This is a genomic window from Cupriavidus sp. IDO (assembly GCF_000812465.1).
GTDB lineage: Bacteria > Pseudomonadota > Gammaproteobacteria > Burkholderiales > Burkholderiaceae > Cupriavidus.
On the sequence record NZ_JWMA01000035.1, the window covers coordinates 1 to 57,671 of the forward strand.

The 57,671-nt window shown below is 65.0% G+C and carries 46 protein-coding genes; 16 read left to right on the plus strand and 30 right to left on the minus strand.

Annotation, left to right across the window (positions count from 1 at the left end; all coding sequences use genetic code 11):
- Window positions 1–989: 989 nt before the first annotated feature.
- Genes RM96_RS11715 through cyoA form a run of 6 tightly spaced genes read right to left on the minus strand, consistent with a single transcriptional unit; the run spans window position 990 to window position 7,293 of the window.
- Complete coding sequence (locus tag RM96_RS11715; protein ID WP_039010676.1) at window positions 990–1,553, minus strand: DUF934 domain-containing protein; 564 nt, start codon at window positions 1,551–1,553, stop codon at window positions 990–992.
- The gene (locus RM96_RS11720) at window positions 1,546–3,285 is read right to left on the minus strand and encodes a nitrite/sulfite reductase (RefSeq protein WP_039010677.1); all 1,740 of its coding nucleotides are present in this window, start codon (window positions 3,283–3,285) and stop codon (window positions 1,546–1,548) included. The genes RM96_RS11715 and RM96_RS11720 overlap by 8 nt, the downstream gene beginning before the upstream one ends.
- A gap of 27 nt (window positions 3,286–3,312) precedes the next feature.
- Window positions 3,313–3,690 (minus strand): cytochrome o ubiquinol oxidase subunit IV, encoded by a 378-nt coding sequence (cyoD, locus tag RM96_RS11725; RefSeq protein WP_039010678.1) that lies wholly within the window; start codon window positions 3,688–3,690, stop codon window positions 3,313–3,315.
- Window positions 3,687–4,331, minus strand: a complete 645-nt coding sequence (gene cyoC / locus RM96_RS11730; RefSeq protein ID WP_039010680.1) for a cytochrome o ubiquinol oxidase subunit III — start codon at window positions 4,329–4,331, stop codon at window positions 3,687–3,689. The genes cyoD and cyoC overlap by 4 nt, the downstream gene beginning before the upstream one ends.
- Before the next feature lie 3 nt (window positions 4,332–4,334).
- Complete coding sequence (cyoB, locus tag RM96_RS11735) at window positions 4,335–6,311, minus strand: cytochrome o ubiquinol oxidase subunit I (protein WP_039010681.1); 1,977 nt, start codon at window positions 6,309–6,311, stop codon at window positions 4,335–4,337.
- A 1-nt stretch (window position 6,312) separates the two neighbouring features.
- Complete coding sequence (cyoA, locus tag RM96_RS11740) at window positions 6,313–7,293, minus strand: ubiquinol oxidase subunit II (protein ID WP_039010794.1); 981 nt, start codon at window positions 7,291–7,293, stop codon at window positions 6,313–6,315.
- A 207-nt stretch (window positions 7,294–7,500) separates the two neighbouring features.
- Between cyoA and RM96_RS11745 the strand changes: the two genes are divergently transcribed.
- The gene (locus RM96_RS11745) at window positions 7,501–8,883 is read left to right on the plus strand and encodes an aminotransferase-like domain-containing protein (protein ID WP_152624093.1); all 1,383 of its coding nucleotides are present in this window, start codon (window positions 7,501–7,503) and stop codon (window positions 8,881–8,883) included.
- A gap of 586 nt (window positions 8,884–9,469) precedes the next feature.
- A complete protein-coding gene (locus RM96_RS11750; protein WP_039010683.1) occupies window positions 9,470–12,979 on the plus strand; it encodes a pyruvate carboxylase in 3,510 nt (1,169 codons plus the stop codon).
- A gap of 18 nt (window positions 12,980–12,997) precedes the next feature.
- Here RM96_RS11750 and RM96_RS11755 read toward each other — a convergent pair whose 3' ends face one another.
- Window positions 12,998–13,894, minus strand: a complete 897-nt coding sequence (locus RM96_RS11755) for a LysR family transcriptional regulator ArgP (protein ID WP_039010685.1) — start codon at window positions 13,892–13,894, stop codon at window positions 12,998–13,000.
- Between the two features lie 77 nt (window positions 13,895–13,971).
- Between RM96_RS11755 and RM96_RS11760 the strand changes: the two genes are divergently transcribed.
- Window positions 13,972–14,619, plus strand: coding sequence for a LysE/ArgO family amino acid transporter (locus RM96_RS11760; protein ID WP_039010686.1), 648 nt, complete (start codon window positions 13,972–13,974; stop codon window positions 14,617–14,619).
- A gap of 23 nt (window positions 14,620–14,642) precedes the next feature.
- On the opposite strand, the gene mdcH is transcribed toward RM96_RS11760, so the two are convergent.
- Genes mdcH through mdcA form a run of 7 tightly spaced genes read right to left on the minus strand, consistent with a single transcriptional unit; the run spans window position 14,643 to window position 20,731 of the window.
- Window positions 14,643–15,560 carry a malonate decarboxylase subunit epsilon gene (mdcH, locus tag RM96_RS11765; RefSeq protein ID WP_039010687.1) on the minus strand — a complete coding sequence of 306 codons (918 nt, stop codon included), beginning with the start codon at window positions 15,558–15,560 and terminating at the stop codon, window positions 14,643–14,645.
- A complete protein-coding gene (locus tag RM96_RS11770) occupies window positions 15,545–16,189 on the minus strand; it encodes a malonate decarboxylase holo-ACP synthase (protein ID WP_039010688.1) in 645 nt (214 codons plus the stop codon). Before RM96_RS11770 ends, mdcH begins: the two co-directional genes overlap by 16 nt.
- Window positions 16,190–16,193: 4 nt before the next feature.
- Window positions 16,194–17,015: a biotin-independent malonate decarboxylase subunit gamma gene (mdcE, locus tag RM96_RS11775; RefSeq protein ID WP_039010689.1), complete on the minus strand. Its 822-nt coding sequence runs from the start codon at window positions 17,013–17,015 to the stop codon at window positions 16,194–16,196.
- Window positions 17,012–17,860 (minus strand): biotin-independent malonate decarboxylase subunit beta, encoded by an 849-nt coding sequence (locus RM96_RS11780; protein WP_039010690.1) that lies wholly within the window; start codon window positions 17,858–17,860, stop codon window positions 17,012–17,014. The genes mdcE and RM96_RS11780 overlap by 4 nt, the downstream gene beginning before the upstream one ends.
- Window positions 17,857–18,177, minus strand: a complete 321-nt coding sequence (locus tag RM96_RS11785) for a malonate decarboxylase subunit delta (RefSeq protein WP_039010692.1) — start codon at window positions 18,175–18,177, stop codon at window positions 17,857–17,859. Before RM96_RS11785 ends, RM96_RS11780 begins: the two co-directional genes overlap by 4 nt.
- Complete coding sequence (locus tag RM96_RS11790; protein ID WP_039010694.1) at window positions 18,177–19,073, minus strand: triphosphoribosyl-dephospho-CoA synthase; 897 nt, start codon at window positions 19,071–19,073, stop codon at window positions 18,177–18,179. Before RM96_RS11790 ends, RM96_RS11785 begins: the two co-directional genes overlap by 1 nt.
- The gene (gene mdcA, locus RM96_RS11795; RefSeq protein ID WP_039010696.1) at window positions 19,073–20,731 is read right to left on the minus strand and encodes a malonate decarboxylase subunit alpha; all 1,659 of its coding nucleotides are present in this window, start codon (window positions 20,729–20,731) and stop codon (window positions 19,073–19,075) included. The genes RM96_RS11790 and mdcA overlap by 1 nt, the downstream gene beginning before the upstream one ends.
- 277 nt (window positions 20,732–21,008) lie before the next feature.
- Between mdcA and madL the strand changes: the two genes are divergently transcribed.
- On the plus strand, window positions 21,009–21,434 hold the full coding sequence (gene madL / locus RM96_RS11800) for a malonate transporter subunit MadL (RefSeq protein WP_052279463.1): 426 nt from the start codon (window positions 21,009–21,011) through the stop codon (window positions 21,432–21,434).
- Window positions 21,435–21,443: 9 nt separating this feature from the next.
- Window positions 21,444–22,220 carry a malonate transporter subunit MadM gene (gene madM / locus RM96_RS11805; protein ID WP_039010698.1) on the plus strand — a complete coding sequence of 259 codons (777 nt, stop codon included), beginning with the start codon at window positions 21,444–21,446 and terminating at the stop codon, window positions 22,218–22,220.
- 2 nt (window positions 22,221–22,222) lie between these two features.
- On the opposite strand, the gene RM96_RS11810 is transcribed toward madM, so the two are convergent.
- Window positions 22,223–23,146 (minus strand): LysR family transcriptional regulator, encoded by a 924-nt coding sequence (locus tag RM96_RS11810; RefSeq protein WP_039010699.1) that lies wholly within the window; start codon window positions 23,144–23,146, stop codon window positions 22,223–22,225.
- Between the two features lie 326 nt (window positions 23,147–23,472).
- On the opposite strand from RM96_RS11810, the gene RM96_RS39330 reads away from it, so the two are divergent.
- From RM96_RS39330 to RM96_RS11820, 3 genes are all read left to right on the plus strand, one after another.
- Window positions 23,473–23,613 (plus strand): hypothetical protein, encoded by a 141-nt coding sequence (locus RM96_RS39330; RefSeq protein ID WP_193752435.1) that lies wholly within the window; start codon window positions 23,473–23,475, stop codon window positions 23,611–23,613.
- 327 nt (window positions 23,614–23,940) lie between these two features.
- Window positions 23,941–24,993: a porin gene (locus RM96_RS11815; protein ID WP_039010701.1), complete on the plus strand. Its 1,053-nt coding sequence runs from the start codon at window positions 23,941–23,943 to the stop codon at window positions 24,991–24,993.
- A 180-nt stretch (window positions 24,994–25,173) separates the two neighbouring features.
- Window positions 25,174–25,668 carry a GlcG/HbpS family heme-binding protein gene (locus RM96_RS11820; RefSeq protein WP_238587238.1) on the plus strand — a complete coding sequence of 165 codons (495 nt, stop codon included), beginning with the start codon at window positions 25,174–25,176 and terminating at the stop codon, window positions 25,666–25,668.
- 69 nt (window positions 25,669–25,737) lie between these two features.
- Here the strand turns inward: RM96_RS11820 and RM96_RS11825 are convergent, their stop codons facing one another.
- Complete coding sequence (locus tag RM96_RS11825; RefSeq protein ID WP_039010703.1) at window positions 25,738–26,511, minus strand: alpha/beta fold hydrolase; 774 nt, start codon at window positions 26,509–26,511, stop codon at window positions 25,738–25,740.
- A 254-nt stretch (window positions 26,512–26,765) separates the two neighbouring features.
- On the opposite strand from RM96_RS11825, the gene RM96_RS11830 reads away from it, so the two are divergent.
- From RM96_RS11830 to RM96_RS11840, 3 genes are all read left to right on the plus strand, one after another.
- Entirely contained in the window at window positions 26,766–27,788 is a 1,023-nt protein-coding gene (locus RM96_RS11830) for a Bug family tripartite tricarboxylate transporter substrate binding protein (protein WP_039010704.1), read from the plus strand.
- An 83-nt stretch (window positions 27,789–27,871) separates the two neighbouring features.
- A complete protein-coding gene (locus RM96_RS11835) occupies window positions 27,872–28,468 on the plus strand; it encodes a c-type cytochrome (RefSeq protein WP_238587243.1) in 597 nt (198 codons plus the stop codon).
- A gap of 64 nt (window positions 28,469–28,532) precedes the next feature.
- Window positions 28,533–29,681, plus strand: coding sequence for an acetamidase/formamidase family protein (locus tag RM96_RS11840; protein WP_039010705.1), 1,149 nt, complete (start codon window positions 28,533–28,535; stop codon window positions 29,679–29,681).
- Between the two features lie 27 nt (window positions 29,682–29,708).
- Here the strand turns inward: RM96_RS11840 and RM96_RS11845 are convergent, their stop codons facing one another.
- Entirely contained in the window at window positions 29,709–30,563 is an 855-nt protein-coding gene (locus RM96_RS11845) for a helix-turn-helix transcriptional regulator (RefSeq protein ID WP_039010706.1), read from the minus strand.
- Between the two features lie 216 nt (window positions 30,564–30,779).
- Between RM96_RS11845 and RM96_RS11850 the strand changes: the two genes are divergently transcribed.
- Window positions 30,780–31,940 (plus strand): alpha/beta hydrolase family protein, encoded by a 1,161-nt coding sequence (locus tag RM96_RS11850; RefSeq protein WP_039010707.1) that lies wholly within the window; start codon window positions 30,780–30,782, stop codon window positions 31,938–31,940.
- Window positions 31,941–32,316: 376 nt separating this feature from the next.
- Here RM96_RS11850 and RM96_RS11855 read toward each other — a convergent pair whose 3' ends face one another.
- The 6 genes from RM96_RS11855 to RM96_RS11880 form a co-directional block, all read right to left on the minus strand.
- Entirely contained in the window at window positions 32,317–32,973 is a 657-nt protein-coding gene (locus RM96_RS11855) for a DsbA family oxidoreductase (protein WP_039010708.1), read from the minus strand.
- A gap of 322 nt (window positions 32,974–33,295) precedes the next feature.
- Window positions 33,296–33,970: a TetR/AcrR family transcriptional regulator gene (locus RM96_RS11860; RefSeq protein ID WP_082016518.1), complete on the minus strand. Its 675-nt coding sequence runs from the start codon at window positions 33,968–33,970 to the stop codon at window positions 33,296–33,298.
- A 120-nt stretch (window positions 33,971–34,090) separates the two neighbouring features.
- On the minus strand, window positions 34,091–35,728 hold the full coding sequence (locus RM96_RS11865) for a cation acetate symporter (protein ID WP_039010709.1): 1,638 nt from the start codon (window positions 35,726–35,728) through the stop codon (window positions 34,091–34,093).
- Window positions 35,725–36,084, minus strand: a complete 360-nt coding sequence (locus RM96_RS11870) for a DUF485 domain-containing protein (protein ID WP_039010710.1) — start codon at window positions 36,082–36,084, stop codon at window positions 35,725–35,727. Before RM96_RS11870 ends, RM96_RS11865 begins: the two co-directional genes overlap by 4 nt.
- 36 nt (window positions 36,085–36,120) lie before the next feature.
- The gene (locus RM96_RS11875; protein WP_039010712.1) at window positions 36,121–37,344 is read right to left on the minus strand and encodes an FAD binding domain-containing protein; all 1,224 of its coding nucleotides are present in this window, start codon (window positions 37,342–37,344) and stop codon (window positions 36,121–36,123) included.
- Complete coding sequence (locus RM96_RS11880) at window positions 37,341–37,820, minus strand: VOC family protein (protein WP_039010716.1); 480 nt, start codon at window positions 37,818–37,820, stop codon at window positions 37,341–37,343. Before RM96_RS11880 ends, RM96_RS11875 begins: the two co-directional genes overlap by 4 nt.
- Window positions 37,821–38,056: 236 nt before the next feature.
- Between RM96_RS11880 and RM96_RS11885 the strand changes: the two genes are divergently transcribed.
- From RM96_RS11885 to RM96_RS11895, 3 genes are all read left to right on the plus strand, one after another.
- Window positions 38,057–39,025, plus strand: a complete 969-nt coding sequence (locus tag RM96_RS11885; protein ID WP_039010717.1) for a TIGR03571 family LLM class oxidoreductase — start codon at window positions 38,057–38,059, stop codon at window positions 39,023–39,025.
- 173 nt (window positions 39,026–39,198) lie between these two features.
- On the plus strand, window positions 39,199–40,113 hold the full coding sequence (locus RM96_RS11890) for a LysR family transcriptional regulator (RefSeq protein WP_039010718.1): 915 nt from the start codon (window positions 39,199–39,201) through the stop codon (window positions 40,111–40,113).
- A 122-nt stretch (window positions 40,114–40,235) separates the two neighbouring features.
- Entirely contained in the window at window positions 40,236–41,435 is a 1,200-nt protein-coding gene (locus RM96_RS11895; RefSeq protein ID WP_082016519.1) for an FAD binding domain-containing protein, read from the plus strand.
- A 918-nt stretch (window positions 41,436–42,353) separates the two neighbouring features.
- Here RM96_RS11895 and RM96_RS11905 read toward each other — a convergent pair.
- The 7 genes from RM96_RS11905 to RM96_RS11935 form a co-directional block, all read right to left on the minus strand.
- Window positions 42,354–43,466 (minus strand): alkene reductase, encoded by a 1,113-nt coding sequence (locus RM96_RS11905; RefSeq protein ID WP_039010722.1) that lies wholly within the window; start codon window positions 43,464–43,466, stop codon window positions 42,354–42,356.
- A 42-nt stretch (window positions 43,467–43,508) separates the two neighbouring features.
- Window positions 43,509–44,711 carry an MFS transporter gene (locus tag RM96_RS11910; RefSeq protein ID WP_082016520.1) on the minus strand — a complete coding sequence of 401 codons (1,203 nt, stop codon included), beginning with the start codon at window positions 44,709–44,711 and terminating at the stop codon, window positions 43,509–43,511.
- 415 nt (window positions 44,712–45,126) lie between these two features.
- Complete coding sequence (locus RM96_RS11915; RefSeq protein WP_039010725.1) at window positions 45,127–46,272, minus strand: FAD binding domain-containing protein; 1,146 nt, start codon at window positions 46,270–46,272, stop codon at window positions 45,127–45,129.
- Window positions 46,273–46,315: 43 nt separating this feature from the next.
- Window positions 46,316–48,586, minus strand: coding sequence for a xanthine dehydrogenase family protein molybdopterin-binding subunit (locus RM96_RS11920; protein WP_039010726.1), 2,271 nt, complete (start codon window positions 48,584–48,586; stop codon window positions 46,316–46,318).
- Window positions 48,583–49,083 (minus strand): (2Fe-2S)-binding protein, encoded by a 501-nt coding sequence (locus tag RM96_RS11925; protein ID WP_052279464.1) that lies wholly within the window; start codon window positions 49,081–49,083, stop codon window positions 48,583–48,585. The genes RM96_RS11920 and RM96_RS11925 overlap by 4 nt, the downstream gene beginning before the upstream one ends.
- Window positions 49,080–50,360 (minus strand): c-type cytochrome, encoded by a 1,281-nt coding sequence (locus tag RM96_RS11930; RefSeq protein WP_039010727.1) that lies wholly within the window; start codon window positions 50,358–50,360, stop codon window positions 49,080–49,082. The genes RM96_RS11925 and RM96_RS11930 overlap by 4 nt, the downstream gene beginning before the upstream one ends.
- 216 nt (window positions 50,361–50,576) lie before the next feature.
- A complete protein-coding gene (locus tag RM96_RS11935) occupies window positions 50,577–56,132 on the minus strand; it encodes a trifunctional serine/threonine-protein kinase/ATP-binding protein/sensor histidine kinase (protein WP_052279465.1) in 5,556 nt (1,851 codons plus the stop codon).
- An 820-nt stretch (window positions 56,133–56,952) separates the two neighbouring features.
- Between RM96_RS11935 and RM96_RS11940 the strand changes: the two genes are divergently transcribed.
- Complete coding sequence (locus RM96_RS11940; RefSeq protein ID WP_039010728.1) at window positions 56,953–57,639, plus strand: hydrolase; 687 nt, start codon at window positions 56,953–56,955, stop codon at window positions 57,637–57,639.
- The last annotated feature ends 32 nt before the right edge of the window (window positions 57,640–57,671 follow it).

A 57,671-nucleotide genomic window follows, 5' to 3' on the forward strand; every position in this document is an offset into this window, starting at 1 on the left:
TCACTCTCCCACCATGCCTGCTGGCTACTCGTTGACGGTTAGCGAGAGGCCGGGGCGCGTTCATTCCATCTTTTGGACGGCGCCCAAAAGTAGGCAAAGGGCGCCTTCTTGCCCGCCGGGCGGGAGTCTTATCGTAGTCTGCCTGCGTTTTTGTACGGGTATGGGCTTCAGGGCATAGCTACGATGCCTGCCGCGTTGTGACGAGACGGCGCGAGGCATTGACAGGCCGTCCTCCCGACCTCGAAAGACGGCGGGGCGACAACTATCCTGACATGGAGGGCTCGGACAAAAGTGACTCGCCCGACAGGGCGAAACGGTGCCGTCGAACCATCGACAGCGTCAAGCCGCAGCCACTACCCCCGGGGCCCGTCAGCAACAGCCCCCTGCAAAATCCCAGCCCCACAAATCGGCGAAGAACCATAAAAATGGCATGCCGGCGGTCTTGTTGTTAACAGTCGGTCACGGATTGCGGTTACAGCAGAAATTTCACAATGGCCGATCCAGTCACCGCGCAGCGCTTCGAAACGGTTGTCAACGACGCCGGCCTGTTCCGCTCCAGTGCGCTCGATTAGAACGAGTCCGTTGTTTGAGCGGAGCGGCCGCTTGAATGGCTGTCTGAGCGCGAAGGCGCACGGCTGAAGATGGCCGAACTCGGCCTTCAGCCCTTCTACCTTCAAGGAATCACGCAGATCGGCGGTGAACCTTTTTAAGTAGCTCGTCAATTAACAGGCGAGCCATTTTTGCGGGCCTATTCCGGTTGTGCGGGATCGGAGCGCGAGGGCCGGGCAAGCCGATATTTCTCCCAGAGCGCTTGCATGATGGATGCCGATGGCGGCGTGGAATCGAATCCCGCAACGTTTTCAAAGACACCTAGTATGCGATCCCTGAACGAAGCAAGATCTGTCGGCGCGTTCGGTGAGGCGAGCGCGATATCGACAATGGTATGCAGCTGCTCGCTCGATAAGGCTGCAATAGCAGACCACAGCTCGTCAGGCGGGGAGTGGGGCCGGCTGGCTTGGCAGTGCATCTTCATAGCTACGCTGGTACGACGACGAGAACGTCGCCAGGGCACGCAAGGCTGCTTCCGGGTCGTGCCCGGGCTTGACCGCGAAACTGTTGAAGCCGCAACGGGCCAGGTAGTGCATGGTATCGATCATCACATCGCCCACTGCGCGCAGCTCACCGGACCAGCCAAGCTGGTGACGCAGCAGTTGTGCAAGGGAATAGCCACGGCCGTCGGTGTAGACCGGGAAGTCGATGGCAATCATCGCGATGCCGGTCGGATCAATGACCGTCGCACCGGGCTCCAGCAAAGACTGCGGCTCGGCATCCGGCGACAGGTATATCGCGACCGGATGCCGCCGAAGGCGGTACCGGCCGCGGCAGGCTAGCCAGTTTTCAAGTGTTACAAGGTAGCCGGGCTCGTCAGAGGGGCAGGCATCGTCCGAGGCGTGCGCGTCCCAGATGTGCGCACGCCAGTTGTCCGCGAGCAAGCGCCCGCCACGGATCACATTGCGCCGGATCTGCCCGGCGGCATGGTCATGCTCAGGCATTCACTGTCTCCTGGCGCCCTCGCCGCGCGCCGGTATTGGCGTCCGGGTACACAGCACGTTGAAATGGTTCGATGCCGATGCGCCCGACCACGTCGACAAAGCGCTCGGCTTCGCTGTCCCGATGCGACAGATAGGTTTCGATCAGCCGCTCCACCACGTCCGGAACCTGCTCCTGGGCAAAGGACGGCCCGATGATGCGCCCGATGGCCGCGCCGCCGGCCGCTACACCATCAGTGCTGCGCTGGCCGTCGGCGCCGTTCTGCCGGCCGCCGATGGTGATCTGGTACCAGGCCTCGCCGGCCTTGTCGACGCCGAGGATGCCGATGTGGCCGATATGGTGGTGCCCGCAGGAGTTGATGCAGCCGGAGATATTCAGGTCCAGTTCGCCGATGTCGTGCACATGGTCGAGATCGTCGAAGCGCTCCTGGATCGCCTGGGCCAGCGGAATCGAGACGGCATTGGCCAGCGAGCAGAAGTCGCCCCCGGGGCAGGCGATGATGTTGGTGATCAGGCCCACGTTCGGCGTGGCCAGCCCGGCGGCATCCAGCTCCCGCCACAAGGCGTGCAGGCGGCTGCGGCGGACGTCGGCAAGGATCAGGTTTTGCTCGTGCGACACACGCAGCTCGCCAAAGCCGTGGCGCTCGGCGAGATCGGCCATGACCTCCATCTGTTCGGCGGTGATGTCGCCGGGCGCCTGCCCGGTGGTTTTCAGTGACGCCGTGACGGCCGCGTAGCCAGGCACCCGGTGCCCGTGCACGTTGCTCTTCAGCCAGAGGCGGAAGGCGCGGTCAGTCTTCGCCAGTTCGGCTGACTCGTCCGGCTCGTCCGCGGCAGTGGGGTCATACGGCGGGATCGTGAAGCGCTCGGTGATGGACGCGACGAAGCCTTCAGATACGGTGTCCGGGCCCCCGCGGATGCGTTTCCACTGTTCTTCCACCTGGGCCCGGAAGACCTCGGGGGTCAGGTCTTTCACCAGGATCTTGATGCGTGCCTTGTACTTGTTGTCGCGGCGGCCGTGCAGGTTGTAGACACGCAGCGTGGCCTGCAGGTAGGTCAGCAGGTCCCGCCACGGCACGAAGGGATTGATCAGCTTGCCCACGATCGGCGTGCGGCCCATGCCCCCACCGACCCAGACCTTGAAGCCGGTCTGCCCGTCCTGTTCCACGGCCTGCAGCCCGATGTCATGGACCCCGACCGCTGCCCTGTCCGTCTTCGCGCCGCTGATGGCGATCTTGAACTTGCGCGGCAGGAAGGCGAACTCCGGATGCAGCATCGACCATTGCCTGACAATCTCGCACCACACCAGCGGGTTCACCAGTTCGTCGGGCGCAATGCCGGCAAAGTGGTCGGTGGTGGTATTGCGGATGCAGTTGCCGCTGGTCTGGATCGCGTGCATCTGCACCGTGGCCAGCTCCGCGAGAATGGCGGGAGCATCTTCGAGCCGCGGCCAGTTGAACTGCAGGTTCTGGCGCGTGCTGAAATGCCCGTAGCCTCGGTCCCAGCGGCGCGCGATCTCGGCGAGCTTGCGCAACTGCCGCGACGCCAGCATGCCGTAGGGAATCGCCACGCGCAGCATGGGCGCATGGCGCTGGATATAGAGGCCGTTCTGCAGCCGCAGCACGCGGAACTCTTCCTCGCTGAGTTCGCCGGTCAGGAAACGGCGCGTCTGGTCGGCGAACTGTACGACCCGTTCGTCGACCAGCTGCTGGTCAATGGCGTCATAGACATACATGGTGGAAAACCTCCTTGCGCGCGAGCGCTAGTCTTTGGCCCGGGCCCGTTCGATGGACATATCGGTCGGCATCATGTTGATATTGGCGTTGTGCATCACCCAAAGCGAGCCGGCCACGACGATGACGATCAGGAAGCCGGTACAGGCAAAGATGGCGGTGTTGCCGCGCTGGCCGGGACCGGTGCCGAGATGCAGGAAGTACACCAGCTGCACCAGCAGTTGTGCGACGCAAAGGCCGACGACCAGCGCGATCGCGACGTGCGTCTGCAGCGACCCGGTCATCACCGCCGCAAAGGACCCAATGGTGAGTGCTACCGACAGCAGCAGGCCGATGGTGTAGCTGCGCACGCTGCCATGCACGGCTGGCTCGTGCGCATGGACGGAATGGAGATGGGACGGCTTCATGCGAACTCCCGCAGATAGACGAAGGTAAAGACGCAGATCCAGACCAGGTCCAGGAAGTGCCAGAACAGGCTCAGGCAGGCAAGGCGGCGGCGCACGATATCGTCGAGCCCGAAATGCCGGATCTGGTGGATCATTACCGCAAGCCACAGCAGGCCCGACGTGACATGCAGTCCGTGCGTGCCGACCAGCGTGAAGAAGGCCGACAGGTAAGCGCTGACGCCGGGGCCCGCGCCCTCATGCAGCAGATGCGCGAACTCGTAGACTTCCATGGCGATGAACAGCGCGCCGAGCACGAAGGTAACCATCAGCCAGCGGATCATCCGCGGCGCGGCATTGGCGTCCTGCCTGAGCATGGCCAGGCCGAAGGTGTAGCTGCTGAGCAGCAGCACCATGGTCTCGGCGAACACGAACGGCAGCTCGAACAGTTGCCGGCCGCCGGGGCCGCCGGCGGTGTTCCCGGACAGTACGCCGAAGGTGGCGAACAGCACCGCGAAGATCAGGCAGTCGCTCATCAGGTAGAGCCAGAACCCCAGCGGGGTGTGCGAGCCGGCTTCGTGATGGTGGTGCGCCGCGTCGTGTGTTGCGTCGCGTGTTGTCTCGGGCGTGGGGGGGTGCAGGATAGGGGAGAGCGTCGGGTTCATGGGTCAGGCAGCTTCTTGCAGTTGTGCGTAGCGCGCGCGTTCGATCCGCTCGACTTCGGCGGCCGGGACGTAGTAGTCCACGTCGCGGTCATAGCTGCGCATGATGAAGGTCGCGATGGCGCCGACCAGCCCGGCGACGGCGACCAGCCACATGTGCCAGACCAGCGCGAAGCAGAGCAACAGGCCGAACGCCGACACGATGAAGCCTGCCGAGGTGTTGCGCGGCATGTGGATGTCCTCGTAACGCGCCGGCTGGCGCCAGGCGCGGCCTGCCTCCTTGTCGTCCCAGTGCTGTTCCAGCGATGTGATCTGCGGCACATGGGCGAAGTTGTAGAAGGGCGCGGGCGAGGCCGTCGACCACTCCAGGCTGCGGCCATCCCATGGGTCGCCGGTCAGATCCTGGTTCTGCTTGCGGTCGCGGATACTGACCGCGAACTGCACCATCATCGCCAGGATGCCGGCGCCGATGACGAAGGCACCCACCAGCGCCACCACCAGGTAGGGATGCCAGTCGACGTTGGCATAGTGGTTCATCCGGCGGGTCATGCCCTTGAAGCCGAGCACGTAGAGCGGCATGAAGGCCAGGAAGAAGCCGGTCAGCCAGCACCAGAACGAGACCTTGCCCCAGAACTCGTTCAGCCTGAAGCCGAACACCTTCGGGAACCAGAAGCTGATCGCGGCCAGGCAGCCGAATAGCACGCCGCCGATGATCACGTTGTGGAAGTGCGCGACCAGGAACAGGCTGTTGTGCAGCACGAAGTCGGCCCCGGGGATGGCTAGCAGCACGCCGGTCATGCCGCCGACCGCGAACGTCACCATAAAGCCGATGGTCCACATGGTCGAGGTATGGAAGCGGATCCGGCCCCGGTACATGGTGAACAGCCAGTTGAACAGCTTGACACCCGTGGGGATCGAGATGATCGAGGTCATGATGCCGAAGAAGGCATTGACGTTCGCGCCCGAACCCATGGTGAAGAAGTGGTGCAGCCAGACGAAGAACGACAGCACGCCGATCGACGAGGTGGCGTACACCATCGACTTGTAGCCGAACAGGGGCTTGCGCGAGAACGTGGCGATGATCTCGGAAAAGGCGCCGAACGCCGGCAGGATCAGCACGTAGACCTCCGGGTGGCCCCAGACCCAGATCAGGTTCACGTACATCATGGCGTTGCCGCCGAGCTCATTGGTAAAGAAATGCATGCCGAGGTAGCGGTCGGCGGTGAGCAGGGCGAGGGTGGCGGTCAGTACCGGGAAGATCGCCACGATCAGGATGTTGGTGATCAGCGCAGTCCAGGTGAAGACCGGCATCTTCATCATGTTCATGCCCGGCGCGCGCATGCGCAGGATCGTGACGATGAAATTGATGCCCGTCAGCGTGGTGCCAAGCCCGGATATCTGCAGTGACCAGATGTAGTAGTCAACGCCTGGTGTCGGGCTGTAGCCGAGTCCGGACAACGGCGGGTAGGCCACCCAGCCGGTGGCCGCGAAGTCGCCGACGAACATCGACAGCATCACCAGCACCGCGCCCATTGCCGACATCCAGAAGCTCAGCGAATTGACGAACGGGAAGGCGACGTCGCGCGCGCCGATCTGCAGCGGCACGATCACGTTCATCAGGCCGAGCACCAGTGGCGTGGCCACGAAGAAGATCATGATCACGCCGTGGGCCGTGAAGATCTGGTCGTAATGGTGCGGCGGCAGGTAGCCCGCGGCATCCCCGTAAGCGATTGCCTGCTGCACGCGCATCATGATGGCGTCGGCAAAGCCGCGCAGCAGCATCACCAGCGCCAGGATGATGTACATCACGCCGACCTTCTTGTGGTCGACCGAGCAGATCCAGTCGTTCCACAGGGTCTTCCACTTGCCGTAGTACGTGATGGCGCCCATCAGTGCGGCGCCCAGCACGATCACGACGGCCAGCGTCCCCATGATGATCGGCTCATGGAGGGGAATGGCGTCCAGGTTGAGTTTTCCAAGCATGTTATTGCTCCATGCGGCCAGCGGGCGCCGACGGGACGCGCTGGAAGGCCTGCAGAGATTCGGGTGTGTCCGCGCGGCAGATCTGGCCGTTTGCCAGCATGTACTTGTCGACGACCTGGTCGAACAGCTTCGGTGCGACGGAGGCGTACAGCGTGGCGGGGTCCTTGCTGCTCGGCAGCTCCAGGGTGCGGTAGGTCTTCAGGTCGAGCGCCTGGGATGATGCGCGCGCAGCCTGGATCCAGGCATCGAACTCTTCGCGCGAGGTCGCCAGCGTCTTGAAGTGCATGTCCGAGAAGCCCGGACCGCTGTAGGCGGCCGACTGCCCGAGATAGACGCCGGGCGTGTCGGCGACCAGGTGCAGGCGTGTCTGCATGCCCGCCATGGCGTAGACCATGCTGCCCAGTTGCGGAATGAAGAACGAGTTCATCATCGATTCCGCGGTCAGCCGGAAGTTGATCGGCGTGCCGACGGGGATCGCAAGCTGGTTCAGCGATGCAACGCCGTATTCCGGATAGATGAACAGCCATTTCCAGTTCAGGGCGATCACATCGACCTGGACCGGCTTGACCTGCGACTGCAGCGGCCGATAAGGATCGAGCTTGTGCGTCGAGTCCCAGATCAGCACAGCCAGGCAGGCCACGATCACGCAGGGGATGCCCCACACCACGATCTCGATTTTGGTGGAGTGCGCCCACTTCGGGGCGTAGGTGGCCTGGGTATTGGTCTCGCGATAGCGCCAGGCGAACCACAGCGTCAGGACAATCACCGGAATGACGACCATCAGCATGACGAACAGCGAGATCAGGATCAGCGATTTCTCCTGTTCGCCGACGCTGCCCTTTGGGGCAAGCAGCTCGAGGTTACAGCCGCTGAGCAGTGCACTGCCGACCGCGGCCAGGACAAGCGCGGCGAAGCGTGGGGAAATCCGGGGGGACGGGCCATGTCGATTCTTGTCTGCCGGCCCGGCGATAGGTTTGAGCATTTCGGACACCTTGGTTGCGCATCACCGAGGTATCCGTTGCCCCTTTCCTCCGGCGCCCGCGCCTTGCCGCGTCAGCGATGCCTGCCTGTGCCACAGTGTTTTGCTCGTCACACCGGCGTGAGGGTTGTATGGATTCCCGTGATGTTGTCTGGCATGCTAGCGGAAGACAAAACCCATACATCGAGGAACTTTTCTCTCGTGAAAGCCATGCAAGCAGCCAACATCGACGCAAAATGGGATCTGAGGATCACGCGCAGGGGCGGCGCACGGTACCTGCAGATCGTGGATTTCATCGAGCGGGCAATCGGTGAGGGCCGTCTCGTTGCCGGAGACCGCGTGCCGCCGCAACGCAGCCTCGCCAGGTCGCTGGGCGTGGATCTCACGACCGTGACGCGCGCCTACACCGAGGCCAAGCGCAGGCAGCTGATCGACGCCAGGGGCGCGCTTGGCACCTTTATCGCCGCCCCGCGCGCCGAGCTGGCCCGGGTGGTAGACATGAGCATGAACGTGCCGCCGCCGCCGGCGGGGCTGGACTTCCAGGACCTGCTGCGGCGCGGCCTGTCGCAGGTCTTGTTGCGCAGTGACCCGCATCTGCTGATGACATACCAACTGGGCGGGGGCAGCGCATCCGACCGGGCGGCCGGTGCAATCTGGCTGGCACAGGTATTCGGTCACGTCGATACCGCGCGACTCGTGGTCTGCCCCGGCGCGCAGGCGGCACTGGCAGCGCTGATCCTGACCAGGACGCGTCCCGGCGATGCAATCGTTACCGAGCCGCTGGCCTACCCCGGCATTCGTGCCGCGGCGGCCCGGCTCGGGCGGCGCGTTGTCGTCGCGAGGTGCGACGGCGACGGGATGCTGCCGGATGCGCTCGCAGCGGCCAGCGCTGACGGTGCGACGCTGGCCTACCTGAACCCGACGGCGCAAAACCCGACCACGCATACCATGCCCGCCTCGCGCAGGGCGGAAATTGGCCGTGTCGCCGATCAATGTGGCGTCACCTTGCTGGAAGACGACCCCTACTGGCTGCTGACACCGGGTGCGCCACCACCACTGGCTGCCTTTGCGCCGGCACGGACGTACTACATATCGACGCTGTCCAAGACGCTGAGCCCGGGATTGCGCACGGCCTACGTCCTGTTGCCCGAAGGCAGGTCAGGCGACGACCTGCTCGCCGCGCTGCGCGCCTTCACCTTGATGGCGGCGCCGATGACGGCAGCGCTGGCCACGCAATGGATACATGACGGCTCCGCGACCCAGCTGCTCGACGGTATCCGCACCGAGGCCTTCGCCCGATGCGAACTGGCCAACAGGTGGTTGAGCGGGATCGGACAACCGCCCCCAGGCGCGATCCATGCATGGCACCGCCTGCCGGAACACTGGTCCACGCACCAACTGACCCAGGCGGCGCTGGCGGAGGACCTGCGGGTCACACCTTCTGATGCATTCTGGGATGGCGCCAACCCGCCGAATGCCATCCGCATCTCGCTTGGCGGCGTCCGGGATCGGGCGCAGTTGTCGCAGGCCTTGCGCAAACTGGCGGCATTGCTGGAGCGCAGGCCGGCGCCGGGGCCGGAGCTGGTCGTATAGGTGCCAATGCTGGCGCAGCGCTGGCCAGCGCCAGGATTCGCATGCCACGTTGCGGGTTGCGTATTTCACAGATGAAATGTTGGATTTCAATTGTGAAATTACACTGGCTGACTCACTTGAAAATCTCTCGTTAAATCAAAGGGATACACGATCGAGTCCGAGTGGCCCACTTCTTGCGCAAGGAAGATCGAGCGGGCACGCCCCTGGTTGTGCCTGCAAATTTGCCGTCGCCTGGCTGTCGCGTTGCGTGGAAGGGCTGGCGCCCTTAATCTTGAAGAGGAATGCACCGCGATGTACTACGGAAGACACGGAGCCGGCGCGGACAGCCGCGAGCTTGCCGGCGATGACAGCAAGCCGCGTGCTGGACAGAAGCGAGGCGAGCATTGCGACAGCAATGAGCAGTCGCCAGGGCGAACAAACTGGGCCTGGGCGGCTACGACAGGGCACTACGACTGGATGGATTCGCACACCCCGTTTGCTCACTACGACTAGCAACCCGGCGAAGTCTCAATCCTTCTCCTGCTCTCCGATCCATTGACCACGCCGTGCCGTTGCGCACGGCTGGTTCATTTCTCTTGCGCGCCCCATGGACTACACCCCGATCAAATCCCTGCTGATTGCCAACCGTTCCGAGATCTCGATCCGCGTGATGCGTGCGGCGGCCGAGATGAATGTTCGCACCGTGGCGATCTATTCGAAGGAAGACCGCCTCGCGCTCCATCGCTTCAAGGCAGACGAGAGCTACCTGGTCGGCGAGGGCAAGAAGCCGCTGGCGGCTTATCTCGACATCGACGACATCCTGCGTATTGCCAGGCAGGCGAAGGTCGATGCGATCCATCCGGGCTATGGCTTCCTCTCTGAAAACCCGGACTTCGCGCAGGCGGTGATCGATGCGGGGATTCGCTGGATCGGCCCGTCGCCCGAGGTCATGCGCAAGCTTGGCAACAAGGTGGCGGCGCGCAACGCGGCGATCGCCGCGGGCGTGCCGGTGATGCCGGCAACCGATCCGTTGCCCCATGACCTGGAGGCGTGCAAACAACTGGCCGCCGGCATTGGCTATCCGCTGATGCTCAAGGCGAGCTGGGGCGGTGGCGGACGCGGCATGCGGGTCCTAGAAAGCGAGCAGGACCTCGAGGGCGCGCTCGCCGCGGCACGGCGCGAGGCGCTGGCCGCGTTCGGCAACGATGAGGTGTATGTCGAAAAGCTGGTGCGCAACGCGCGCCATGTCGAGGTGCAGGCGCTCGGCGACACGCATGGCAACCTCGTGCATCTCTACGAGCGGGACTGCACCGTGCAGCGGCGCAACCAGAAGGTTGTCGAGCGGGCGCCCGCCCCATACCTCGACGATGCCGGCCGCGCCGCGCTGTGCGAGTCGGCACTGCGGCTTATGCGCGCGGTCGGATACACGCACGCCGGCACGGTCGAATTCCTGATGGATGCCGACTCTGGCCAGTTCTACTTCATTGAGGTCAATCCGCGCATCCAGGTCGAGCATACGGTCACGGAGATGGTCACCGGGATCGATATCGTCAAGGCGCAGATCCGCATCACCGAGGGTGGCCATATCGGCATGACCGAGAACACCCGCGATGAGAACGGCGACATCATCGTGCGCGCCGCGGGCGTTCCGGCCCAGGCGGAGATTGCGTTGAACGGGCATGCGCTGCAATGCCGGATCACGACCGAGGACCCGGAGAACGGCTTCCTGCCGGACTATGGACGGCTCACCGCCTACCGCAGCGCGGCGGGCTTCGGCGTGCGCCTGGATGCCGGCACCGCTTACGGCGGCGCGGTGATCACCCCTTACTACGATTCGCTGCTGGTCAAGGTCACGACCTGGGCGCCGACCGCGCCCGAGTCGATCCGGCGCATGGACCGCGCGCTGCGCGAGTTCCGCATCCGCGGCGTTGCGTCCAACCTGCAGTTCCTCGAGAACGTCATCAACCATCCCGCGTTCAAGTCCGGCGACGTCACCACGCGCTTTATCGACCTGACGCCGGAACTGCTGGCGTTCACCAGGCGCCTGGACCGCGCCACCAAGCTGCTGCGCTATCTGGGCGAGGTCAGCGTCAACGGGCACCCGGAGATGAGCGGCCGCACGCTGCCATCGCTGCCGCTGCCCACGCCGGTGCTGCCCGCCTTCGACACCAGCGGTGCGCTGCCCTACGGTACGCGCGACCGGCTGCGCGAGCTCGGCGCGGAGAAGTTCTCGCAGTGGATGCTGGACCAGAAGCAAGTGCTGCTGACCGACACCACCATGCGCGACGCGCACCAGTCGCTGTTCGCCACGCGCATGCGCACTGCGGACATGCTGCCGATCGCGCCGTTCTACGCGCGCGAGCTGTCGCAGCTGTTCTCGCTGGAATGCTGGGGCGGCGCCACCTTCGACGTGGCGCTGCGCTTCCTCAAGGAAGATCCGTGGCAACGCCTTGAGCAGTTGCGCGAGCGCGTGCCCAATGTGCTGTTCCAGATGCTGCTGCGCGGTTCGAACGCTGTCGGCTACACGAATTACGCGGACAACGTGGTGCGATTCTTCGTGCGCCAGGCCGCCAGCGCCGGGGTGGACGTGTTCCGCGTGTTCGATTCGCTCAACTGGGTGCGCAATATGCGTGTGGCGATCGACGCCGTATGCGAAAGCGGTGCGCTGTGCGAAGGCGCGATCTGCTATACGGGCGATCTCTTCGACCCGGCGCGCGCCAAGTACGACCTGAAGTACTACGTCGGTATCGCCCGCGAACTGCAGCGTGCCGGCGTGCACGTGCTGGGCATCAAGGACATGGCTGGCATCTGCCGTCCGCAGGCGGCGGCTGCACTGGTCAGGACGCTCAAGGAAGAAACCGGGCTGCCCGTGCATTTCCATACGCACGATACCAGCGGCATCTCGGCCGCTTCCGCGCTGGCTGCCATCGAGGCCGGCTGCGATGCCGTGGACGGCGCGCTCGATGCCATGAGCGGGCTCACCTCGCAGCCTAACCTGTCGAGCATCGCCGCGGCCCTCGCGGGCAGCGAACGCGATCCCGGACTCAGCCTGGAGCGCCTGCATGAGGCGTCGATGTACTGGGAAGGGGTGCGTCGCTACTACGCGCCGTTCGAATCCGAAATCCGCGCTGGCACGGCCGACGTGTACCGTCACGAGATGCCGGGCGGCCAGTACACCAACCTGCGCGAGCAGGCCCGCTCGCTCGGGATCGAGCATCGCTGGACCGAGGTGTCGCGCGCCTACGCCGATGTCAACCACTTGTTCGGCGACATCGTCAAGGTGACGCCCACGTCCAAGGTGGTGGGGGACATGGCATTGATGATGGTGGCCAACGACCTGACCGCCGCCGATGTGTCCGATCCGGCCAAGGAAATCGCGTTTCCTGAATCGGTGGTCTCGTTGTTCAAGGGCGAACTGGGCTTCCCGCCTGACGGCTTCCCCGCGGAACTGTCGCGCAAGGTGCTCCGGGGCGAGCCGCCTGTGCCTTACCGGCCGGGGGACCAGATCCCGGCAGTCGATCTCGATGCGGCGCGCGCCGCGGGCGAAGCGGCCTGCGAGCAGGCGCTCGACGACCGGCAGCTGGCTTCCTACCTGATGTATCCGAAGCAGGCCAGCGACTACCACGCGCATGTGCGCGTCTATAGCGACACGTCGGTGCTGCCCACGCCGGCATTCCTGTATGGCCCACAGCCGCAGGAAGAAGTGGCCATCGACATCGCGGCGGGCAAGACCCTGCTGGTTTCCCTGCAAGGCACGCACCCGGATGCCGAAGAAGGCGTCATCAAGGTCCAGTTCGAACTGAACGGACAATCGCGCACAACGCTGGTCGAGCAGCGCAGTACCACGCATGCGAGCGTAGCGCGCAGCAGCCGTCCGGTCGCCGAGCCCGGCAATCCGCTGCATATCGCCGCACCCATGCCGGGCTCGATCGTGACGGTCGCGGTCCAGCCGGGGCAGCGCGTGGCAGCGGGTACGACGCTGATGGCGCTGGAGGCGATGAAGATGGAAACCCATATCGCGGCGGAGCGCGACTGCGAAATCGCCGCGGTGCACGTGAAACAGGGTGACCGTGTGGCCGCGAAGGATCTGCTGATCGAGTTGAAGCCTGCGGATTGATATCTGACCCGACGCAACTCAGGGCGGTAACAGCGCGGCGCGGGCAGCGGCCAGAACCTCGCGACTCAAACCATCGAGCAGTCCTGATGCCGCGCGTGCGTGTTGCCAGTGAAGCGGTACATCCAGCGGGGTATCTGGCACCAGCTCGACGAGCGAGCCATCCTCAAGATGCGGAGCGATCAGTGACTGCGGATGCAGGCCCCAGCCCATGCCTGCCACGGCTGCGGTCACAAAAGCCTGTGGCGAAGGCAAGGTGTGCCGGGGAAGCTCCACGTGCCGATGGCACAAGCGCCGCGCCCAGCGCGCTTGCAACTCATCTTTGGTGTTGAACACCAGGCTGGGTGCCTTCGCCAGGCTGCCAGCGCCCACGCCGTTGGCGAAATAGCGTTGCACGAATGCGGGGCTGGCGGCGGCCAGGTAACGCATGGCGCCCAACGGGCGGCTGTTGCAACCTGCGGCAGGACGGACCGTGGCCGTTACGGCAGCCAGCACCGCACCGCTGCGCAACCACTCGGCGGTGTGTTCATGGTCGTCCACAGCCACCTCCATCAACACCGGACTTTCCGCAGCGAAGGCGGCGATGGCCGGGGCGGCCCAGGTGGCCAGGCTGTCGGCATTCACCGCGATGGGCAGCGCTACCCGTGCAATGCCATCCGGGGCAAGCGCCGGCAGTGCGCCTTGCAACTCCTGCTCGAGCAGCCGCACACGGTCGATGTGTTGGCACAGCCGGCGCCCCGTCTCCGTGGCCCGGCAGGGCTGATCGCGCACCACCAGCGCGCAGCCTGTGCGCTCCTCCAGCAGCCGGATGCGCTGCGAAATCGCCGATGGCGTCACATGGAGTGCGCGAGCTGCACGCTCGAAGCTGCCCTCCCGAACGACGGCAGTCAATGCCGATAGGGCGGAGTAGTCCAGCATAAGTAAGTTAAGTTCAGCTAAACGGAATGAAGGAAAGATAGTTTGTCTTCATCCTCGGGTGCGGGCAAGCTCGATGCATGGATACCTCTCTTGCCACCGCTTCGCTTTCCATCACCATTGCGCTCCAGGGCCTGGCCCTGAGCCTTGGGCTTATCGTGGCCATCGGCGCACAGAATGCTTTCGTACTGCGCCAGGGACTGCGCCGCGAGCATGTGGGCAGCGTGGTGCTGTTCTGCGCCATGGCGGACGCCTTGCTGATTGCCGCGGGCGTCATGGGCATGGCCCAGGCCTTGGGGGAGCGGCCCGGCCTGGCTCGTGCACTCGCGCTGGCGGGTGCCGTCTTCCTGGCGGTATATGGATGGCAGGCGCTGCGACGCGCGCGGCATTCGCAGCAACTGAAAGCGACCGAGGGTGGGGCCGGTCTCAGCCGGGCAGCGGCATTGGCGCAGGCGGCGGCCTTCACGCTGCTCAACCCCCATGTCTACCTGGATACGGTACTGCTGGTGGGCAGCATCGGTGCCCAGCAACCAGCAGCGCTACGGGGCTGGTTCGTGGCGGGTGCAAGCTCTGCCAGCCTGCTCTGGTTTGGGCTTCTCGGGTTTGGCGCACGCTGGCTGGCGCCCTGGTTCGCCCGGCCGAGGGCCTGGCAGGTGCTGGACGGGCTGATCGGCATGACCATGTTCGCGCTGTCCGCCCTGCTGCTGCGTCACGTACTCAACAATTAGTGGAGCGAAGCTCGGAGCGCTGTTCAAGCTTCCCGCAAAGTCAGAAGTCGCACGCTCTCAGGTCTCGTTTCCCCGAGCGCCACGGCGTTCGGAAAGAGTGGGAGGCACAGGCGGGTCAGTACATTGCCCGGTGGCATCTCCACGGCGAGCCGCATGTCGCAGGCTCGCGCCAGCTGCATGGTCTCGTGCCAGCGCACCGGCAGCGCCATATTGCGGGCCAGATCGGCCGTGATGCGAGACGGGTCCCTCAGTTCCCTGGCCGCGCTGGCGCTGAAGTAGCGCAGCAAAGGACGCCGCGCACTGACGCCGGCGAAGGCCTGCGCGAGCGCCTCGGCCGGGTCATCGAGCAAGGCGCAATGCGACGGGACGGAAATCGCTACCCGCCTGGCTTCGCGGGCGCCGGCTGCCTTCGCAAGCTCGGCAACGCGAGCCATCGCGGCGTCGGCACCGGCGATCACGAACTGCATCTCGGCATTGTGGTTGGCGAGATAGACCGGCGACGCGGGGCCGTGGGCGGCCGCAATCACGGCCTCCAGCGGGCCGCGTTCGAGGCCGAGGATCGCCGTCATGCCATATCCGCGCGGAAAGGCGTCTTCCATGAGTTTGCCGCGCAAGGCGACCAGCCGGATCGCGTCGTCGAACGGCAGCACGCCGGCTACTACCGCCGCCGCGTAGGCGCCGATGGACAGTCCGGCCACGGCGTCGGCGTGCGCACCGTCATTGAGCAGGGCGCGTGCGCTTGCAACGCCCGCCGTCAGCAGGCATAACTGGACTGCCACGGTCGAAGCCAGGCGCGGCGCGTCATCGAGCGACAGAACGTCATGGCCCAGCACTTCCCTCGCTTCGGCCAGTGTCCGCGCGACGGCCGGATGTTCCGGCAGTGCATGCAGCATGCCGGGGCGTTGCGCGCCCTGGCCCGGGAACGTCAGCAGCACGCCCATGGCGGCTGCCAGGGGTCGGAGCACAGGACCGGCCCCGTGTCCGTCTTGAGCAGTACGCGGCCCCCGGTGCGCAGCCGCTCGCGCAGTGCGAAGGCGCCGTAGGGAGTGGCGACCTGGATATCGAGGCGGGCTTCCTCGGCCGCTTCCAGCAAGGCGCCGAGCGCCTGCGTCTCGGCCTGCGCCAGGGGCTTGGGTGATATGAGCAACAGATCGACGTCGCTGCCCGCATGGAGCACATCGATGCCGGAAGCCAGGTTGAAGCCAACCGCGCCCGTCACGCCCCACTCCAATCTCAGTGAATCGAGCCGGGGCGCCAGCCGCGCCAGCGTACGTAGCGCCGGGATTTGCGCGCGGAGCGGATGCAGGTGCCAGCGCGCCTGGCTGGCAATATCCATGGGCGTGACGATCTTCGCGCACTGTGCGGCTGGAAGCCAGGCGGCATGGCGCTGCGAGCGGAGCATGCCGCGCAGCCCGATGGGGATGCGGCCGTCGGGCGCGCGATCGCGCCGCACGACCACCGGCGCCCGTGCCAGCCATGCGGCGCCGGCCCAGTCGGGCAGGGCGGCCTGCGCGGCGAATGCCTCAGGGTCGTCTAGCCAGATCAGGTCGTGTGGCTGGGGTGCGCCCATCGCATCAATCCCGCCATTGGCGGGTCAGCACTTCCCGCACACGGCGCGTGGCGCCGCGGTTCTCGCCGCCAAGGCGGCCACGCAGGTCGCGGTGCGGATCGGCCTCGATATCGGCCAGGGCATCCGCCAGGGCGCTTCTTACGATGCCGAGATCGGCGGCATCCGGCGCCGACGGATTCGACACCCGCACGGTACGCCAGAGCAGGCCGAGCGTCGCGTAGGCGCCAATGTCGTAGGCCATCGGCGGCACGGTTGCGGCGAAGGCCTCAAGGTCTTCCACACTGCGCATCGTGATGCGGGCGGCAGCGTCCTTGCCCATCGCGTGGACCTGCACGCCGGTGTCGTCCAGCGCCAGGATCCGGTTCGCCTGGTAGCCATGGGCGAGGAACGCGCCGGACATCGCCTTGCCGACCAGGAGCGCGATGACCGGGTGCCCTTCCAGACGTGCGGTGGCATACGCCCCCGCCGCGCTGGCCAGCGCCTGGTGGATGCCGAATGCCTCTTCGCGCCGGCCATAGGCCTGGCTGGGGGTATCGACGATTGCGATGATCGCGCGCTTGACCGGTGCGTCGCGGTCAGCCGCGACGGCTTCCTGCACGGCGCGGGCCAGCGACCAGCCCTCCAGCAGGCCGACCTCGCCGTGGCGTGCGCGCGGGAACGGACTGGCGGCGTCGGGAACAACCGCGATCAGCCGGGCGCGGCGGCCGTCGGTTTCGATGTCGGCAACCTGGACCGAGGGCGGATAGCCAGGCAGCCGCGGCGCATTGCCGCTGAGGGCGGCGAGCCAGGCTTCGCCCCGGCCGGGCGTCTTCAATTCGTCATTCATCGCTGGTCTCCCGCGTAGAGTCGGCGAACGGTGGCTGGGTCCGCCTGGGCGGCGGGATCATAGGCGGCGAGGCGCCGCAGGTAATCGTCGTGCCGGTCGCTGCGATGGACCGCCGCCGGCGGTTGCGCGACGAGCCCGGCTACCGTGGCGCGGATCGCAGCGCTGTCATCGTCAACGAAGCGGTCCGCCAGCCCGGTGGCAATCCGTTGCTCGCCGCCAGTGAAGCCCCAGATAAAGGGCCGGTCGCGCGAGTCGTATTCGGCAATGCCGGCCTCCTGCTCGATCACCGCCGGCCCGTTCAGGCCCAGCCGGGCCTCGCGCGTTACCACGAGCGCGCTGCACAGGCCCGCGGCGATCGACATGCCGCCGAAGCAGCCCACCTGGCCGGCGATCACGCCGATGACGGGCTGGTAACGGCGCAGGTCAACAATCGCCGCGTGGATCTCCGCAATCGCCGCCAGCCCGAGATTGGCTTCCTGCAGCCGCACGCCACCCGTCTCGAACAGGATGACGGCGCGCACCGGGAAGCCCTGCCGGTTGTCTTCGGCCGCCAGCTCCAGCGCGCCGGCGATCTTTGCGCCTCCGACCTCGCCCAGGCTGCCGCCCTGGAAGGCCCCCTCGATGGCAAGCACCACGGCGGGGTGCCCGTCGATGGTGCCTTTGGCCACGATAACGCCGTCGTCGCCCTGGGGCACCACGCCCTGGCGTTCGAGCCAGGGCGACGTCAGGCCGTCGAACGGCCCGGCCAGTTCGCGGAAGGTACCGCTGTCCAGCAGTGCGCGCGCCCGCGCACGCGCACCCAGTTCGACAAAGCTCTCGCGAGACAGCAAGGCGGCGCGGTTCATGCGTCCTCCTTGCCGTCCAAGGCATCGTCCAGGGCTTCGAAGGCCTCGGCCAGCCGCATGCCGACCACCCCGGGCGTAGCGCCGAAGTCGTGGATGCGGATGCGCATCGCGGCGCGCGGCTCGGCGCTGAACACGCGGTTGAGCTGCGCATCCCAGACGCGTCCGTAGCCGTCCACCGACGTCGTCACATGGACCGTGGTCCTGCCGGTCTCGCCGGGTTCGATCATCACTTCCAGGTCGCCGGACCCCACCACACCCACCAGCACGCGCCGGCGGGCCGGTGCGCCGGCCTCGTACTCAAAACGGAGTTGTTCCATCATTGCTCTCCATGCTGATCGTGATGGGCGGCAGGCAGCCGGTCGAGGAATAAGGTTGCCGCCAGCAGGTCCGCCGCGCCGCCCGGTGATGCATTGCGCGCCTGCATGGCGGCCTCCAGTTCGCGCAGCCGCCTGCGGCCAGGCAGCGTGCCAACGCCGCCGGCCTCGAGCACGGCCGCGGCGCCGGCCTGCATGCCGGCCAGTCCTTCGCGGCCGGCGCGCACCAGCACACAGGTATCGTCGAGCCGTGCCATGATGGCGAGCAGGGCGTTGACCCTTGCACTGGACTCGGCGTCGCCCCGGCCCCGGCTCGCGTGCAGCGCCGGCAGGCCGATACCGACGACATGCGGAAAGCCAGCCTCGGCCTGTCCCCGCGCACCGTCCACGCCGTATGCACGGCGGGCCAGCTCGCCCTTGTTGCCGGTATGAACGGGACGATGCCGGTCCGGCAGCCGCGCGATGGCGCCGGCTACCGATGCGACGCTGGCGGCGTCGCCCGCCTTGCCCAGCCAGCCCGCCGCGCCCGCCAGCAGCCCGAGACACCAGATGGCACCCCGGTGCGTGTTGACGCCACCTGTCGCGTGCAGCATCGATGCTTCGGCTTCCCGCCCGAGCGCGCCCAGGCGCTCGCGCAAGCCATGGTCGATGTGCCCGGCACGCTGGCCCGCCAGCGCCATCGCTACGAAGGCCCCGCGCAGGCTGCGCGCGGAATGGATCATCAGGCTGAGCGACATGTCCTTGTGCGCGCCGCTGCCGCGCGCATCGACAAGACCTGGCTTGGGTGTCAGCGAGGCTTCCTCGATCAGCACGTCGACGGCCAGGCCTCCGATGGCACTGGCGGCAGCCGGTATGGCCTGAGTGGCCGCTGCCAGCGCAAGGTTTGCAGGGATCGCCATTACCAGCTCCTGAAGCGTGCCGGCGGCGCGTACAGCCCGCCAGACCACTCGACCAGATCGGCCATGCTCTTTGCCGCCAGCAGCGAGCGCGTGGCATCGGCGCGATGCACGCCGAGATCCTCGGGCAGCGCAATCAGGCCGTCGCTGCGCATCCGCCGCGTGGTCGCGGGGTCGTGGCGCATGCCGATCGGCGTGACGCCGGCCACGGCGGCGATCATCGCGCGGCGCTCCTCCAGCGAGCGCGCCTTGTAAAGGTAGGCAATGCCTTCCTCGGTCAGCACGTGGGTCACGTCGTCGCCGTAGATCATGACCGGCGCGAGCGGCATGCCGCTGTCCCTGGCGACCTGCACCGCGTCCATCGACTCGACGAAGGTAGGCTTGCCTCCCGCCTGGAAGGTCTCCACCATCTGCACCACCAGCTTGCGGCCGCGTGCGAGCGGGTCGTCGGTCTCGATCAGGTCCAGCCATGCCGGCGTGGCGTGGCGCCTGCCGCCCGGGTTATGTCCCATGTTCGGGGCGCCGCCGAAGCCGGACAGGCGTCCGCGCGTGACGGTGGAAGAATGGCCATCGCCGTCGATCTGCAGCGTCGAACCGATGAACAGGTCCACCGCATACTGGCCGGCGAGCTGGCAGAAGGCGCGGTTGGAGCGCATGGCGCCATCGGCTCCCGTAAAGAAGACGTCGGGACGGGCCGCCACGTAGTCCTCCATGCCCAGTTCGCTGCCAAAGCTGTGCACGCTCTCGACCCAGCCGGATTCGATGGCGGGAATCAGCGTCGGATGCGGGTTCAGCGTCCAGTACTTGCAGATCTTGCCCTTCAGGCCGAGCGATTCGCCATAGGTGGGCAGGATCAGCTCGATGGCCGCGGTGTTGAAGCCGATGCCGTGATTCAGCGACTGCACCTGGTGACGCTCGTAGATGCCACGGATGGCCATCATCGCCATCAGGATGTGGACGGGTTTGATCAGGCGCGGATCACGCGTGAACAGCGGTTCGCAGAAGAAGGGCTTGTCCGACTGCACCACGTAGTCGATCCACGAGCCGGGTATGTCGACACGTGGCAGGCCTGCCGCGTCGTCGACGATCTCGTTGACCTGCGCGATGACGATGCCGTCGCGGAAGGCGGCGGCCTCCACCAGCGCCGGCGTGTCTTCGGTGCTGGCGCCGGTGTAGAGGTTGCCGTCGCGATCCGCCTTGTAGCCGGCAACCAGCACGATCTGCGGTGTCAGGTCCACGTACAGCCGCGCATAGAGCTCGATGTAGGTGTGGATCGCGCCCACCTCCAGCAGCCCGTCCTCCAGGAACTGCGAGATCCGCACGCTCTGCGTGCCGGCGAAAGCGAAGTCCAGCTTGCGGGCGATGCCGCGTTCGAACAGATCCAGGTGCTCCACGCGGCTCACGCTGGGGATGATCATGTGCAGATCGTGGACGCGGGCCGGGTCGACGTCGGCCAGCGCGCGGGAAAGGAAATCCGCCTGCTTCTGGTTGTTCCCCTCGAGCACCACGCGGTCGCCAGGAGCGGCGATGGTTTCGAGAAAGGGCACGATGTCGGCCGTCGGGATCACCTTGCCGGTGGCGATCCTGGCGCCGAGGGCTTGGCGGCGCCGTTTTTCTGCGCGACGGGTATCCCATTGTCGTTCCGGTACGGGCTTGGGCATTGCATCTCCGGTGTGCTGCGATCGATACCGGAAAGATAGGGCCGCAGGCACGGCCGAACAATGAACCCCGGCGTCGGACCGTTACGCCGAGGGTAAATGACAAAGCGCCCAAGATTAACCTGAGCGTAACGATCTCCCTGCGCGGTTGATTGATGCGGGCGCGGGGCTTTCCTAGAGTCGGGTCATGCCGTGCATCAGTCGGGCGCGGACATCCACAAAAGAAGCAGGCTGCATCGCCCTGGGGCCGGATGCCGTCAGCCGCACAGGAGACACAACGATGATCATCTATGGAACTGCATTACTGGCGCTCTGCCATCTGATTGGCCTGTTCCTCGGGGACTTGCTCGGCGCCGCCATTGGCGTCAAGGCCAACGTCGGCGGCGTGGGCATCGCCATGCTGCTGCTGATCACCATCCGGCTCTACCTGCATGACTACGGCCTGCTGCCCAAGGAGACCGAGGCTGGCGTCGGCTTCTGGGGCGCGATGTACATTCCCGTCGTGGTGGCAATGGCAGCACAGCAGAACGTGGTCGCGGCGCTGCGTGGCGGGCCGGTCGCATTGCTGGCCGCCGTGCTGGCAGCGCTGGCGTGCGCCTGCTGCATCGCTGTACTGAGTCGCACCGGTGAACATGAGCCGCTGCCGCCATTGCCTGCCGATGGGCAGGATGGTGCTGGCACCGCCCGTGTGACGGCCACCCACTGAGGAGACGCCATGACAATCTCGCTGACGCACACGCTTCAGGAAGTACTGCTGCACAACGGCCTGGTCACGGCCTTCGCCACCGTCGGCATCGTGATGTGGATCTCTTCGCAACTGTCGCGGCGGCTGACCGCCGGGCGCGTGCACGCCTCCGCCATTGCCATCATGATCGGCCTCGGGCTGGCCTACTACGGTGGTGTGGTCACCGGCAAGGAGAAGGGACTGGCCGACTTCGCGCTGTTCTCCGGGATCGGCCTGATGGGCGGCGCCATGCTGCGTGACTTCGCCATCGTGGCGACGGCCTTCGAGGTCCAGGTCAGGGAAGCACGCAAGGCGGGCCTGGTCGGCGCCGTGTCGCTGCTGCTTGGCACGGTGATTCCCTTTGTCGTCGGGGCGATCGTCGCACGCGCCTTCGGCTACAGCGATGCCGTCAGCATGACCACCATCGGCGCGGGCGCCGTGACCTACATCGTCGGTCCGGTGACCGGCGCGGCGCTGGGCGCCAGCTCCGATGTGATCGCCCTGTCCATCGCGACAGGCCTGGTCAAGGCGATCATCGTGATGGTGGGCACACCCTTTGCGGCAGGCTTCCTGGGCCTGAACAATCCGCGGGCGGCGATGGTCTTCGGCGGCCTGGCGGGCACGGTGAGCGGCGTGTCGGCGGGGCTGGCCGCAACCGACCGGCGGCTCGTGCCCTACGGAGCCCTGGTGGCTACGTTCCACACGGGCCTGGGTTGCCTGCTGGGGCCATCCGTCCTGTACCTGGCCACCAAGGCGCTGGTCGGCTGAGTTCAGCGGGCCTTGTCGCTGGCGGAGGTGAGCATGCGGCAGACGGCGGCAAGCGCGAGCAGGTTGGGATCGCGCTCGCGCCGCCGCAGGAAACTGAGCCCGATGGTCTGCTTCATGCCGTACTCGGGGGTCAGTGGAATGAAGGCGACATTGCGGGCGAACACGTCGCGCACCCGGCCCGGAAGCAGCGAGTAGCCGATCCCGCCGCCAACCAGGTTCATCAGCGAGAAGATATCGCCCACCTTCATCACCACGTTCGGCGTGAAGTCGGCAATCCGGAATGCCTCCGCGAAACCGCTGGATGTCACGAAGCCGTCGCCGAGCGAAACGAAAGGCTCGTCCCGGCACTGGCGCAGGTCCACGGCGTCAAGGCGCGCGTAGTGCGAGTTCTCCGGCGCGGCAAAGAAGATATCGTCCTCGAACATCGGTATCGACTCGATGTCCGCGCAGGACTCCGGCAATCCCATCAGCGTCGCATCGATGGTGCCTTGCCGCAGCTTGACAAGAAGATCCGCGTTGGAGCCCAGCACAAGCTCGGTCTGCAGGCTCGGCCGTCGCACCTTGATGCCAATGACCACCTGCGGCACGGTTCGGATGGTCAGTGAGTAGAGCGAACCGATCTTGAGCTGGTCCGCCGAATAGCCTGCCGCCTCGCGGGTCATGCGGATGCCGTCGGACATAGTCTTCAGCACCTCGCGCGCAACGTCCGCCAGCACCTGTGCCGCTTCGGTCGGCAGCAGGTTGCGGCCTTCATGCCGGAACAGGGCGCAACGCAGGCCTTCCTCCAGCGAATGGAGCGCCCGGTGCACGCTGACCGTACTGACATCCAGCGCCTCCGCGGCCTTCGCTAGATTGCCCGTGTCCATGAAGGCCAGGAGCGCCTCCAGCTTCCGGAACGTGATGTCTTCGCTGATGCGGTCTGTCATGGTGTGGCGGGGAAGGAGTCAGGCGCAGATGATCGCACGACGTGCGGTTGACTGTCATGTGTGTCACGTCAGAGGGGTCGCCGAGGGAGAGGTGACCTTGGCTGCTGCCTGGTCAGGCAGGAGGGGCAGCCTGGTGTAGATTCAGTCACGCCAGCGGCCGGTCCTGGTCGCAGCCGGTCCCCCAGACATCGGCAAGTGGGGGCGGCCATTGCTTGAGGGGATGCAAGCGAGTCCATGCAAAAGGAGGCGTCGCATCAGGAACGGCAACCACTAGAATGAAGTTCGGAACTCCCGCCCGCAAGGGCACTCTCCGGCCGAGGAAAATCATGACAAGAATTCTCGCGGCAGCGATTCTCAGCGCACTGACTCTTGGATTGCTGGGCTGTGCCAGTCATGTGGTAAGCGCCGAACAATCGCAACGATTCTCGAGCGATCCGTATAACTATGAGCTGAGCAAAAATCTCTAGCGTGCGTCCCTGAAGGGCGCACCCTCGTGCTCCTGGCGGGTCCCTGGGGCCTGCGGGAGGAATTTGCTTGCCAAAAATGCCAGGCGCCGCCGCAGAGCAGAAGTCGGGACTGGCAGTTCCCCTACCGGTGTCACACCGCCTGCGAAAAACGCAACTAACGTCTTCGTCGGGCTTCCTGCCTGCCCCGCCGCCTTTCCGGACTTGACTGCAATTGGCGGGACGATTGGGTTAATACCTCCTTTGTTCTTGCTCGTACCCTTGCAGCGCGGCAATTGACCGCGCGAACTACCACACCGCTGCGCACGGTGGCTGGGACAAGGAGAGAGCATGAAGAAGCTGGGAGCATTTTTGTTGGCGGGAGCAGCTGCCGCGCCGGGTTTGGCAAACGCACAGAGCGGAGTCACGCTCTATGGCGTGGCCGATCAGTACATCGAGTACGTCAAGTCCGGCAGCAAGCACGCCACGCGCGTGGAGGATGGCGGCCTTTACCAGTCCCGCTGGGGCTTGCGTGGCAAGGAGGATCTGGGTGCCGGCGTGTCCGCCGTATTTACCCTGGAGACCGGGCTCGCGCTGGACTCGGGTACCGTGCAGCAGGGTGGCCGGCTGTTTGGCCGGCAGGCCTGGGTGGGTCTGAGCAGCACGCAGTGGGGGGCGGTGACAATGGGCCGGCAGAATACGCCCATCTACTACATCGAGGGGCAGGCGTCGGCCTTTGGCTTCTCGCCGTATGGCCCGCTTGGGCGTTTGCAGAACAGCGGCCCCGCGGGCAGTAGCCTTACTGCCCGCGCCGACAATTCCATCCGGTATGAGAGCCCCGACCTGGCGGGCTTCCAGGCTAGCCTGATCTATTCGCTCGGGGCCGAGCGCACGGCGCCACCGCGCGACGCCGACTGGCTCAAGGCGGTCGGACTTACCTATGGCAGGGGGCCGCTCTGGCTCGGCCTGGCCTATGAGAGAACCTACAGCATTGGCGGCGTCACGGATGCCGATCGGGACGAGCGTGCAATCGGGGGAACCTATGAGTTCCCGTGGTTGAAGGTATTCGTCAACGGGCGTCAGGCAACGCGCTGGAATCCGGGGCAGGCTACGATCAAGGACCGCGGCTACCATGTGGGCGTTTCCGTACCTGTGGGGCCAAGCGGGCTGGTGCTGCTGGCGTATGGCATGCAGCGCACGGTTGGTACGTCGAACCGGGGCGACCAGGCATCCCTGGGCTACCAGCATAACCTGTCCAAGCGCACGACGCTTTACGCAAATGCCAGCAAGATCTGGAACAAGGGTCAGGCCAACTACACGTTCTCGAACTTCCCCAATGACGTTTCACCCGCTGGCGCATCCAACCCGCAGGGCGTGATGTTTGGCATGCGCCAACTGTTCTGATGAAAAGATTGGACGATCCGATAAAACGTTTTTCGCAGCCGGGGCGATAGTTTGCCCTGGCGTGGCCGGCTGGGCGATACCTCCTGCAGCCGCCCATTCGGCCTTTGCGAGTCCTTTTGCTGATCGGCTGCTCCTCATCCGCAGCCTTGCCCTTGGGGAAGACAATCGATGCGATACCTATTGCTGGCGACGGCTGCATTGCAGCTGTGCGGCTCCCTTCCGGCTTCCGCAGAGCAGGCAGTACCAGGACAGGGACTTGGCCTGGAAACAGCCAGTCATCTCGTCAGTGCCGCGGCGCAGTTCGCCGGGCAGAAGAAGACACCCGTCAGCATTGTCGTGGTGGATGCCGCAGGCCACTTCGTGACTGGCGTGCGGATGGACGGAGCGCCGTTTGCGACATTCGATGTCGCGCGCGGCAAGGCGTTGGCGACAGCGGCCACCGGCGGAGCATCTGGTGCTGAACTGGCCCAGCGCTATCGAGCCAATCCTATTGTCTTCGGGCAGATGAGTTCGCTCGTCTATGGTGGCCCACTTTTTCCGTCGCAAGGCTCGCTTGGGATCTATATCGGCGGTCAACTGGCTGGGGCTGTTGGCGTCAGCGGGGGGCCGTCGGATATGGACGAGGAGGCGGGCAGGCGTGGCATTGCCGCGATTGGTGCATCGGAAACCCCATAGCGGTAAGCCTTGCGAAGCCCGTCTTCGGGTAAGCCGCCGGCCGTTCGTATGCGGCCGGCGGCTCTCGCCTCAGATCCTGCCAGCCAAACCGGCAAGAAAGCTCTCGACTCGCGTGGCCAGATCGACTGGCGCTTCGTTCATGGGGTAGTGACCCGCATTGCCAATGACCTCGATTTCCGCATTCAGAAACAGCCTGCCGTAGGTCTCCGCCATCAACGCCGCGGTCAACGACGGGTCATGTTCCCCGACCAGCACAAGTGTGGGAATTTCGATGCCCGCAATCCGACTCGACAAGTCGGTGTCTGCCCATGCCTGAAAGTAGGCGGCAAACGCCGCGACCTCGGAGTGCGCGATGGAATCCTGTGCCATTCGCGTGAGCCATGCCCGCCCAAGCCGGTTACCCGTGGTGGTATCGATAATCCCGATTCTGGCGTCCATGCTGCGGGCGGCGCTCTCGAACAGTGCTCGCGTGGAGGCATCGAACTCGACAGGTGTCGGCGGAACAGGCGTGACCCCCACCATTGCCGTAATGCGCTCGGGGGCAAGGACGGAGACGGCCTGCATGGCCTTCCCACCCATCGAGTGGCCGAGCAATGCGAAGCGGTCCCATCCAAGGCCATCTGCAAGGGCCAGCGTGTCTTTCGCGATTTCGCCAATGCTGAAGGCGCCTTCACGATCGCGGCGGGAGCCATAGCCTCGATAGTCCATGAAGGCATAGGTGAAGGTCTCCACATCGATTTCACCTGGAAAATGCCCCCAGCTTCGCGCATGGCCAAACCAGCCATGCAAGGCGATCACATGTATGGGTCCATGGCCAACTAAAACGAGGTCTTTCGTATCCATTTATCTTCCCTTTCTTGATGGACGGAGCTCAATCCTGCACCAGGAGACCTTGCATGCGATCGCACGTGGCGCATTTTGCGGAGGATTCGGTAAATGCCTGGCAAATGCCCGGGAAAGCCTGCCAGGAAAAAATGATGGACTTCCTGGTAAATGGCTAGCCGGTAAGGAAAACGCCATTCCGCCAAGTCGGTAAAGTGGGGAGCAAGACGTAACCGGTGCGTACAGGCATCACGAATTCAAGGAGACATGATCATATGTTGAGTTTCAATACCCCGGCGCTTCGGGTGGCCTCAGCCAGGCTAGCCATACTTGCAAGCCTGGCCGCCGCAATGCTCGGCGTCCTGCCTGGCAGCGGGAGCGCGGCATCGGCGGCCGAACCTGCGTCCGCAAGCTGGAAGCCTGCAAAGCCCGTTACCTTCATCGTTCCCTTCCCTCCCGCCGGCATCAATGACGTGCTGGCCAGAACCGTGGCGCAGCGGTTGTCGAATGTGCTCGGCCAACCTGTCGTGGTCGAGAACAGGCCCGGCGCAAGTGGAAACATCGGTGCCGAGGCAATTGTGCGAGCCGCACCGGACGGGCAGACGATTGGAATTCTCAACAGCATTCATGCGGTCAACGCTGCCTTCTACAGGAAGCTGCCATATAGCGTCACGCGCGATCTGACACCCGTGGCCCCGCTTGGGGAATCTCCGCTGGTACTGGTGACCAATCCACACACGCCATACAAGTCTGTTCCCGAACTGATTGCGTTTGCCAAGGCAAATCCAGGCAAGGTGAACTACGGAGGACCCACGAGCTACCCGCTCGAGATGATCAAGACAATGGCTGGCGTCGACATCACCAATATCCCGTACAAGGGTAGCGGTCCAACCATCAATGACATGATTGCAGGCCACATCGATCTGGCGACCGGCCCGTTGCTGGAGTACATGCCCCATGTGAAGTCCGGCAAGTTGCGGCTGCTCGCAGTCGGGACACCAGGCCGTCTGAAGTCCATGCCCGATGTGCCGACGATTGCCGAAGCCATCCCGGGTTACGACATCACGGTCTGGTATGGATTGTTCGCGCCCAAGGGGACTCCCGCGCCGGTCATCGAACGGTTGCGCGAAGCCACCAGGACCATCATGAATGACCCTGAAGTTCGCAAGCACATGGCTGAACTGAGTGTGGATATCACTTTCAGCCAGGCTGGTTCCAACGCCTTGTCCAGTCGCTTGTCCAGCGAGACCGAGCGCGCCAGGGGAATTGTTGCCAAAACGGGCGCCTATCTGAATTGAGACAGTCAATCTGCCAAGGGGACATCATTGTGAGACGCCGTCCGACACGCCGAACCCACGCTGCCTTGATCGTGGGCTTGCTTGTGCTCGCCTCGCAGGCCCGGGGCGAACCTGAGGCCGGAGCACAGGACCTGTCGGGTGCACGGCATGTTGCGGAGCAGGTATGTGCGGCGTGCCACGGCGTTGGCGGTCAAAGCAACCAGGGGGCGTATCCCAGCCTGGCGGGACAGAATGCGGACTATCTGCTTAAGCAGATGCGGCAATTCAAAGGGAACGCTGGTGAGAAGCCGCTACGTAACAACGAAGTGATGCGCGCGGTGATGGAACCCTTCAATGACAATGAAATGCAGAATCTCGCCCGCTATTTCAGTCAGCGGGCGCCAGCACGAAGTCAACCAGTCTCAGCGGACCTGGTCGAGCCTGGTCGCGTGATCTATTGGAAGGGCAATCCAGCCAATGGATTGCCGGCCTGCGTCTCTTGCCATCGGCCCGGCGGTGAGGGGATTGCTCCCGATTTTCCGAGGATCGGTGGCCAGCAATCCGAGTACGTGGAGAAGCAGCTGCGCGCATGGAGGACGGGCTTGCGAGGCGGGCCGGGGAAGTTGATGAGCCTGATTGTGCCATTGATGAGCGATGGGGAGATCGAAGCTGTTGCTCAGTACGTCGCGCAACTTCAATGAGGCGGAAAGCCGGTTATCAGGTGAAAGCCAAAGATTCAGATTCTCAGAAGGAGGAGCACAAAAGATGTTGATCGACAGAAGGCAACTACTGAAGGCCGCAGCCGTCGCAGGAATCGGTGTGGGATCGGCAAAGACCATGGCCCAGGCATCCGTCACAGCGCCGCCCGAGGGAAATGCGTTGGCGGACAATGCGGTTGGCTCTCCACTTCCGGTACGCAAGCCAGGCAGGATCCACCGTATCGTCTCGACATCGGAGACCGTGAAGGTCGGCATACTGGATCCGAAAGTCGCGCCAGTAGCAACGGTCGAATCGGGTGATCTGGTCGCATACCCGGATACCTGGGTGAACTGGGCCAACGGCGCCAGGTACGGCATGAGCTATGCGGATCGGGAACCCGTGCGCAAGCGGTTTCCGCAGGGACCGTACTCGAACATTGGTCCGGTCGAAGTCAAGGGTGCCATGCCGGGAGACGTGATTGAATGCCACATGGTCCGGTTGCGACCGATCGGCTGGGGCTGGAACTCGGCGCCCAAGGGAGTAGGCGCCTTGCCGAACGACTTTGACAAACCGTACCTGCGTTACTTCCAGTTTGACGAGTCGCGCAAGTACACCGAATTCGCACCGGGCATTCGCATCAGGCTCGCCCCGTTTCAAGGCGTCATGGCGGTCCAGCCTGCTTCAGACGAGCCCGTCAGCGGTATCCTCAGCGGACCGTATGGCGGCAACCTGGTGTTGCGCGAACTCGTCGAGGGAACCTCGTTGTTTCTGCCGGTGCAGCGCCCGGGCGGGATGGTCTGGACCGGAGACTCCCACGCGGCGCAAGGCGATGGCGTGGTCAATCAGACTGCGATTGAAACCGCGATGGAGGACATGCAGATCCAATACTTCCTGCACAAGCGAAATGCCCTCGCCCTGCCAATGGCAGAGACGCCTTCACATTGGATCGCGCTGGGATTCGGCAAGAACCTGGACGATGCCCTGACGGCGTGTTTGCGACACATGATCACCTGGTTGAGCGAAGCTTCCGGCATGGACACGCAGGACGTCTACTCGCTCGCAAGTATCGCCGCGAACTTCCGCATTACCCAGTATTCGAACCAGACGGCCAGCAATTACACTTCCATCCCGGCCAAGACCGTGCATGGGATGCTTCCGAAATCAGTGTTCGAGCCCCGAATCAGGCAGAAGATCTCGGATTCGCTGCGATCCTGACGGCCGGTTGCCGATGGCTGGCGTGCACTACTGCCCGGATTGCACGCCGGCGACTACGCCCGTACGACGGAATTCCGACGGGCTGATCCCCAGATGCTGGACGAAGAAGCGCGTGAAGTGGCTTTGTGCGCTGAAGCCCAGCTGGTGCGAAACTTCGCCGATGCTCGTGTGACGCTCAGTCAGCAGCCGGGTGGCAAGACCCACGCGAACCCAGTCGAGGTACTGCTGGGGCGAGATCCCCATGCAAGCCTTGAACTGATCAAACAGACGGCTTCGCGACATGCCCACTGCATTCGCCACGGTTTCTACATTCGGGTTGTCCCATGCGTGGTTCCGGATGAACTCCGCCGCGCGTTTGATTCGATAGTCAAGCGGCTTAGATGTGGCCAGGACCTCGGTCATTGAACGATGCCTGGCATATCGTGCCGAAGTCGCTCTTACCAGGTGGGCCACGGCCTCCTCGCAACTTGTGGTCGCATGGGTTTCACCGTGCGCCAGGCAGCTGCTGAGCGCGGCGAGTGCCGCCGCTATCTCGCCATCCACGCCGGCGGCGAGCTCCTTGAATTGCAGACCGCTTGCCGCGTTCTCAATATCCAGGGTGGTTCCAAGCCAGCCGGGGTCGAGCAGGAGCGCCAGCAGCAGGGACCGTTCGGGGCCTTGATCCAGTTTGGCGTGTGTCGACCATGGATTGATCAGCAGTGCGCGGTCGTCGGACACCGTTACCGTACTGTCGTCCACCTTGAAGAGAGCGTCCGAGCCGCCCAGCTTGAAAATCAGATGAAACTCGGCATGAGCGTGTGCGACAAGCGCCCCTTCGATCAGATGAAGCGTGGCGCGTCCGAAACTGCCATGAACGATGCGAATGAGCCGGTCCTTGGCCATTGATGTGTCTCCTGAATCCTTGTTGGTGCGCCTTCGCCTTCTTGGGACGATTGGGTAACCGGGGGGATGCTTTGGTTAGGCTGATAATTCAATGTGCGTTTAAAGTTTAATCGTCGAAGCGATTACCAGACAAGAGGGAAATAGTAAGTCTTTTAAGTAGAATAAGGCATTGCAGATTGTTCAGCTTTTAAAAATTGGTTATTAATTGGAGGAACTATGTTTCAGTATTTTCCGGGCAACTATATGTGGTCGCTCTCGGTGCTGCGCTGCATGGCGGGCGGTGGCATCTTTGGAGAGATAGACTGGGTCTGCCGCAATCTGCACGAAGCGTCGAAAGCCGGCGCCGCGGGTGATACCGAGGCGTGGCACAAGGCGTGGCTCACGCTTTCCGAGCAAGTGGAAGGCGTAGCGCGGGATGCGGCGGGCAAGGGGCACCCGGTCACCGCGCGGGAGGCCTATTTCCGCGCCGCGCAGTACTACCAATGGACGGAAGCGTTCCTGGATCCGGACGATGCGCGTGCGCCAATTTATTATGGCAAGCATCTTGACTGTTTCAGGGAATTTGCCGGGCTTAGTTCCCCGCAGGTCGAGATTTTTGATATTCCGTTCGAGAATTCGGCTATCACCGCGTACTTCGTCAAGGCCCAGAACGTGACCGGTCGGGCGCCAACGGTGTTGTTGCACGACGGCCTCGACGGCACCAAGGAGGAAATGTTCTACGTGGCACGTGCGCTCGCTGCGCGCGGCATCAATTGCCTTGGCTTTGACGGCCCGGGTCAGGGCGCCACGCTTCGGGTGAAGGGTCTGGTAGCGCGGCATGACTCCGAAGTGGCCCTGTCGGCAGTGGTCGACTATGTATCGGACAGGGACGATGTCGACGCGGATCGCATCGGATTGATGGCGGCTTCGATGGGGGGCTACTACGCTCCGCGCGCCGTTTGCTTCGAGAAGCGGATCAAGGCCTGCGCGGCATGGGCGGCCATCTATGACTACTACGCTTGCTGGCAGCGCCGTGTCGGATATGAAAAGGGCGCCGGCATCCAGCAACTCGATGCCAATGCCGCGCTGGGCACCACCGGCAAGCATTTCCTCCGGATCATGGGCGTCCAGACCTGGGACCAGGCCTTCGAGAAGCTTGAGAAGTTCCGCCTGAAGGGGGTCGCCTCCAACATTACTTGCGACTTCCTGATCGTTCATGGCGAGCACGACCGGCAAACGCCGCTCATCGAGGCGCAGGAATTGTTCGCCGAGGCGAGCTCCCGCCACAAGGAACTGCGCGTCTATACCGAAGCAGAAGGCGGCGCCGCGCATGTCCAGCTCGACCGGCCAGAACCTGCCCTGAGCCTGATCTGCGACTGGTTTGTCGAGCGGCTTTGAGCGCGCCCCGAGCATTGGCCTCCCTCGTTTAGCAAGCCTCACGAGCCGGCATACAGGCCATGTATGCCGGCTCGAAGCGCATGGAGCCGACCGCTCGCACCCGGGATGCCAATGCGCGGGACGGCTGGAGGGTGGCCACGCGTGCGCTATGTACGAGGACTCGCTCATGGATCGGTTGCCTTAGTTGCAAACGTTTGCAAATTGGCCATGATACCTTCGGATTCATCAGAGCGTTCTGGGGTAAGCACTAGTTGCGGGTACGTTTGTGGATCCGTCGGCACTGCGCCGGCCAGTATCTGAAGCGTTGTCTCGGCGCGTGGGGGATCGGCTGCTATTCTCGGGCTGCGAAGGTGCGGCGGAAGGCACCTGCAGCCATTCACGCACTCCCAGCGTTGGCGGCCTCGGCCTGCAGCACCCTGGTGAAATACTCGGGCGGCTGACCGCCGCTCACGCGATGCCTGCCAATGACGAACGAAGGCACCGAGTGGATGCCGTCCAGCTGGGCCTGCAGTTCCTGCGCGACAACCTCCGCCTCGCCTGCCGTGCCGCTCAGGTATTCGCGTACCCTGGCTGCGTCATAGCCTTGCCATGCCGCGATGTCGACAAGGACTTCGATCGATCCGATGTCCTGTCCTTGCGCAAAGTAGGCCTGCATCACCGCGTCGAACAGGCGGTCCGCACGTGCGGCATCCTGCTGATCCTGTGCATAGCGCATCAGACGGTGCGCCAGCCGCGTATTCGGCGTGATCTGCACGCGGTCATAATTGAACGTCAGGCCTACTCGCTTGCCGGCTGCAGCGACGTCTGCGTCGAGGGCTTGTGATCGTGCCCAGCTTCCGAACTTGCGGCTGCGATATTCCTTGCGGTCCACGCTCGGTATCGGCATGTCCGGGTTGAGTTCGTAGGGTCGGTAGCTGAACCTGGCGCGGTCGGCCATCCCTGCCTGCCCGAGGCTGGCCTTCAGGGATTGATGCCCGATCCAGCACCAGGGGCAAATGAAGTCATAGGTGATGACGATGTCTATGGGTGTCATGGAAGACTCCGCTTGTGCGATGAATCTGCGATGACCTAAAGGTAGGGCACCGGTCCGGGATTGGGAATGGGGGCGCTGCGCAACCGGGCATTGCATCCCACGCAAAGAGGCGCTGCTGCAAAGGCGGCCTGGCGCCGATCGACTGCACGCCGAACGCCATCTGTGGTTGTTGGCGGATGATGATGAGATTAGTCCGCGTGCTCGAAGACAGCCATTGTCAGATCGTATTACCTGTCTGCGGCTGGGGATTACTGCCCGCCGGCACGGGTGAGCCGGGAGCGTGATGGCGAACCGGGCGTGCCCGGCTGAGTGGAGCGGAGGCTTACCGGGCGCTTGCGCGCATTGCGCGGATTGCCGCCGGCGCGCCATGCAGGAACATGTCTACCTTCTGGCGGATAACGGTCTCGATGTCGGTCGGCACCTTGAGGCCGTAGACCCACTTGCGGACGCCAATATAGAAGATGGCCGCATGCAGGCTCCAGATCATCTCGATCTCGGCCTCGGTCTCTGCCGCATTGCGCGGCGCTTCGATGCCGAATGCATCCCTGACCTCGGCCAGCACTGGCAGGAAGACCTTGCTGCGCAGCTTGCTGAGGTATTTGTTGTTGATGCCTTCGTGGGTCAGGCCGGCAAAGATGAACAGCCGGATCCATTCTTCGCGAAGGATCACCGACGAGTAGTCGAGGTAAAAGGCATAGAGCCGCTCGGTCAGAGGCATCGAGCGGTCAGTGATCTGCCGGTCCCAGTCAGGACGCCACTGGAAGACCTCGTTGTACACGCGCTCGATGAGTGCTTCCTTGCTCTCGAAATAGCGATAGAGCAGGGGTTGCGTGACACCGATCTGCCGGGCCAGCTCCCGGGTGCTGCCACCAAAGCCATTCCTGGTGAAATGCTCGATCGCCTTGTCGACGATCTGCTGCTCGCGTTCTTCGGGCAGCAGCCGCCGGGTGCCCTTGACGGCGGCGTCCTCTTTTGCCGGTGCGGTGCCTGACTCCATGACGTTCTCTCTCGCCGTTGCGATGCGGATAATGTCCGGATTCTACCAATCGCCCGATCAATGAGAAGACGGGCGCCCGCAGAACGTCTGCGTCGCCCGTCCCTGAAGGCGCGTGCAAGCCTAGCTGGCGGTCTTGCCGCCGATCCCCAGCTCACAAGCCACGCGCTGGTTCTGATACGCCGCGCGCTCCCACGCACCCCGTGCCGAACGGTCCGTCACCGAGAACACATAAATCCCGGCAAACGCTACCAACATCGAAAACAGGGCCGGATATTCATACGGATAGATCGCCGAGGCATGTCCCAGCACCTGCACCCAGACCGTGGGGCTCAGGATCGTGAGCACGACTGCCGTGATCAGCCCCATCATCCCGCCGAGCACCGCGCCGCGCGTGGTCAGCCCGCGCCAGTAGATCGACAGCAGCAGCACGGGGAAGTTGGAGCTGGCCGCGATCGAGAACGTCAGGCTGACGATGAAGGCGATGGTCTGCTTCTCGAACAGGATGCCGAGCAGGATCGACAGCACGCCCAGCACCAGCGTGGTGATGCGCGAGACCCGCATCTCGTCCTGGTCGGACGCCTTGCCCTCGCGAATCACCGTCGCATACAGGTCGTGCGAGATGGCCGAAGAGCCCGCCAGCGTCAGTCCGGCGACGACGGCGAGGATGGTCGAGAATGCCACGGCGCAGATAAAGCCGAGGAACACGTTTCCGCCAACCGCATGCGCGAGGTGCACGGCCACCATGTTGACCCCGCCGATCACGGCGCCGGCGCCGTTGTGGTAGAGCGGATCCTGGGCCACCAGCGCGATCGTGCCGAAGCCGATCACGATGATCATGGCGTAGCCGGCGCCGACGATGCCGGTGGCATAGAGCACGCTCTTGCGTGCGGCCTTGACATTGCTGACGGTAAAGAAGCGCATCAGGATGTGCGGCAGGCCAGCGGTGCCGAAGATCAGCGCCAGGCCCAGTGAAACGGCCGACACCGGATCGGAAACGAGGCCGCCGGGGCGCATGATCGCGTCGTGCTTGCCGTGTGCGGCGATGGCGTGCTCGAACAGGCTGTTCAGGCTGAAGCCGAAGTGGCTCATGACCATGAAGGCCATGAAGGCACAACCAGCCAGCAGCATGACCGCCTTGATGATCTGGATCCACGTGGTGGCCAGCATGCCGCCAAAGAACACATACACGACCATCAGCACGCCGACCAGGACCACGGCGGATGTGTAGTTGAAGCCGAACAGGAGCTCCACCAGCTTGCCGGCGCCGACCATCTGCGAGACCAGGTACAGCAGCACGATCACGATCGAGCTCGATGCCGAAAACCCCCGGATGGGACGTTGCCTGAGACGGTATGACAGCACGTCGGCCAGGGTATAGCGCCCCAGGTTGCGCAGCGGCTCGGCGATCAGGAACAGGATGATCGGCCAGCTGGCCAGAAAGCCGATCGAGTAGATCAGGCCGTCGTAGCCGCTGGTGAAGACCAGTGCCGAAATGCCGAGCAGCGATGCCGCGGACATGTAGTCGCCGGCAATCGCCCAGCCATTCTGCAAGGCCGTGATCTTGCCGCCGGCAGCGTAGTGGTCGGCTACGCTGTGATTGCGCCTGGCTGCCCAGCGTGTCACGACGAGCGTGGCGGCGACGAAGACCACGAACATGGCAATGGCGATCAGGTTCAGGCCCTGGCCGACCAGCGGAGTGGCCGCCAGGGCAGGGGTGGCAGCCAAAAGTGGGGCAACCCCGGTCAGTACGCGCTTCATGGCTGTTCTCCCTTGCGGATCTCCGCAATCATCTTGTCGTAGACCGTGTTGCTGCGATGCACATAGATGGCCACCAGTGCGAAGGTGAAGGCGAACATGCCGAACCCGATGGGGATGCCGATGCTCATTGGCTGGCCCGGTGTCAGGGGCAGCGCAAGCAGGTCCGGGCGGAAGGCCAGGGTAAGGATGAAGCCGAAGTAGACCACCAGCATGGCGGCGGTGAGCGACCACGAGAAGCGGCGGCGCATGCGGTGCAGGCGCTCGAAGCCTGGCTGGCTCAGCATCGGGTGTGGAACCACTGGTGCGTCGATCCCGGCAAGGCCGAGATTCGCTGGACAGGGGGCGGCTTGGGGCATGATGTTGTCTCCGTTTGGGGGTTTCCCGGGGGCGGGTCAGAACCGGCGCGACACCGCGGTTTCGCGCATGACCGCCTCGGGAGTGCGGTAGCGTTCGGCCATCTCGCGGTCCTGCTCGCTTTTGAGCTGCGCCTGCATATAGGCACCAAGGTGACGTGCGTGCTCGACGACTGCTTGTCCTACCTGTACGCGTTCAGTGCTGTACGCTTCGAGCGCCGCTTCGACGGTCTGATGTCCGGCAAGCGCCCGCGCAATCGCGATCGCATCCCCCGCGGCTTTCGTCACGCCCATGCCGCAATGCGGGCGCGCGACAAAGGCGGCATCGCCGAGCAGCGCGATCCGGCCGAAGGCCATGCGTGGCACGGTCAGATCGAAAATCGGCTGAAACAGCGGTTGGGCGGTCTTCGCAACGATCTCGGCGAACTGCGGCGCAAGCAGGTCCGTTGCGGCGGCTTCCATGCTGGCGAGCACGTCGGGGCGGATCAGGCCGGGCGGGATGCCGTTGGCCCAATACTTGCCGGTGGCGTCGGTCAGCAGCTCGGGAAGTTCATCGTCCTCGCGCGTGGCGCGATACCAGACAAAGTTGTAGCGGCGGTGGCCGGGCTCGGTGCGATTGCCGTCCCCCGCCACGGGATAGCCGAGGATCTGCTCGCGCGGCGGCAGGCAGAAGGCGAACTTGTCGAAGATCGCCGCGTGCGTGCCCGCTGAAACCTGCCCTTCATCGACCAGGCCGCGCCACGCGATATAGCCGGCGTACTCCAGGCCGACCGAAGGCAGCAACCGTTCGCGCACGCCCGAGCGGAAGCCGTCGGCGGCGATGACCAGGTCCGCGCGGTGCGTCGAGCCGTCCTGGAGCGTGACTTCCGCATGGTCGGCATGCGAATCGACCGCGGTCACTGTGGCGCCGGTCCGGTAGGAGCCGGTGAACGCCTTGCTCAGCACGTCATACATCTTTCCCCAGGCCGTCAGGGTTTGCGGCATCTCGCGATCGGATACGGTCGAGCCGTCGCGCGAGAGCGTGATCCGGGTATCGACGTGCACGCCAATGCCGTCATCGACCACCACGCCGGCAGCGGCCAGCGCGTCGAACAGTTCCGGATGCGTGACGATGCCGGCACCGCGTCCGGCCAATGCTTCAGGCGTGCGCTCGAAGATCTCGACGTCCCAGCCATTTCGCCTGAGCATGTTGGCGGCAAATAGCCCGCCGAGGGAGCCGCCCACGACGATCGCCTTGGGTTGCTGATGCTGTACGGTTTTCATGCCTTTACTCCGGTGCTTGCTTGCGCCCCATCCGGCAGGTCCAGGCCTGCCACTTCGGTGGCGGGGTAATTGAGTTCGATCGTGACGCCCGAGGGATCCTCGATAAATACCTGATGGAGGCCGAGGCTCGGGACGGTGCGGTCGCGCCAGGCGATTCCCTCCGCACGCAGTTTCTCCCACATCTGCCTGATGCCGGTGGCCAGGAAAGCGATATGGTCGAGCGTCCCGGTGCCGGACACGGGCAGGGTCTTGTCGCCCAGGTAGGCGGACAGCCCGGAAGGGTTGTCGGGATCGACACCGATGATGTGCACCGTGCCGTAGTCACGTTCGTCGTCGCCCATATAGAGCCAGGCGCCGGGAAAGTCGAACGGTGGCCGGTAGCCGCGCCGGAAGCCCAGGACGCGTTCGTAGAACGCGCAGGACCGCTCCAGGTCGGTGGTGCGGATGGAATAGTGTGCAAGCCTGGTCAGTGCCATCGTTGCCTCCTTAAATTATCGGTCGATCAGTGAGCGGTTGATAAATAATAGGGCGGAAGCTTCGGCAGGCCAAGGGTCGTGAGGGTGGTATTTACCCTGATGCGGGGTCTGGGCGCGGCAGCCTAAAAAGTGATGCTGTGGAGACAGGCGCGGCGATTCATCGCTCCTGGCTGCCCAAAGCAGCGCGGAACGAGGAATGGCATCATCTGCCGGAATGCAATCGAGTCGAATGGACCATGTCGAACTTCAGCACTCCGCTACCACAGGCCAGCGCGGCCGGACTCTTTCGCGAGCATGAACTATCCATCGGTCTGGTATTGCCGCTGCTCGGCGCCGGCCAGACGGTGGTGGACTATGCCGCGCAGCTCGACCTGGCCCAGCGCGCAGACGCGGCTGGCTTCCGTGCCCTGTGGGTACGTGACGTACCGCTCAACAGTGCCGGCTATCCCGACCCGGTCGGCCATCTCGACCCGTGGGTGTTGCTGGGCGGGCTTGCCGTGCGCACGCGCCGCGCCGCACTGGTGAGTGGGGCGGTGGTCCTGACCCTGCGCCATCCCTTGCATATCGCCAAGGCGGCCATTTCCACGCATGAGCTTTCCGGCGGACGCTTCGTGCTTGGCATGGGCTCGGGCGACCGGCCTCCGGAGTACGCCGCCTTCGGGCAAGACGGCAACGCGCGGCGCGACCTGTTCCGCGACCATTGGGACGTCGTGAGCGCGGCGGTAGGCGTTCCGTCGCGTGTCATCGCGGATCGGCAGCCCGACGACGGGACCGAGTTCTACATGCTGCCGCGCCAGCGGACCGCGGTGCCGTTGCTGGCCGTTGGCTCGGCCGGGCAGAGCGTCGACTGGATTGCCCGCCATGCAATCGGGTGGATGACTTATCACCGGGATCCGGCAACCCAGCACGACCGGCACAGCATGTGGCGCGCAGCATGCGACCGTGCGGCGCCGGGCAGCTTCCGCGCGTTTGGGGTGGCTGTGCGCCTGGAGTTGAGCGAGCGCGCATCGGAGCCGCCCACGGCGCTGAACCTTGGATACAGGACCGGCGCGCGGCATCTGGTTGCGATCCTCGAAGAGATGCGCGCCGCCGGCGTCCATCACGTGGCCTTCAATATCACGGATTCGCAGCGGCCAGTGCCGGAAGTGCTCGACGAGCTCGCCGCGACGGTTCTGCCCGCTTTCCACGCCAATGACTCCAGATGATTGTGTCCGAAGCATCGACCGGATAACGCCTCGCTCAGGACGCCGCAAGCGGGTTTGCGGGCATAATGTGCCGTCCGACACAGATCTCGGGCCGGAAGCAGGGGACACGCCCCCGAGCGCCGCATTCACGTGGTAGAGAGCACGATCCGGGCGAACCAAGGGTTACGGCAAAGATGGACAAGCTGCTTGCACTGAAGATGTTCGTGGAAACCGTGGATGCGAAGGGTTTCTCTGCCGCGGCGCGACGCCTGGACCTGGCCACCTCGTCCGTCACACGCGCGCTCGACGGGCTCGAGGCTTCGCTCGGGGCGGTGCTGCTGAATCGCTCGACACGGCTCATCACCGTCACGGAAGCCGGCGCAACCTACTATCAGCAGGCCCGCAAGATCCTCGATGCCGTGGAAGAAGCCGACGCGCTGATCGCGGATCGGGGCGAGGTGCCGGTCGGGCAACTGCGGGTGTCATTGCCGGTGGCTTTCGGGCGCCGCTGCATTGCCCCCTATCTCGGCAACTGGCTCGCCAAATATCCCCAACTCGAGGTCGAAGTCACGCTGACCGACGACATCGTCGACCTGATCGGCGAGCGCATCGACCTATCCGTACGGCTGGGCAGCCCTGCATCCTATGACAACGTCGTTGCGCGGGAGATCGGCCGCTTCCGCCGTCGTGTGGTTGCCAGCCCGGCCTATCTGGACAGCCAGGGTATCCCCGCCGATCCGGTCGAGCTGGTCAATCATCATTGCCTGCGATTCAGCTATGGCGCGCGGGACCAGATATGGACCTTTCGCCAGGGCGACAACGAGACAAAGGTTCCGGTCAGCGGTCGTTTCCGCAGCAACAACGCCGAAGTATTGCGTGATATCGCGCTGGCGGGCGGAGGCGTCGGCCTGTTGCCCGACTGGCTTGTCGATGACGATATCGGCAGTGGCCGGCTGACGGCGTTGTTTGACGCGTGGTCCGTCAATCCGGATCAGGCAAGTTCCGCAATCTCTGCGCTATACCTGCCGAACCAGCGCGGCTCGCGGCGGATCGCTGCGTTCCTGGAATTCCTGGCCTCGCTGCCGGGGCCGACACGTCGCCAGGCCTGACCCTCTGGCGTTGGGCACATCCCGTTGCCTTCTCCGCAAGGCGGTCTTGCATTGCCGCCCCATTCAGCTATCGCACGGGGCCTTCTACCATGCTTCCATCTACTCGCATTTCGGAGCACAAGATGGAAGCGAATCAATCCCCTGATGACCAATTGATGTTCCCCGTCGCAGGCGATCGGGTTGCCTCTGCAGGCCCGGGCAAGGCACTGGTCGTCGGGGGTTCGTTGGGCGGACTGTTTGCGGCAACCGCGCTGCGCGCGGTCGGGTGGGAGGTGGAGGTCTTCGAGCGTTCGCCCTCCAGCCTGACCAGCCGTGGTGGCGGCATTGTCCTGCAGCCGGAGGTAATCCGTGCATTCTCGTTCGCCGGGATCGACCCCGGCGGTGCCCTTGGCGTGCGCTCGCACGACAGGCTGTATCTCGACCGCAGCGGCGACATCCGCCGCCGGGAACATATGCCGCAGACCCAGACTTCCTGGAATACGATCTATGCCGCGCTGCACAGGAGCTTTCCGCCGGAGCGCTACCATCGGGATGCGCGGCTGACCGGAGTGCAACAGGAAGATCACGGCGTCAGTGCGACGTTTTCCGATGGTCGGCGGGTACACGGCGACTTGCTGATTGGTGCCGATGGGGCGAACTCCACGGTACGAAAGCTGATGCTCCCCGAGGTCTCGCCGACCTATGCAGGCTACGTCGTCTGGCGCGGGCTGATCGAGGAGAATCAGTTGCCCGATGCCGCCAGGCCTCTGCTCTATGAGAACTTCGTGTTCCAGCAGGACCCGGAGTCCCTGATGCTCCAGTACATGGTCCCCGGCGTCGATGGCTCGACCACCCCGGGTCAACGCCGCTTCAACTGGCTCTGGTACCTGAAGGCAGAGCCGGGCGCCGAGCTTGAGCGCGTGCTGACGGACCGCGACGGGAAGCGACGCAGCCATTCCGTTCCGCCTGGCTCGCTTGCGGTCGGGCAGGATAGCTGGATCCGCCAGATGGCGGTGGCGCACGCCAATCCGGCGTTCCAGGCGTTGATCGAGAACACCGACGACATCTTTGTCCAGCAGATCCTGGACCTGCAGGTTCCCCGCATGAAGTTCGGGCGAGTCTTGCTGACCGGCGACGCCGCGTTTATTCCCCGCCCCCATACTGCCGGCAGTACGGCCAAGGCGGCCGCCGACGCGGTGTCTCTCGCAAAGGCCGTGGCGGGGGCGCAGGATCTCGATGGCGCACTGGCGAGCTGGCAGCAGGATCGCCTGGCGCGAGGCATGCAGATGAGTCAGTGGGGCATCGGCATGGGCAATCGCATCATGGGTATCGGGCAGTCCTGATTCGGGCCACTTCGGGTCAGGCTTGATCCTGAGGCTGGATCGGGCAATGGAAACTGCCCGGTGTCATGTTCGACAGTCGGGCGGCGCCACGGGCGCCGCCCGCTTGCGTTTGCGGGGCATGTGAGCGGATTCGCGCTGCATGCACCGCCGGACGCACACCTGAGAGTTTCAGTATCAAATAGGCGTGTTGCTGATTTGTACTGAGGATAAAGTTCTTCGCCGGATTACCGGTCTGGGTTCTTGGATGCTCTGCTGTTTCGCCGGCGTAGCCGGCGACCTCCTTTTTGAAGGCGCCAAAAAGGAGGCAAAAAGCGCCTTCTTGCCCGCCGGGCGGGAGTCTTATCGTAGTGAGCTACGGTCTTTGTACGGGTATGGGCTTCAGGGCATAGCTGGACTGCCCGCCGCGCAGATCGCCAGGGGCAACGCCGGGAACGGCGCTGTCCTCCCGACCTCGTGAGAGCGGAGTGGCTCGGTGATCAAGCCGCGTGCCTACGGCAAGAGGTTCTGGACCACAACCGTGGTGCGCGATGTCGCTGGGCATACTGACTGGCGTCAAGCTGCTTGCCACTCCGCTCTCACGAGGTCGGGAGGACGGACTGTCAATGCCTCGCGCCGTCTCGTTACCACGCGGCAGGCATCGTAGCTATGCCCTGAAGCCCATACCCGTACAAAAACCGTCGAACACTACGATAAGACTGGCCGTCCGCCGAGGACAGTTAACGCGTTCTTTGGTTACTTTCTGTCGCTCGGACAGAAAGTCGCCCTTCAGGGCGAAACCTGAGGCCGTCGACCTCCGACAGCGCCAAACCGCAGCCACCACCCTCAGGCACATCAGCACCCCAACCTCACAAAATCAGCGAAGAACCCCAAAAAGACCGGAACCCATAACCCAAAGTCCCGGCTAGCCAACCTCCGCACTCAGGCGAGCGCAGGATAGTCCGTGTAGCCCATTGCCGTGCCGCCGAAGAAGGTGGCCGGATCCGGCGTATTGAGCGCAGCCGAGGTCTTGAGGCGGTGCGGCAGATCGGGATTGGCGATGAACGGCCGTCCGAACGCGATCATGTCGGCACGCCCATCGGCAATCGCCTGCTCCGCGGACACGCCATCGTAGCCGCCCGCCAGCATCAGCACGCCGCGGTACTCGGCACGCATTGTGTGGATCATGCTGTCCCAGCGCGGGTCGGCAACTTCGTCCTTGACCGTGCCGACCATTGCCGGCTCTACCAGGTGCAGATAGGCCAGCGGCCAGGCATCGAGGCTGCGTGCGATGTGGCCGAAGGTGGCTTCGGGCGTGGCATCGCCCATCCCCATGAAGCGGCCCATTGGCGTGAGCCGTACGCCCACGCGTCCGGCACCGATCTCCGCTGTCACGGCATCCACCACTTCCAGCAGGAAGCGCGCGCGGTTCTCGATGCTGCCGCCGTAGGCGTCGGCGCGGTGGTTGCTTTCCGAGTTGATGAACTGGTCCAGCAGGTAGCCATTGCCCGCGTGGATCTCCACGCCGTCCATGCCGGCTTCGATGGCATTGCGCGCGGCCTGGCGGTAGTCGCGCACGATCGCCGCGATACCCTCGACGGTCAGTGCCTGCGGCGTCGGGATTTCGCCCCACACGCCGTTGCCTTCGGCGTCAACGATGAACGTCTTGCCGGGCACCGGCAGCGCGCTGGGCGCCACCGGCAGCGCGCCGCCGGGCTGGAATGACGGGTGCGAAACCCGGCCTACATGCCACAGTTGCAGGAAGATCCGGCCGCCTTCGGCATGCACGGCGTCGGCCACGGCACGCCAGCCTTCGATCTGTTCGGCGGTATGGATGCCCGGGGTCCAGGCGTAGCCCTGGCCCTGCTGGGAAATCTGCGTGGCCTCGGTGATGATCAGTGCCGCCGATGCACGCTGCCGGTAGTACTCCACGTTCATGGCGCTGGGTACGTTGCCTGGCTGGGCTGCGCGCGAACGCGTCAGCGGCGCCATGGCGACCCGATGGTTCAGCTGCAAGGGCCCGATCGTGATGGGCGCAAATAGCTTGGATGTCATGATAAGGACTCCTGTTGACGGATATGGATAAGGAACGCGGGCTCAGCGTCGCGAAGCGAGCGCCAGGGCCACCAGCGAGACCAGGGCAAGACCGCTGCCGACAGCGACGATGCCGGACCAGCCGAAGTGCGTGTAGAGCGAGCTGGCCAGTGCGGATCCCACCGCGCCGCCGGCAAAGATTGCCGTCATGTACAGCGCGTTCAGGCGTGCGCGGCTGGCGGCATCCAGCGCGTAGATCGCACGTTGGCCCAGCACCATGTTCATTTGCACGGCGAAGTCGAGCACGATGCCGGTCAGTGCGAGCCAATACAGACCGCCCGTGCCGCCGGCAAGTCCGGGGATAAAGCTGAGGACTGCCGCGATCATCGCAGCGTATGAGGCAATGTGCGTGCGGCCCGCGTCTGCCAGCCGGCCTGCGATCGGCGCCGCTATTGCGCCCAGTGCGCCGACCAGGGCAAAGATGCCGATCTGCGATTGCGACAGGCCATAGTGGCCGGCCAGTTCCAGCGGTGCGGCAGTCCAGAACAGGCTGAACGCGGCAAACAGCAGCGCCTGGTACAGCGAGCGCTGGCGCAGCACCGCGTAGCGCGTGAACAGATGCCACAGCGAGGTCAGCAGGCTGCCATAGGTGGCGCGATGCTCCGGCACGCGGCGCGGCAGCGTGGTGGCAATGATCGCCACCGTGGCCAGCGTCATCGCGGCGGCGATGTAGAACACTGCGCGCCAGCCGAAGTACTGCGCCAGCATGCTCGACAGCGGCCGCGACAGCAGGATGCCCGAGAGCAGGCCGCCCATGATCGTGCCGACGGTGCGGCCACGCAGCGCTTCGGGTGCCAGGTGCGCCGCCAGCGGAATCAGGATCTGCACGCTGACCGAACTCAGGCCCAGCAGCAGCGAGACCAGCAGGAACAGGCCGGGCTGCGATGAGGTGGCGGCGCCCACGAGGCTGATGGCGGCGGCCGCGCCGCTGATCATCAGCAGGCGCCGGTTCTCGAGCAGATCGGCCAGCGGTACCAGGAAGAACAGGCCGACGGCATAACCGATCTGCGTCAGCGACACGATCACGCTGGCGCTTTGGGCGGACAGGCCCACTGCCGGCGCGATCAGTTCGATGATCGGCTGGGCGTAGTAGAGATTGGCGACCAGTACGCCGGCGCACAGGGAGAACAGTGCGACCAGCGCAGCGGGCATTGGCGCGGCCGCATGGCCGACGCTGCTGACGGTGGGAGAGAGGGTGGTTTTCATGGCTGCGGGTGTCGGGTTGGAATGGTCAAAGCTTAGGTTCGGGAAAGCGCAATTTGAATCACAACGGCAAGCAAGTCAGCGTTGCGTGGCGCGCAACGTGCCGCCGTGCGGGGAGTGCTGCGGAGTGCAGCGATTTCCACGGCGGGGGCTGATTTCCGCTCGGCAGATGCCTTGTGCCGCACTTTCCGCGTTTGGTGGATCGAGGGCGGGCAACGAGGGAGCTTTCATCAATGCGACTCCGTAGCTGGATTGGAAAACGGTGGGCACCCTCAGAACGCGAGCTGCAGGAACACCGCCGCGGCCAGCACCAGGTTCACGACGGCCAGCACGATCCAGCCGCACAGCAGCAACGGGCTTTCGTTCTCGTTCATTGCTTTCTCCGTACAGGTCCGCGAAGGGCGCGCCGAAATGGCAATCACAGGGCAGGGGCCACGTCCATGATCCGGCGGCCGAGCGCGATACCCCAGCGCACCAGGCGCTGGTCCGCCGGCAGCTGATCGCGTTCCCAGTGCAGCAGCGCGGCGTCGATATCGGTGGCGTGGTCCTGCAGCGCGCGCGCCAGCGTCAGCGCATTGGCGGCAGCCTTGCCGGCTCCCGCGCCGGTATGCGGTCGCGCCACAAAGGCCGCATCTCCCAGCAACAGCACGCGGCCGAATACCATCTGCGGCGCTTCGTAGTCGTGAATCAACTGAAGGAACGGGTTGGGCGTCGCGGTGACCAGGCCAGCCAGCGCAGGCGCCAGTACGTTGAGCGCGGCAACCTTCAGTGCGCGGATCTCGGTGTCCTGCATCGCGCCTGGCGGCAGCGAGTAGCTGTGCCGGTTGCCGGCGCGGTCCTGCAGCAATGCATCGAGAGCAGGGCCGGCCCCGATTTTGCGATACCAGACCCAGTTCTGACGCCGGTCACCCTCGCGGACGCTGCCGTCCTCGCCCGGAATCCGGTAGGTCAGGAACTGGTGGGCACTGCCATCCTGAAACGCGAACGCGTCCTGCAGGAGCTGGCGAGTGGATTTGAACAGCGCATGTTCGGGCAGCACACCGCGCCACGCGGCATAGCCGGCATAGGCGGGCACCTCGCCGGGGAGCAACTGGGCGCGCACGGCCGATACCGGACCGTCGGCGCCGATCAGCAGGTCGCCTTGCGCGGTGCGGCCGGAGGCAAAGCGCGCCGTGACACGGTTGCCGTCGTGCTCGAAGCCGGCAAAGGTCTCGCCCGCATGAAGCACCGAGGCGTCGATGTGTTGCCGCATGCGCTGGTACAGGCCGTTCCACGCAATCTGCGTCTGTGGCATGTATACGCGACGGAACGTGCCATCGCCTTCGATGAAGATGCGGTCGCGCGACGGCACGCCAAAATCGTCGCCATGCGGCACGCCGGCAAAGTCCAGCGCCTCGAGCACGGCGGGCTGCAGCACCAGCCCGCCGCCACGGCTGTCCAGTTCCTGGGGCGAGCGTTCGAAGATTTCGACGTCCCAGCCGATCGCGCGCAGGCAGACGGCACTGAACAGCCCGCCGAGCGAACCGCCGATGACAAGGGCGCGGGGTGGTTGCGATGAGGTCATGGATGCTCCTGCAAGGGTGATCCGGGTGGCTTTGGCTGGCTGCTCAGGGCGCGATCGCGGCCCGCAGCCGATCGCCGGCCAGTGGCATATCGCGCAAGCGCACGCCGGTGGCATCGAACAGAGCGTTGCCGATGGCGCCGGCCGTCGGGCCCATGGCGGCTTCCGCCACGCCCAGGAATGGCGCACCCGGCCGGTTGATCAGATGCACATTGATCTGCGTGGGGACCGTGGAGAAACGCATGATCGGGTAGGTGCCCCAGTCGAAGCTGCGGATGCCGGCCGCGTCGAAGCGCAGCTGTTCATAGAGTGTCCAGCTGGCCGATTGCAGGATGCCGCCTTCGATCTGGTTGCGGACGCCATCGGGATTCACGATCTGGCCGCAATCGACAGCCACGTCGGCGCGCTCCAGGCGTACCCGGCCGGTGTCGCGCTCCACGGAGATCTCCACGGCCATCGCCACGTAGCCCATCAGGTTCTTGTACCTGGCGAAGGCGAAGCCGGCGCCGTGCCCCGGCTTGCGGACGCGCTGCGCCCAGCCGGACTTCTGCGCCGCCAGCCGGATCACGTCCAGCGCGCGCGGATCGTCCATATGGCGCAGGCGGAACTGCACCGGGTCCGCGCCGGCGGCATGGGCCAGGTCGTCCATGAAGGTTTCGATCGCGAACACGTTCAGATGCGCGCCCAGCGAACGCATGGCCGAGGTCCGCAGCGGCATCGTCGGCGAAAAGTTGTTGACGATATGGCGGCTCGGCAGGCGGTAGAGGGGAATCGCGTTGCGGTCGCCGCCGCCTTCAGGCTGCATCATCGGCACCGACGGAGCCGGCGTGAAGGGTCTGGCCAGATGCGTCGCGGGCAACAGGCGCCCGGCGTTGACCACGCGCTCATTGTGCGAACTGCTCCAGAGCGCGTAGTCCCAGTTGACAATGGTGCCGTCGGCGGACAGCGAGGCCTTGACCTGCGCGACCATCGCCGGGGTGTAGTGGTCCCACAGGTTTTCCTGGTCGCGCATCCATTGCACGCGCACCGGCCGGCCCGGCAGCGCGCGCGCCAGAAAGGCGGCGTGTGCCGCCGCATCGTCGGCGCCGTTGTGGCCATAGCAGCCGGACCCTTCCATGTGGATGCAGCGGATCTTGTCCTTGGGCATCGACAGCATCTCGGCCAGCCCGTCGCGAAGCGGATAGACGCCCTGCGAATGCGTCCACACGGTCAGCATGCCGTCCTGCATATGACCCACCGCGCACGACGGCCCGATCGACCCGTGCATCAGGTATGGCTTGGTGTAGGTGGCCTCGAGGGTCTTGGCCGGGGTTGCCATCGGCGCACGCGCATCGGCGATGACGATGCGCTCGGTGGCTATCTGCCTGAGCTGCGTGGTCACCTGCCCGGGCTGGGGCAAGGCACGGCCCGGTCCCCAGTGGCATCCGGCAGAAAGCGCGCGCTGGGCCTGCACGGCCTGCCATTCGCGCTGCGCCACCACGGCCAGCAGATTGCCGTCGCGCACGATGGCGATAAAGCCCGGCATGGCCCGCGCGCCCGCTTCGTCAACGGACTGCAGCGGCGCGTCATAGGCGGATGGCAGGACTACGCGCGCGTGCACCATCCCGGGTAGCTTCATATCCTGCACGTAGCTGGGGCCGCCGGTGACCTTGCCCGGGATGTCGAGCCGCGGCAGCGCAGTGCCGATCACCGTGAACGAAGCCGGGTCCCTCAGCGCGGACGTGGGCTTTGCCACGACGTGCAGGTTGACGTCCGGAAGCAGCTCGGCAAACGACTTCGAGCGGCCATCGGCCGCATGCACACGCGCATTGCGCACGGTAAGCGTGGCAGGGTCCGCACGCAGCGTACGCGCGGCCGCATCGGTGAGCAGGCCCCGCACCTGGGCGGCGGCATTGAGCAGTGCACTGCCGCTGTCGGCCATCGTATGGCTGCCCGCGGTCAGGCCCTCATCGGGGGAGCGCCCCGTGTCCGCGGTCAGAAAGGTGATCTGGCCGGGGTCGGTCTGCAGTTCCTCGGCGGCCACCTGCAGCAGCGCGGTACGCACGCCCGTGCCCAGTTCCACCTTGCCGGTGTAGACCGTGACGCGGTTGTCCGGTGCGACCTTGATCCATGCATCCAGATAGGGATTGGTCTTCAGGCTGCCGGCCAGTTTCTCGAAATCGCTGCCCACGCGCACGGCGGCGCCCTCATCGGCCAGGACGACTTCCGCCAGCACCCGCCTGCCCGGCAGCAAGGTAAAGCCCACCACGAGCGAGCCGGAAACCATGAAGGCCCGGCGCCCGGGGTTGTCCGGGAGTCTCTTGTCGTCGGGGCTCATCGCACGGTCTCCGTTGCGGGTTTGCCGGTGCCGGCGGGGCTTGCGCCGACCGCGCCGACCGCGCGGATCGCGGCAAGGATGCGCATGTGGGTGCCGCAGCGGCACAGGTTCGGCTCCATATGCTTGCGGATTTCGGCGTCGGTCGGATGAGGACTGGATTCCAGCAACGCCTGCGCACGCATGACCATGCCGGCGATGCAGTAGCCGCACTGGGCCGCCTGCTGTTCGATGAACGCCTGCTGGAGCGGGCCGGGCTGCCCGGCCGTGCCCAGGCTTTCGATCGTGCGCACCGGCCGCTTGCCCACCGCGGACACCGGCATCAGGCAGGAGAAGGTGGGCTTGCCGGCCACCAGCACGGTGCACGCGCCGCATTGTCCCAGCCCGCAGCCGAACTTGGCGCCATGCAGGTTCAGGTCCTCGCGTAGCGCATAGAGCAGAGGGGTCGAAGGATCGACGTCGAGCGAGTGGCTGACGCCATTGACTGTGAGCTGGATCATTTCGCCGCGTCTCCCTTGCGGATATCGGTCACCGCTTGCGTGACGCCATCCCACGGCGGCAAACGGGAATAGGTGGCCCGGAGGTAGAGCGCCAGGTCGCCAATCTGGGCGTCGTCCAGCGCTGCGTCGAAAGCAGGCATGTAATGCAGCGCCTGCTCGCCTTGCCAGGGCACGCCTTCCAGCATCATCTGGATCGCATTGCGCGGCGTGGCGGCATGAATGGCGCTGCTGGTCGCCAGGGCGGGACGGTCGCCGATGCTCTGCATCGGCGCCTTGCCGCCATGGCACGATGCGCAGGCGCCGGCAAACAGCACGCTGCCGCGCCGGATCGCCGCCGGGTCCGCCACCGGCACGCCGGACTTGACGCTGTCGGCCGACGCGGGCTGCTGCAGCGAGAACAGATAGGCGGCCATCGCTTCGACGTCCGCCGGCGGTACGGTGGCCAGTTCCTGCGTGACCGGGAGCATTGGCCCGGCGGCGGCGCCATGCGCGGACGAAATGCCGGTGCGCAGGTAGGCGACAAGCTGCGCCTCGGTCCACGGCACCGGTCCATGCGCCAGGCGCGTCAGTGGCGGCGCCTCCCAGCCATCGATCACACCACCTTCGAAGGCCTTGCCCCATTGTTCGCCGCCGATGAGGTTCAGCGGCGTATGGCAGGCGGCACAGTGGCCGAGGCCATTCACGAGTTCACGGCCACGATGCCACTGGGCGCTGCGCGAGCTTTCCGGCGCTTCGGGGCCGGTGCGCAGGAACAGTACGTTCCAGAACGCCACCAGCGGCCGGAAATTCAGCGGAAAGATGAGGTCGTTGGGCGGGGCCTTGGCCACCACAGGATCGCGGCGCATCAGGTACGCGTAGGCTGCAGCGATATCCGCGTCGGACATGCGCGTGTAATGGATATACGGGAAGGCGGGATAGAGCTGATGGCCATCGCGCGAGATGCCGCGGCGCATGGCACGCGTGAAGGCCTCCAGCGACCACGTGCCGATGCCGGTTTCAGGATCGGGCGTGATGTTGGTGGTATATAGCGTGCCGAATGGCGTCGACAGTGCCAGCCCGCCGGCATAGGGCTTGCCATCGCGGGCGGTATGGCAGACCGCGCAGTCTCCCAGCGCTACCACACGCGCACCGCGCAGCGTGAGCTGGCCGCCGAATGAGGACGGCGGGGGTGGCTTGACGGGGGCAAGCGCCTTCTCCCACATCAGGTACAGCGCAATGCCCGCCACCACGACTGCGGCGATGGCCAGCATGGCGAGCCATCGATATCGAAGCTTCATGGTACGGGCCTCCCGTGAATTCGCGCTTTTGTTGAGGAGAAGCGTAGGAGGCTCGGCGGGGTGCCGACAATTGGCGGGTGGTGGGTGCCCGGTCAGACCTTGGTATGAGTGGGATGCGCGAGGCAGCGCGCGTGTCCGCCAGAGGCCACACCGTGCATCTCGAGAACGGCGACACGCCGCGGAAATCCCGCCCCGGCCCGGCGTGTGCCAGGCGCGCTAGACCCCGCCGTGGATCGGTATGGTGAACGCGAACATGCTGCCGTACGGCACCAGGGGTGCGGCACGCAGTTGCCCTTTGTGGGCTTCAACGATCGACCGGCAGATCGACAGCCCCATGCCCATGCCGTTGGCCTTGGTGGTGTAGAACGGCTGGAAGACCTGTTCAAGCAGATTCCCGCCAATTCCCACGCCGGTGTCGGCCACGCTTAGCTCCAGCGCGGTTCCATCGACGATGCGCGTGACGATATGCATCACGCGCGGACGGTCGTTCCCCTCGCTCATCGCTTCCATGGCATTCACCACCAGGTTCAGGATCACCTGCTGAAGCTGGATGCCGTCGCCAAATACCGTGGGCTGTTCGGCGTGCAGCGCCAGCTTCACGGCAATGTGGCGGCGTTCGATCTCGCTGCGTGAAATGACCAGGATATGCCGCACGGCCTCGTGGATGTCCACTGGCGCAAGCATGGGCGCCGCATTGCGCGTCAGCGACTGCAGGCTGCGGATCATGTCGCCGGCACGCTGGCCGTCGCTGGCAATGGCCTCCAGGCTTTCGCGTGCGTTGGCAAGATCGGGGGTCGGGCGGGTCAGCCACCGCAGGCCGGCGCCGGCGTTCGAGACGATCGACATCAGCGGCTGGTTGATCTCGTGCGCGATCGATGCGGTAAGCTGTCCGACCGTAGTGGCACGCGCCACGCGGGCCAGGTCGGCCTGTGCGCTGCGCACGGCGTCCTCCGCCTCCCGGCGCGTCGTGACATCGGTGACGGTCCCGACATACTCGAGCGTGCCATCTTCCGCGGGCAGAGGCTCGCCCACGGCCGCCAGATGGCGTATGGAGCCGTCGGATCGAACAATCCGATGCTCGACGCGGATCGGCAGCCACTGTTCGACGTGGGCCGCCACCACCTTGCGTACCGCAGCCCTGTCTTCCGGATGCATGCGCGCAACGAAGTCTTCGAAGGCGATCTCGCACTGCGCAGGGTCGAGTTCGAAAATTCGCCGTAGCTCTTCCGAGCAATAGAAGCGATCCTGGCGCAAGTCCCAGCGCCAGCTGCCGGTGTGGCTCACGCGCTCGCCCATGACCAGCGAGGCCTCGCTGGCGCGCAATTCACGCTCCACATTCTTCCGCCGTTCGTTTTCGGAAAGCAGGTCGTCATAGAGACGCGCGGTGCGCAGGGAAATCGCGGCTTGTGCGGCGATCAGTTCCAGCAGGCGCGTCTGATCCAGCGTAAAGGCGTCGCGGACCAGGCGGTTTTCCAGGTAGAGCACGCCAATCACTTCATTGTGACGCAGCATCGGAATGCAGATGGCCGAGCATTCGGGGTGTGCCAGGAGGTACGGATCCATGGCAGGCGGGTTGGCGGACTGGGCCGCCCCCACCATGGCCACCTGACCCGAGCGGACGGCGGTGTGGAACATCGAGAGCGGCAGCGCGTCCGCCGCCAGCCTGTCCTGCACCAGACGCACGCGTATGCCCTCTGCCGAGGTGTCGGCGCACGCCTCCACCAGCGGGCCTTCGGGCTGGATGCGTATCAGCAGCCCACGCTGGGCGGTCGCGTATTCCAGCGCAATCGTCATCAGCTTGTCGATCAGGCGGTCCAGCCGGATTTCCTCGGTCAACGCCCGCGACGCCTTGATCACGCTTTCCGCGTCCACCGACTGCTGACCGTCGCCCAGGTACCAGGCGCGCGGCGGCGCGGCGTCGACAAGATCGGGATGCAGCGCCTCCATCTGCGCGACCTTGCCCGTGGCGCCCCAGCGCAGATAGTGATCCCGGGCGGCGCGGCGATGTGCCCTTGCGGCCGACGCCAGTCCCAGCGTGATGCAGTGCCTTCCCGCCCGCTCGTGCGCCATCGCGGCGATCTGCACGAATCCTTGCGTGGACGCTTGCGCGATCGCCGCTTCGTAGCGCGACATCGCGCCCAGTGCGTCGCCTTCCAGCTTGGCCAGCTCCGCCTCCACCAGCAGTGCCTTGTCGGTGAACGTCGCCGGATTGGCATCGGCGCAGGCGCGGATATGACGGGCATCGGCGCGCAGCGTTTGCCATGCCGCCGGGTCCGGTGGGTCGGGCAGGGAAGCAATGGTCAGTGCGCGGTACAGGCGGAAATCGAGCTGGTGGATGTGGCCCGGTGCTGACCATGCAAAGCGGGCCGCCTGGTCCAGGCACTGTGCAGCCGACCCGGGCTGATCCGCAAGAAACAGGATCGCGGCGCGATAGGTCCAGTGCCAGAACTCGAACGTCGAAAGCCGTTCGCCCGCAGAGCTGTGCGCGGCATCGAAATCGAGCGCAAGGGCGTCCCCGGCCGGAAATCCCGTCGTGCGCAAGCTATCGACATAGCGCAGCTGCAGCAGCAGGATCAACTCGACGTCATGAAAGCCGGCACGGCGCACCACTTCGAGCCCGCGCCCGATCTCGGCGCGGATTTCGTCCAGCCGGTCACCGCGAGCCATCATGGTGGCCACGATATGGCAGCACTCGTAGCATGCGGTGGTCAGGTCGCCGTGGGCCATGCCCGCTGCAAGGCCGGCGCGGGCGCACTCGATCGAATACGACAGCGGCTGCGTCCACACGCTGAGCTGATCCAGCGGCAGAAGCGTGCGGGCTTCGTAGGCGGCGTAGCCATGGTGCGTTACCAGTCGGTGGGCCATTTCCCCATAGCGGAAGCCATCGGCATAGGCGCCGTAGCGGTGGCAGACCATGACTCCCAGCCAGGCCAATGACGCGGTGGACGGGGCGGCCATGCCGTGAGCGAGCGTGAGCCGCAGCATTTCGCAATGACCGAGGAACGCAAGGTTCTCGTCGGTGAAGCTGGCGGGTACGAGCAGCGCCGACAGCAGACCCATCGCGGCCTCGATCTCTGCATCGCGAACCTCGGCCAGCGTGATTATCTCGGGCAGCCTGTCTGGCGCCAGTAGCGGGCGGATCGTGTCGTACAGCGCATCGCATGCCGCCGTATCCGGGTGCGGGCTCAGTGCGATCCCGACCGGACGCAGGCTGGCGATTGCGGTTTCCACGGCGAGCGTGTTCTCCGAGCGGCGTGTATGAATCTCGATCTTGAGCCGATAGACGCCGGCTTGCTGCAGCCGGGCCGCCGGCTGGCGGATCAGTTCGGTGGCCAGCGTGAGCGCATCGTCCAGGCGTCCGAGCTGGAACCAGCAGGTTGCCTGTTGTTCCAGCAAGGCAAATTGCAGCGGGTGGCTTGCATCCGAATGCGTGGTGGCCTTGCGCACGAAGGCCATGCCACTTTCCACATAGCCCAGTGCGGCACCATAGGCCGCCGCGCGCCGGGCGCGCAGTGCGGCGGTGTGGAACAGCCAGGCCACGTCGAGCGCTTCCTCCGGCGTCGTGACCAGCGTTTCCGCCTGCGCCAGCAGGCCGCTGGCACGGAACAGTACGTCATCGCGCACCTCGTCGCTGACATCGTCGCGCACGCGGGTAACCAGCTGCCGGCCGGCGCGCAGGCAGATGTCGGCATGATCGTCTGCCGCCAGTCCGGCGTGCGCGGCTTCCTGGACGCGGTCGTGCACAAAGGCATAGGCGCCGTCCTGCGCCAGCGATACCACGCCGGCCGCACGGGCCGGCGACAGCCGCGCGTGCAGCGCACGCTCGCTGATGCCGAAGGTCCCGCATAGCAGCGACATTTCGGCGCGGCGGCCCAGACACGCCATGCCGCCCAGCAGGCGGCGGGTTGGCCCGGGCAGGCGGCGCAGGCGCTGCAGCACCAGCGCCGCCACATTGTCGGTATGGGCATGCTGCGCGATGCGCGAGAGATCGTATTGCCAGCCATCGGCATCGGACGAATAGACGAGCAGCCGGTCATCGACCAGCGTCGTCAGGAACTGGATGACGAAGAAGGGGTTGCCGAGCGTCTTGTCATGGACAAGCCGCGCCAGTGGCAGAAGCGCCTGCGCCGGCGTACGCAGGGTCTCCGCCAGCAGGTTGGCCACGGTTGCCTCGGAAAATACGTCCAACACCACGTCGTGCACCGGCACGCTCTGCCGCAGGCGTATCAGCGCTTCGGCTCCCGCGGTTCGGGCGCTGCAGATCAGCAGCAGCGGCGGCGGGGCAGGGTGGCGCACCAGCCGGGCGAGCAGATGCCGGGACGGTGCGTCGAGCCACTGGCAATCGTCGATCAGCAGCACGAAGGGGCTGTCTGACTGCGAGAATGCCCTCACCAGCTGGCGCATCGCGATCTCGACATGGACATCGGCATCGGCGGCTTCCGACGCGGGGAAGGGCGGAAAATCGGCCACCAGCAGCCGTAGCGCCGGTGCGATGCTGCACGCCAGTTCACCGTAGGTGCCCAGGGCCTGCATCAGGCGCGCTTGCCACGCGCGTACTTCTTCCTCGGGCAGGCCAAGGATCTGGTGGAACAGTCCCTGGAATGCCTCGGCGATCGGCGCATATGGCACACCCTTGCGAAACTGGTCGGCCTTGCCCATGGCGCACCATACCCGCTGCGGCCGGAGGGACTTGACGAACGCCTGCATCAGCGCGGATTTTCCGATACCTGACGGGCCTGTCAGCGCCACGGCCGTAGAGCATTTGGCGGTGATTACGCGGCTGAACGCCGCGGACAGCTGGTGCAACGCTGCATCCCGCGCAAACAGGCCTTCGGGGAGGTCCAGGCCAGCGGGCTGATCACGCTCGCCGGGCTTGAAAGGGGCGATGTCCCCGGTCTCCTGCCACGCCGCCATGCAGCGCCTGAGGTCAAACTCCAGCCCGGCGGCCGACTGGTAGCGGCGGCTCGGGTTCTTGTCGAGCAGCTTGAGCACGATTCGGGAGAGGGGTTCCGGAATCTCCGGCAGGATCTTGTGCAGCGGCACCGGCGCACTGGCCACGTGGCTGTGGATCCATTCGGCCAGGTCACCCGGGTTCCTGACCGCGAGCGGCAACTGCCCGCTCAGCAACTGATAGAGGATCACACCGAGCGAGTACAGGTCGCTGCGGGCATCGATGGCATGGCGTGTGCGGCCGGTATGTTCTGGCGACATGTAGGCCGGGGCTTCGCCACCCATCATCATCGCCGCGGGCCGCCCACGGCTTGCGTCGTTGTGGCCATTCCCGCCGGACTGGCGCACGGCAAAGCCGAAATGGCCGATGCGGCAGTGTCCCGCCGCATCGACGAACAGACTGAAAGGCGTGACCGCGCGGTGAATCAGGCCGCTCTCGTGTGTGGATTTCAGCGCGGCGGTGGCGCCGAGTGCGATGCCCAGCACGCGTCCCAACGGTTGACGCTCTGGCAGCAGCGTGACCAGAGGGTCGCCGGAATGACCGTCGTAGAGCGAAGCGATGCCGCTCCGGTAATGGCTGATGCCGCGCGGAACCAGCGCCCAGTCATCGCGTAGCAGCACACGCAATGCGTACTCGTTTCGGATGCGGTGCGCAGCATCGGACTCCACCTGGCTTGATGCCGCATGCGCGATCACTATCGTTTCGCCAGTGGATGTATGAATGCCGCGCGAGAATGCGACGATGCCATCCTGATGGATCGTTTCGAAACGATAGTCCGATAACGCACTGGCGTCTGGCTGGCCGATAGTGGCGGTCATCATGGTGCGGCGCCAGTGGTGGGCGGGCAGGCGGCACGCAAGGGCGCGGTGACTGTCACACGAATTCCTTTAGATACGATGGAAGGCACGACCGATGACAAGGGATCCCGACGCGTCCGCTGCCCGCCTGGACAGCATAGGCCCGTCGGACTTCGCGCTACATAATACTGTGGTATTGCCGCCCGCCACCACCCGATGGTCGCCTCCGGAACCGGAAGCGGGCAGGCGTCATCGTCGTGTGTCGCGAGCGCCGCATGCAAGGCGCTCCAGGCCAGCCGGTTCAGCCAGGCGTGCGATCACGAGCCCGGCCGCGGCCATGCTGATGACCTCTTCCCGTTGGGACGGCGTGGCTTCGTTGGCGCGGATCGCCCCTGGCTTGCGCAGAGCGCGGCGGCGGTTCGGCGCGCGGATTGGAACACAGCGCTCGCAAGCTTGCCAGCCATACCATCGTATTAGTGCCAGCGACCTGGCAAGGCGCGATGATCCCTCGCGTGTGAGCCTGGCCTCCAATGGTCTGCTCCTGCTTCATGTGCGTCCGCACAATTTTCCTGATCTTCGCCGTGCTTGCAGACACGAACACCACCACGCAGCTGAAAGCCGCGCCAGCATCGGCTGGTCCAGTCGCATCACCCAGCGGAAGGTTCCGCTCACTAATACGAAAGGCCGATGGCTACCGCGTCAAGGGCTGTCTAGTCTTGCATCCGGTGGCATCGTGTGATTCCCGCTGAAGGGAACACGACGCACCGATGCCATCCGGACGGGCTGCCCGGCACACGCTGCGGCGCCCGCTCTTCGCCCCCAACCGCTATAGAGGAATCAGACCATGTCGAACCCCAAGCTCGAAGTCCTGACCCCGCAGAACAGCCAGCTCATCATCATCGACCAACAGCCGCAGATGGCCTTCGGGGTCCAGTCGATGGACCGCCAGGCGCTGAAGAACAACGTGGTGGGCCTGGCCAAGGCGGCGAAGATCTTCAATATCCCGACCACCATCACCACGGTCGAAAGCGAGTCGTTCTCGGGCTACACGTACCCGGAGGTCCTCGACGTCTTCCCGAATGCGAAGACGCTCGAGCGGACCTCCATGAACTCGTGGGACGACCAGAAGGTACGTGACGCGCTGAAGGCCAACGGCCGCAACAAGGTCGTCGTGGCCGGCCTGTGGACCGAAGTCTGCAATACGACCTTCGCCCTGTGCGCGATGCTGGAAGGCAACTACGAGATCTACATGGTGGCCGATGCATCGGGTGGCACCAGCAAGGAAGCGCACGACTACGCGATGCAGCGCATGGTGCAAGCCGGTGCCGTACCCGTGACCTGGCAGCAGGTACTGCTCGAATGGCAGCGCGACTGGGCGCACCGCGACACATATGACGCCGTGATGAAGCTCGTCAAGGAGCACTCGGGCGCCTACGGCATGGGCGTCGATTACGCCTACACGATGGTCCACAAGGCGGCACAGCGCACCGCCACGCCGCACGAGTCGCTGGCCCCGGTTCCGGCCCGCTGATCATTCCCACGCCAAACGAGCCATTTGCACGA

Coding starts and splice junctions, on each gene's coding strand:
- RM96_RS11715 (WP_039010676.1), bottom strand. CDS start 1,553: ATGCCTGAGCATGACCATGCCGCCGGGCAGATCCGGCGCAATGTGATC.
- RM96_RS11720 (WP_039010677.1), bottom strand. CDS start 3,285: ATGTATGTCTATGACGCCATTGACCAGCAGCTGGTCGACGAACGGGTC.
- cyoD (WP_039010678.1), bottom strand. CDS start 3,690: ATGAAGCCGTCCCATCTCCATTCCGTCCATGCGCACGAGCCAGCCGTG.
- cyoC (WP_039010680.1), bottom strand. CDS start 4,331: ATGAACCCGACGCTCTCCCCTATCCTGCACCCCCCCACGCCCGAGACA.
- cyoB (WP_039010681.1), bottom strand. CDS start 6,311: ATGCTTGGAAAACTCAACCTGGACGCCATTCCCCTCCATGAGCCGATC.
- cyoA (WP_039010794.1), bottom strand. CDS start 7,293: ATGCTCAAACCTATCGCCGGGCCGGCAGACAAGAATCGACATGGCCCG.
- RM96_RS11745 (WP_152624093.1), top strand. CDS start 7,501: ATGCAAGCAGCCAACATCGACGCAAAATGGGATCTGAGGATCACGCGC.
- RM96_RS11750 (WP_039010683.1), top strand. CDS start 9,470: ATGGACTACACCCCGATCAAATCCCTGCTGATTGCCAACCGTTCCGAG.
- RM96_RS11755 (WP_039010685.1), bottom strand. CDS start 13,894: ATGCTGGACTACTCCGCCCTATCGGCATTGACTGCCGTCGTTCGGGAG.
- RM96_RS11760 (WP_039010686.1), top strand. CDS start 13,972: ATGGATACCTCTCTTGCCACCGCTTCGCTTTCCATCACCATTGCGCTC.
- mdcH (WP_039010687.1), bottom strand. CDS start 15,560: ATGGGCGTGCTGCTGACGTTCCCGGGCCAGGGCGCGCAACGCCCCGGC.
- RM96_RS11770 (WP_039010688.1), bottom strand. CDS start 16,189: ATGGGCGCACCCCAGCCACACGACCTGATCTGGCTAGACGACCCTGAG.
- mdcE (WP_039010689.1), bottom strand. CDS start 17,015: ATGAATGACGAATTGAAGACGCCCGGCCGGGGCGAAGCCTGGCTCGCC.
- RM96_RS11780 (WP_039010690.1), bottom strand. CDS start 17,860: ATGAACCGCGCCGCCTTGCTGTCTCGCGAGAGCTTTGTCGAACTGGGT.
- RM96_RS11785 (WP_039010692.1), bottom strand. CDS start 18,177: ATGGAACAACTCCGTTTTGAGTACGAGGCCGGCGCACCGGCCCGCCGG.
- RM96_RS11790 (WP_039010694.1), bottom strand. CDS start 19,073: ATGGCGATCCCTGCAAACCTTGCGCTGGCAGCGGCCACTCAGGCCATA.
- mdcA (WP_039010696.1), bottom strand. CDS start 20,731: ATGCCCAAGCCCGTACCGGAACGACAATGGGATACCCGTCGCGCAGAA.
- madL (WP_052279463.1), top strand. CDS start 21,009: ATGATCATCTATGGAACTGCATTACTGGCGCTCTGCCATCTGATTGGC.
- madM (WP_039010698.1), top strand. CDS start 21,444: ATGACAATCTCGCTGACGCACACGCTTCAGGAAGTACTGCTGCACAAC.
- RM96_RS11810 (WP_039010699.1), bottom strand. CDS start 23,146: ATGACAGACCGCATCAGCGAAGACATCACGTTCCGGAAGCTGGAGGCG.
- RM96_RS39330 (WP_193752435.1), top strand. CDS start 23,473: ATGACAAGAATTCTCGCGGCAGCGATTCTCAGCGCACTGACTCTTGGA.
- RM96_RS11815 (WP_039010701.1), top strand. CDS start 23,941: ATGAAGAAGCTGGGAGCATTTTTGTTGGCGGGAGCAGCTGCCGCGCCG.
- RM96_RS11825 (WP_039010703.1), bottom strand. CDS start 26,511: ATGGATACGAAAGACCTCGTTTTAGTTGGCCATGGACCCATACATGTG.
- RM96_RS11830 (WP_039010704.1), top strand. CDS start 26,766: ATGTTGAGTTTCAATACCCCGGCGCTTCGGGTGGCCTCAGCCAGGCTA.
- RM96_RS11840 (WP_039010705.1), top strand. CDS start 28,533: ATGTTGATCGACAGAAGGCAACTACTGAAGGCCGCAGCCGTCGCAGGA.
- RM96_RS11845 (WP_039010706.1), bottom strand. CDS start 30,563: ATGGCCAAGGACCGGCTCATTCGCATCGTTCATGGCAGTTTCGGACGC.
- RM96_RS11850 (WP_039010707.1), top strand. CDS start 30,780: ATGTTTCAGTATTTTCCGGGCAACTATATGTGGTCGCTCTCGGTGCTG.
- RM96_RS11855 (WP_039010708.1), bottom strand. CDS start 32,973: ATGACACCCATAGACATCGTCATCACCTATGACTTCATTTGCCCCTGG.
- RM96_RS11860 (WP_082016518.1), bottom strand. CDS start 33,970: ATGGAGTCAGGCACCGCACCGGCAAAAGAGGACGCCGCCGTCAAGGGC.
- RM96_RS11865 (WP_039010709.1), bottom strand. CDS start 35,728: ATGAAGCGCGTACTGACCGGGGTTGCCCCACTTTTGGCTGCCACCCCT.
- RM96_RS11870 (WP_039010710.1), bottom strand. CDS start 36,084: ATGCCCCAAGCCGCCCCCTGTCCAGCGAATCTCGGCCTTGCCGGGATC.
- RM96_RS11875 (WP_039010712.1), bottom strand. CDS start 37,344: ATGAAAACCGTACAGCATCAGCAACCCAAGGCGATCGTCGTGGGCGGC.
- RM96_RS11880 (WP_039010716.1), bottom strand. CDS start 37,820: ATGGCACTGACCAGGCTTGCACACTATTCCATCCGCACCACCGACCTG.
- RM96_RS11885 (WP_039010717.1), top strand. CDS start 38,057: ATGTCGAACTTCAGCACTCCGCTACCACAGGCCAGCGCGGCCGGACTC.
- RM96_RS11890 (WP_039010718.1), top strand. CDS start 39,199: ATGGACAAGCTGCTTGCACTGAAGATGTTCGTGGAAACCGTGGATGCG.
- RM96_RS11895 (WP_082016519.1), top strand. CDS start 40,236: ATGGAAGCGAATCAATCCCCTGATGACCAATTGATGTTCCCCGTCGCA.
- RM96_RS11905 (WP_039010722.1), bottom strand. CDS start 43,466: ATGACATCCAAGCTATTTGCGCCCATCACGATCGGGCCCTTGCAGCTG.
- RM96_RS11910 (WP_082016520.1), bottom strand. CDS start 44,711: ATGAAAACCACCCTCTCTCCCACCGTCAGCAGCGTCGGCCATGCGGCC.
- RM96_RS11915 (WP_039010725.1), bottom strand. CDS start 46,272: ATGACCTCATCGCAACCACCCCGCGCCCTTGTCATCGGCGGTTCGCTC.
- RM96_RS11920 (WP_039010726.1), bottom strand. CDS start 48,586: ATGAGCCCCGACGACAAGAGACTCCCGGACAACCCCGGGCGCCGGGCC.
- RM96_RS11925 (WP_052279464.1), bottom strand. CDS start 49,083: ATGATCCAGCTCACAGTCAATGGCGTCAGCCACTCGCTCGACGTCGAT.
- RM96_RS11930 (WP_039010727.1), bottom strand. CDS start 50,360: ATGAAGCTTCGATATCGATGGCTCGCCATGCTGGCCATCGCCGCAGTC.
- RM96_RS11935 (WP_052279465.1), bottom strand. CDS start 56,132: ATGATGACCGCCACTATCGGCCAGCCAGACGCCAGTGCGTTATCGGAC.
- RM96_RS11940 (WP_039010728.1), top strand. CDS start 56,953: ATGTCGAACCCCAAGCTCGAAGTCCTGACCCCGCAGAACAGCCAGCTC.